Annotated in this window: 49 protein-coding genes, 1 tRNA gene and 3 pseudogenes (1 of these 53 cut by a window edge); 25 read left to right on the top strand and 28 right to left on the bottom strand. The window is 72.5% G+C overall.

What is annotated here, in order from left to right; translation table 11 throughout:
* The 3 genes and pseudogenes from LZF96_RS11560 to LZF96_RS11550 form a co-directional block, all read left to right on the top strand.
* Positions 1 to 78 (top strand): annotated as a pseudogene (locus tag LZF96_RS11560) (TetR/AcrR family transcriptional regulator); its annotated part reaches 540 nt to the left of the window's first position; the annotation flags it as partial.
* A gap of 749 nt (positions 79 to 827) precedes the next feature.
* Positions 828 to 2,576 (top strand): SPFH domain-containing protein, encoded by a 1,749-nt coding sequence (locus LZF96_RS11555; RefSeq protein WP_233869836.1) that lies wholly within the window; start codon positions 828 to 830, stop codon positions 2,574 to 2,576.
* The gene (locus LZF96_RS11550; RefSeq protein WP_233869833.1) at positions 2,576 to 3,982 is read left to right on the top strand and encodes an SPFH domain-containing protein; all 1,407 of its coding nucleotides are present in this window, start codon (positions 2,576 to 2,578) and stop codon (positions 3,980 to 3,982) included. Before LZF96_RS11555 ends, LZF96_RS11550 begins: the two co-directional genes overlap by 1 nt.
* An 80-nt stretch (positions 3,983 to 4,062) precedes the next feature.
* Here LZF96_RS11550 and LZF96_RS11545 read toward each other — a convergent pair whose 3' ends face one another.
* Complete coding sequence (locus tag LZF96_RS11545; protein ID WP_233869830.1) at positions 4,063 to 4,524, bottom strand: MaoC family dehydratase; 462 nt, start codon at positions 4,522 to 4,524, stop codon at positions 4,063 to 4,065.
* Between the two features lie 286 nt (positions 4,525 to 4,810).
* Here LZF96_RS11545 and LZF96_RS11540 point away from each other — a divergent pair, with 286 nt between their 5' ends.
* The 3 genes from LZF96_RS11540 (at position 4,811) to LZF96_RS11530 (ending at position 7,531) form a co-directional block, all read left to right on the top strand.
* The gene (locus tag LZF96_RS11540; protein ID WP_233869828.1) at positions 4,811 to 5,635 is read left to right on the top strand and encodes an SDR family oxidoreductase; all 825 of its coding nucleotides are present in this window, start codon (positions 4,811 to 4,813) and stop codon (positions 5,633 to 5,635) included.
* Between the two features lie 80 nt (positions 5,636 to 5,715).
* Positions 5,716 to 6,396 carry a TetR/AcrR family transcriptional regulator gene (locus tag LZF96_RS11535; RefSeq protein ID WP_233869825.1) on the top strand — a complete coding sequence of 227 codons (681 nt, stop codon included), beginning with the start codon at positions 5,716 to 5,718 and terminating at the stop codon, positions 6,394 to 6,396.
* 136 nt (positions 6,397 to 6,532) lie between these two features.
* Entirely contained in the window at positions 6,533 to 7,531 is a 999-nt protein-coding gene (locus LZF96_RS11530; protein ID WP_233869822.1) for an NADPH:quinone oxidoreductase family protein, read from the top strand.
* A 221-nt stretch (positions 7,532 to 7,752) separates the two neighbouring features.
* On the opposite strand, the gene LZF96_RS11525 is transcribed toward LZF96_RS11530, so the two are convergent.
* The 4 genes from LZF96_RS11525 to LZF96_RS11510 all read right to left on the bottom strand — a co-directional run bounded on the left by LZF96_RS11525 (position 7,753) and on the right by LZF96_RS11510 (position 10,917).
* Positions 7,753 to 8,967 carry an acyl-CoA dehydrogenase family protein gene (locus tag LZF96_RS11525; RefSeq protein ID WP_233869819.1) on the bottom strand — a complete coding sequence of 405 codons (1,215 nt, stop codon included), beginning with the start codon at positions 8,965 to 8,967 and terminating at the stop codon, positions 7,753 to 7,755.
* Between the two features lie 3 nt (positions 8,968 to 8,970).
* Positions 8,971 to 10,014 (bottom strand): phosphotransferase family protein, encoded by a 1,044-nt coding sequence (locus tag LZF96_RS11520; RefSeq protein WP_233869816.1) that lies wholly within the window; start codon positions 10,012 to 10,014, stop codon positions 8,971 to 8,973.
* A 139-nt stretch (positions 10,015 to 10,153) separates the two neighbouring features.
* The gene (locus LZF96_RS11515; protein ID WP_233869814.1) at positions 10,154 to 10,507 is read right to left on the bottom strand and encodes a DUF202 domain-containing protein; all 354 of its coding nucleotides are present in this window, start codon (positions 10,505 to 10,507) and stop codon (positions 10,154 to 10,156) included.
* A 14-nt stretch (positions 10,508 to 10,521) separates the two neighbouring features.
* A complete protein-coding gene (locus tag LZF96_RS11510; protein WP_233869811.1) occupies positions 10,522 to 10,917 on the bottom strand; it encodes a YidH family protein in 396 nt (131 codons plus the stop codon).
* A 363-nt stretch (positions 10,918 to 11,280) separates the two neighbouring features.
* On the opposite strand from LZF96_RS11510, the gene LZF96_RS11505 reads away from it, so the two are divergent.
* Positions 11,281 to 12,984 carry an FAD-binding dehydrogenase gene (locus LZF96_RS11505; RefSeq protein ID WP_233869808.1) on the top strand — a complete coding sequence of 568 codons (1,704 nt, stop codon included), beginning with the start codon at positions 11,281 to 11,283 and terminating at the stop codon, positions 12,982 to 12,984.
* A 40-nt stretch (positions 12,985 to 13,024) separates the two neighbouring features.
* Here LZF96_RS11505 and LZF96_RS11500 read toward each other — a convergent pair whose 3' ends face one another.
* Both LZF96_RS11500 and LZF96_RS11495 read right to left on the bottom strand, forming a co-directional pair.
* The gene (locus tag LZF96_RS11500) at positions 13,025 to 13,687 is read right to left on the bottom strand and encodes a LysM peptidoglycan-binding domain-containing protein (RefSeq protein WP_233869805.1); all 663 of its coding nucleotides are present in this window, start codon (positions 13,685 to 13,687) and stop codon (positions 13,025 to 13,027) included.
* Positions 13,687 to 13,989 (bottom strand): twin-arginine translocation signal domain-containing protein, encoded by a 303-nt coding sequence (locus tag LZF96_RS11495; RefSeq protein WP_233869802.1) that lies wholly within the window; start codon positions 13,987 to 13,989, stop codon positions 13,687 to 13,689. Before LZF96_RS11495 ends, LZF96_RS11500 begins: the two co-directional genes overlap by 1 nt.
* Positions 13,990 to 14,833: 844 nt before the next feature.
* On the opposite strand from LZF96_RS11495, the gene LZF96_RS11490 reads away from it, so the two are divergent.
* Entirely contained in the window at positions 14,834 to 15,274 is a 441-nt protein-coding gene (locus tag LZF96_RS11490) for an ABC transporter substrate-binding protein (RefSeq protein WP_233869799.1), read from the top strand.
* 51 nt (positions 15,275 to 15,325) lie between these two features.
* On the opposite strand, the gene LZF96_RS11485 is transcribed toward LZF96_RS11490, so the two are convergent.
* Positions 15,326 to 17,056, bottom strand: coding sequence for a VanW family protein (locus LZF96_RS11485; protein ID WP_233869977.1), 1,731 nt, complete (start codon positions 17,054 to 17,056; stop codon positions 15,326 to 15,328).
* A gap of 535 nt (positions 17,057 to 17,591) precedes the next feature.
* Positions 17,592 to 19,181: a bifunctional phosphatase PAP2/diacylglycerol kinase family protein gene (locus tag LZF96_RS11480; RefSeq protein WP_233869796.1), complete on the bottom strand. Its 1,590-nt coding sequence runs from the start codon at positions 19,179 to 19,181 to the stop codon at positions 17,592 to 17,594.
* Between the two features lie 211 nt (positions 19,182 to 19,392).
* Here LZF96_RS11480 and LZF96_RS11475 point away from each other — a divergent pair, with 211 nt between their 5' ends.
* On the top strand, positions 19,393 to 20,478 hold the full coding sequence (locus LZF96_RS11475; RefSeq protein ID WP_267940757.1) for a LacI family DNA-binding transcriptional regulator: 1,086 nt from the start codon (positions 19,393 to 19,395) through the stop codon (positions 20,476 to 20,478).
* Between the two features lie 132 nt (positions 20,479 to 20,610).
* Here LZF96_RS11475 and LZF96_RS11470 read toward each other — a convergent pair whose 3' ends face one another.
* The 3 genes from LZF96_RS11470 to LZF96_RS11460 form a co-directional block, all read right to left on the bottom strand.
* Complete coding sequence (locus tag LZF96_RS11470; RefSeq protein WP_374203196.1) at positions 20,611 to 22,404, bottom strand: discoidin domain-containing protein; 1,794 nt, start codon at positions 22,402 to 22,404, stop codon at positions 20,611 to 20,613.
* 188 nt (positions 22,405 to 22,592) lie between these two features.
* A complete protein-coding gene (locus LZF96_RS11465; protein ID WP_233869793.1) occupies positions 22,593 to 23,285 on the bottom strand; it encodes a DUF305 domain-containing protein in 693 nt (230 codons plus the stop codon).
* A gap of 33 nt (positions 23,286 to 23,318) precedes the next feature.
* The gene (locus LZF96_RS11460; RefSeq protein WP_374203195.1) at positions 23,319 to 24,278 is read right to left on the bottom strand and encodes a DUF1996 domain-containing protein; all 960 of its coding nucleotides are present in this window, start codon (positions 24,276 to 24,278) and stop codon (positions 23,319 to 23,321) included.
* Positions 24,279 to 24,962: 684 nt separating this feature from the next.
* On the opposite strand from LZF96_RS11460, the gene LZF96_RS11455 reads away from it, so the two are divergent.
* The 7 genes from LZF96_RS11455 (at position 24,963) to LZF96_RS11425 (ending at position 33,953) form a co-directional block, all read left to right on the top strand.
* Positions 24,963 to 25,961, top strand: a complete 999-nt coding sequence (locus tag LZF96_RS11455) for a LacI family DNA-binding transcriptional regulator (RefSeq protein WP_233869791.1) — start codon at positions 24,963 to 24,965, stop codon at positions 25,959 to 25,961.
* A gap of 238 nt (positions 25,962 to 26,199) precedes the next feature.
* Positions 26,200 to 27,882: an ABC transporter substrate-binding protein gene (locus LZF96_RS11450; protein WP_233869788.1), complete on the top strand. Its 1,683-nt coding sequence runs from the start codon at positions 26,200 to 26,202 to the stop codon at positions 27,880 to 27,882.
* Positions 27,883 to 28,110: 228 nt separating this feature from the next.
* Complete coding sequence (locus LZF96_RS11445) at positions 28,111 to 29,412, top strand: ABC transporter ATP-binding protein (RefSeq protein WP_233869785.1); 1,302 nt, start codon at positions 28,111 to 28,113, stop codon at positions 29,410 to 29,412.
* A complete protein-coding gene (locus LZF96_RS11440; RefSeq protein ID WP_233869782.1) occupies positions 29,409 to 30,389 on the top strand; it encodes an ABC transporter permease in 981 nt (326 codons plus the stop codon). The genes LZF96_RS11445 and LZF96_RS11440 overlap by 4 nt, the downstream gene beginning before the upstream one ends.
* A 2-nt stretch (positions 30,390 to 30,391) precedes the next feature.
* Complete coding sequence (locus tag LZF96_RS11435; RefSeq protein WP_233869779.1) at positions 30,392 to 31,489, top strand: ABC transporter permease; 1,098 nt, start codon at positions 30,392 to 30,394, stop codon at positions 31,487 to 31,489.
* A complete protein-coding gene (locus LZF96_RS11430; RefSeq protein ID WP_233869776.1) occupies positions 31,486 to 32,538 on the top strand; it encodes an ABC transporter ATP-binding protein in 1,053 nt (350 codons plus the stop codon). Before LZF96_RS11435 ends, LZF96_RS11430 begins: the two co-directional genes overlap by 4 nt.
* Positions 32,535 to 33,953: a GH1 family beta-glucosidase gene (locus LZF96_RS11425; RefSeq protein ID WP_233869773.1), complete on the top strand. Its 1,419-nt coding sequence runs from the start codon at positions 32,535 to 32,537 to the stop codon at positions 33,951 to 33,953. Before LZF96_RS11430 ends, LZF96_RS11425 begins: the two co-directional genes overlap by 4 nt.
* Before the next feature lie 337 nt (positions 33,954 to 34,290).
* Here the strand turns inward: LZF96_RS11425 and LZF96_RS11420 are convergent, their stop codons facing one another.
* From LZF96_RS11420 to LZF96_RS11395, 6 genes are all read right to left on the bottom strand, one after another.
* Positions 34,291 to 35,730 carry a glycoside hydrolase family 6 protein gene (locus LZF96_RS11420; protein WP_233869770.1) on the bottom strand — a complete coding sequence of 480 codons (1,440 nt, stop codon included), beginning with the start codon at positions 35,728 to 35,730 and terminating at the stop codon, positions 34,291 to 34,293.
* 189 nt (positions 35,731 to 35,919) lie between these two features.
* On the bottom strand, positions 35,920 to 37,236 hold the full coding sequence (locus LZF96_RS11415; RefSeq protein ID WP_233869767.1) for a PP2C family protein-serine/threonine phosphatase: 1,317 nt from the start codon (positions 37,234 to 37,236) through the stop codon (positions 35,920 to 35,922).
* Positions 37,226 to 38,233, bottom strand: coding sequence for a SpoIIE family protein phosphatase (locus LZF96_RS11410; RefSeq protein ID WP_233869764.1), 1,008 nt, complete (start codon positions 38,231 to 38,233; stop codon positions 37,226 to 37,228). Before LZF96_RS11410 ends, LZF96_RS11415 begins: the two co-directional genes overlap by 11 nt.
* Before the next feature lie 4 nt (positions 38,234 to 38,237).
* Complete coding sequence (locus LZF96_RS11405) at positions 38,238 to 38,738, bottom strand: anti-sigma regulatory factor (protein WP_374203202.1); 501 nt, start codon at positions 38,736 to 38,738, stop codon at positions 38,238 to 38,240.
* Between the two features lie 2 nt (positions 38,739 to 38,740).
* Positions 38,741 to 39,139, bottom strand: a complete 399-nt coding sequence (locus LZF96_RS11400) for an STAS domain-containing protein (protein ID WP_233869761.1) — start codon at positions 39,137 to 39,139, stop codon at positions 38,741 to 38,743.
* Positions 39,136 to 40,014, bottom strand: a complete 879-nt coding sequence (locus tag LZF96_RS11395; RefSeq protein WP_233869963.1) for an STAS domain-containing protein — start codon at positions 40,012 to 40,014, stop codon at positions 39,136 to 39,138. The genes LZF96_RS11400 and LZF96_RS11395 overlap by 4 nt, the downstream gene beginning before the upstream one ends.
* Before the next feature lie 285 nt (positions 40,015 to 40,299).
* On the opposite strand from LZF96_RS11395, the gene LZF96_RS11390 reads away from it, so the two are divergent.
* On the top strand, positions 40,300 to 40,929 hold the full coding sequence (locus LZF96_RS11390; RefSeq protein WP_233869758.1) for a MarR family winged helix-turn-helix transcriptional regulator: 630 nt from the start codon (positions 40,300 to 40,302) through the stop codon (positions 40,927 to 40,929).
* A gap of 607 nt (positions 40,930 to 41,536) precedes the next feature.
* Here the strand turns inward: LZF96_RS11390 and LZF96_RS11385 are convergent.
* Positions 41,537 to 42,025, bottom strand: a pseudogene (locus LZF96_RS11385) (MarR family winged helix-turn-helix transcriptional regulator); the annotation flags it as partial.
* Positions 42,026 to 42,126: 101 nt separating this feature from the next.
* Between LZF96_RS11385 and LZF96_RS11380 the strand changes: the two are divergent.
* Positions 42,127 to 43,359, top strand: coding sequence for a PP2C family protein-serine/threonine phosphatase (locus LZF96_RS11380; RefSeq protein ID WP_233869755.1), 1,233 nt, complete (start codon positions 42,127 to 42,129; stop codon positions 43,357 to 43,359).
* Between the two features lie 48 nt (positions 43,360 to 43,407).
* Here the strand turns inward: LZF96_RS11380 and LZF96_RS11375 are convergent, their stop codons facing one another.
* The 5 genes from LZF96_RS11375 to LZF96_RS11355 all read right to left on the bottom strand — a co-directional run bounded on the left by LZF96_RS11375 (position 43,408) and on the right by LZF96_RS11355 (position 47,529).
* Positions 43,408 to 44,439: a serine hydrolase gene (locus LZF96_RS11375; protein WP_233869752.1), complete on the bottom strand. Its 1,032-nt coding sequence runs from the start codon at positions 44,437 to 44,439 to the stop codon at positions 43,408 to 43,410.
* 122 nt (positions 44,440 to 44,561) lie between these two features.
* Entirely contained in the window at positions 44,562 to 45,563 is a 1,002-nt protein-coding gene (locus tag LZF96_RS11370; protein WP_233869749.1) for a hypothetical protein, read from the bottom strand.
* Positions 45,560 to 46,543 (bottom strand): hypothetical protein, encoded by a 984-nt coding sequence (locus LZF96_RS11365; protein WP_233869746.1) that lies wholly within the window; start codon positions 46,541 to 46,543, stop codon positions 45,560 to 45,562. Before LZF96_RS11365 ends, LZF96_RS11370 begins: the two co-directional genes overlap by 4 nt.
* A 67-nt stretch (positions 46,544 to 46,610) precedes the next feature.
* Entirely contained in the window at positions 46,611 to 47,336 is a 726-nt protein-coding gene (locus LZF96_RS11360; RefSeq protein ID WP_233869743.1) for a hypothetical protein, read from the bottom strand.
* A gap of 10 nt (positions 47,337 to 47,346) precedes the next feature.
* The gene (locus LZF96_RS11355; protein WP_233869961.1) at positions 47,347 to 47,529 is read right to left on the bottom strand and encodes a hypothetical protein; all 183 of its coding nucleotides are present in this window, start codon (positions 47,527 to 47,529) and stop codon (positions 47,347 to 47,349) included.
* Positions 47,530 to 47,947: 418 nt separating this feature from the next.
* Between LZF96_RS11355 and LZF96_RS11350 the strand changes: the two genes are divergently transcribed.
* Complete coding sequence (locus LZF96_RS11350; RefSeq protein ID WP_233869740.1) at positions 47,948 to 48,604, top strand: TetR/AcrR family transcriptional regulator; 657 nt, start codon at positions 47,948 to 47,950, stop codon at positions 48,602 to 48,604.
* Positions 48,605 to 48,715: 111 nt separating this feature from the next.
* Positions 48,716 to 50,464, top strand: a complete 1,749-nt coding sequence (locus LZF96_RS11345; protein ID WP_267940755.1) for an MFS transporter — start codon at positions 48,716 to 48,718, stop codon at positions 50,462 to 50,464.
* A gap of 79 nt (positions 50,465 to 50,543) precedes the next feature.
* Here LZF96_RS11345 and LZF96_RS11340 read toward each other — a convergent pair whose 3' ends face one another.
* Both LZF96_RS11340 and LZF96_RS11335 read right to left on the bottom strand, forming a co-directional pair.
* Complete coding sequence (locus LZF96_RS11340; RefSeq protein ID WP_233869737.1) at positions 50,544 to 50,765, bottom strand: DUF397 domain-containing protein; 222 nt, start codon at positions 50,763 to 50,765, stop codon at positions 50,544 to 50,546.
* A pseudogene (locus tag LZF96_RS11335) lies at positions 50,762 to 51,298 on the bottom strand (Scr1 family TA system antitoxin-like transcriptional regulator). The gene LZF96_RS11340 and the pseudogene LZF96_RS11335 overlap by 4 nt, the downstream one beginning before the upstream one ends.
* A 261-nt stretch (positions 51,299 to 51,559) precedes the next feature.
* Between LZF96_RS11335 and LZF96_RS11330 the strand changes: the two are divergent.
* The gene (locus LZF96_RS11330) at positions 51,560 to 51,802 is read left to right on the top strand and encodes a DUF2087 domain-containing protein (protein WP_233869734.1); all 243 of its coding nucleotides are present in this window, start codon (positions 51,560 to 51,562) and stop codon (positions 51,800 to 51,802) included.
* A 25-nt stretch (positions 51,803 to 51,827) separates the two neighbouring features.
* Here the strand turns inward: LZF96_RS11330 and LZF96_RS11325 are convergent, their stop codons facing one another.
* Positions 51,828 to 52,499 (bottom strand): DUF4232 domain-containing protein, encoded by a 672-nt coding sequence (locus LZF96_RS11325; protein ID WP_233869731.1) that lies wholly within the window; start codon positions 52,497 to 52,499, stop codon positions 51,828 to 51,830.
* Between the two features lie 219 nt (positions 52,500 to 52,718).
* Between LZF96_RS11325 and LZF96_RS11320 the strand changes: the two genes are divergently transcribed.
* Entirely contained in the window at positions 52,719 to 53,162 is a 444-nt protein-coding gene (locus LZF96_RS11320) for a VOC family protein (protein WP_233869728.1), read from the top strand.
* Positions 53,163 to 53,296: 134 nt separating this feature from the next.
* Here LZF96_RS11320 and LZF96_RS11315 read toward each other — a convergent pair.
* Positions 53,297 to 53,384, bottom strand: a tRNA-Leu gene (locus LZF96_RS11315).
* A gap of 153 nt (positions 53,385 to 53,537) precedes the next feature.
* Here LZF96_RS11315 and LZF96_RS11310 point away from each other — a divergent pair.
* The 3 genes from LZF96_RS11310 (at position 53,538) to LZF96_RS27010 (ending at position 56,255) form a co-directional block, all read left to right on the top strand.
* Entirely contained in the window at positions 53,538 to 54,854 is a 1,317-nt protein-coding gene (locus LZF96_RS11310) for a M20/M25/M40 family metallo-hydrolase (protein ID WP_233869725.1), read from the top strand.
* Between the two features lie 185 nt (positions 54,855 to 55,039).
* Positions 55,040 to 55,273 (top strand): chaplin, encoded by a 234-nt coding sequence (locus tag LZF96_RS11305; RefSeq protein ID WP_233869723.1) that lies wholly within the window; start codon positions 55,040 to 55,042, stop codon positions 55,271 to 55,273.
* Between the two features lie 178 nt (positions 55,274 to 55,451).
* Positions 55,452 to 56,255, top strand: coding sequence for a chaplin (locus tag LZF96_RS27010; RefSeq protein WP_233869720.1), 804 nt, complete (start codon positions 55,452 to 55,454; stop codon positions 56,253 to 56,255).
* Positions 56,256 to 56,434 lie beyond the last annotated feature (179 nt).

Here is a 56,434-nt window from a genome sequence, read left to right as displayed (position 1 = left end):
TACGACCCGGCCGGCCCCGACACCCCCCGAGAGCTGGCGCTGCTGTACGCGGGATTGGCGCTGCGCATGGTCGGCGCCGACGCGGACACCACCACCCGGGCGGTGGAACGGGCCGCGGAGGCGTTGGACGCGCCCTCCGACACCGACCTCCCCGACCGGACCGCCCCCTCCACCCCCGGGGACGCGCCCCCGCCGGCCCGCCCGGCCGAGGGGGGAACGGACGACCCCGGCGCGCCCTGAGCCGGTCCGCGGGTTTCCGACCGGCCGGTTCGGGCACCAGGGGAGGGGAGGGCGGCGTACGGCCGTCCCCGAGGTCACGGCCGGGTGACAACCGGGTCGGGAACCGCGCGTCCGTCTGGCGCGTCCCCCGGGTCACTGATGTGATCGTGCACACGACGTCCGTGCGGTGGCCGGTCCCCGGAGCCGCGCGGTTCCGTCGCCCCGCGGGGTCGCGCACCGGACGGGGGCCCGGACCACCGCCCGGTGATCCGGACACGGAAGCACGAGCGGTGGCGCCGGCACCAACGGCACGGGAAGCACGGGGAGCGCGCCCGGTACGACGGGCGAAAGGGCCGCGCCACCCGGTACACCCGGGATCGGACGAGCGAACGCACCATGCGAGGTACCGAGGAATCCGCCGGACGGGCGACACCGCGCCGGGGCGCGGGGTGCCCGTCCCGCCCCCTGCCGGGTTCACCGGCGCCCGTCGCGGGGCCCCGGGAGAACGCCCGGCACGACCATGTCCGCACCACGGCGGTCCCGGCGGACCGCCGGTCATCACGATGCCGGCGCGACGACGCGCCGGACAACGGGGAGGACGCCCACCCATGTCCCTGAGTCAGAACGTCCGCCAGGCGGCCCGGTCGGTCGCCCGGGGCGGGGACCCGCGCCAGGCCGCCGCCGGTCTGGTCAACGAGCGGGCCCGGAACACCTTCGGCGGCGCCGGCGGTCGCCAGGGGGGAGGCGACCCGGGCGAGGAGCCCGACGCCAACACCCCCGGCGTCGCGGATCCCGACGACTTCCTCGCCGCCCGTGACCACGGGGCCTCGATCGGCACCCGTATCGAGCAGAAGACGACCTCGCTCAACGGTGCGGGGGAGGCGGTCAACCGCAGCGAGACCGAGCGCACCCGCTCCGGCACCGTGCACGTGATCTGCCCGATGGTGCTGCCGCGCGGGCGGACCCTGATCACCATGCTGCCCGCCGTGGTGCTGGTCGCGATCGGCCTGGTGGCGGTCCTGGTGCTCTCCGCGACGGACGCCGCGGTGGCGACGAACCCGTTGTTCGGCGTGCACTACTGGGTGCTGACCCTGTTGGCGGCCGGCTTCATGTGGTGGCGTCAGGGCATGGTGATGGTGCCCGAGGGGTGTCAGGCGCTGATCACCCGGTTCGGCAAGCTCGAGCAGGTCGTCGGTCCCGGCCGGGTCACCCTCTTCAACCCCTGGAAGCGGGTCTCCTACATCGTCAACACGACGCGGGAGTACCCGTTCAACGCGCCGATCCGTGAGGCACCCACCCGCAGCGGTGTGCAGGCCTCCATCGACCTGTTCGTGCAGTTCCGGATCAACGACCCGGTGGAGTTCATCTACACGCTCGGGGCGGTGCGCGGTTTCCAGGAGAAGCTGAACAACGCGATCAGCGAGACCACCCGCAGCATGATCTACGAGCAGGAGGCGTCGGCCATCTACGACATGGTCGGCGAGAACACCAACCGTCTGCTGGATCAGCTCAACCAGCAGTTCAGCCCGGCGGTGGAGCTGACCAACGCCAACATCACGCACGCCGAGCCCTCCAGCCAGGAGTACCGGATGGACCTGGCGGCGCCGGAGATGGTGCGGGTGGCCAAGGAGGCGTACACCCACGAGTACGAACTCCAGTTGCGCAAGGAGAACAACGAGGGCGACCTGAACAAGGAACTGGCCTCCCTCAACGAGACCCTCTCGGCGATCCAGGCCGACATCGCGCAATATCAGGCGCAGATGGACACGGCGCTGGAGCGCGAGACCAACCGCGCCCGTTCGGTGGCCCGCCAGCGGTTCGTGGAGGCCGAGTCCGAGGCGCGGGCCAACGCCGCCCTTCTGGAGGCGCAGGCCCTGGACATCCGCGCGGTCTCCGCGGCCAAGGCCCCGGAGATCCTCAACCACCGTTACCGTCAACAGGTTCTGGACACCCTGGAGTCGGTGGCCGAGCGGCTGCCGCAGGTGATGAAGATCGGCTCCGGCGAGGAGGCGAGCGTCAACTTCCTGAGTGTGGCGCGGGGCATCATCGGCGAGACCGGTGAGGAGCTGTTCACCGAGAGCGACATGGAGGGTCTTCGCTCCCGGATGGAGGAGATCTCCGCCCGCATCGCCGAACGGGAGGAGGAGCTCCGTCCGCTGCGCACGACCGAGCGCACCACCGCCCGGGCGCCGGTCCTCTCCGAGGAGGCCGCCGCCGCGGAGGCGGCCGCGGAGGCCGACCTGCCGGTCGGATCCATCCCCCCGTCGGAGGGCGGCGGACCGTCCGGTGACGCCGGACCCACCGCTTCCGGAACCGCCTCCACCCCGCAGGACCTCCCGCAGGAAGGGGAGCTGTGATGTCCCAGCCCGTACCCGACCGACACGGTTCCACCATCAAGGAGGCGCTGGCCTCCTGGGGTGACATCGCCCGCCTGCTGCGCGGGGGTGACGAGGGCGCCCTGGTACCGGTGGTCATCCCCCGGCACAGCCGGCGCACCGGCTGGACGGTGCTGCTGTGGATCGGCCTGTTCCTGATCCTCACCGGTGTGATGCTGCTGGTGGCCGCCGACGACACGGACAACGGCCTGGCCGGTACCGCCTACGGGGCGCTCTCCGGCCCCGCCTTCATCGTGGGTGTCCTGACCCTGCTGCTGGGCATGCTGTGGTGGTGGCGCTCCTCGATCGTGGAGATCGAGCAGGGCACCACCGGCGTCCTGACCCGTTACGGGGCGGTCGTCGGCACCCTCGACCCCGGCCGTCACTACCTGTGGCACCCCTGGTCGCGGGTGGACTTCGTGGTGGACACCTCCACCGAGATCCCCTACTCCGCCCCGGTGATCGCCTGCCCGACACGGGAGAACGTGCCGCTGAAGTCGATCGAGTTCTTCCTGAAGTTCCGCATCACCGACGCGCTGCGCTTCGTGCGGACCATCGGCGCGGGCAACTTCGACCTGGTGCTCTCCAACGCGGTCCAGGACGCCATCCGTCAGCGCAGCCGTCAGGTACGCACCGAGGAGGCCTACGACCTGCGCGGCTCGGACGTGAAGGACATGCAGGAACTGCTCAACCGCCAACTCGACCGCTACGGGGTCCGGATCACCGGCTGCAACATCCCCGACGTGCAGCTGCCCGTGCAGTACCGGCAGCACCTGGCCACCCGGGAGCGGGTGTCGAAGGAGAAGGTCGCCTACGAGCAGGAGTGGGAGCTGACCCGCAAGCGGCGGATCGACACCCTGCTGATGGACATCGAGCGCTCCAAGAAGACCAGGGACGCCAAGATCGTCGAGGTCAACGCGTCGCTCAACCAGGCGCGCAAGGACGTGGCGCAGATGCTGGAGGAGCAGGAGACCGAGGCGCAGCGGGTCCGCTTCGAGATCGAGACCCGGGGTCGGGCCGGTCTGGCGGCGGCGGAGAACGAGGCGAAGGCGCAGGAGCGGCTCGCCACGGCCTACCGGGACAACCGGGCGGTCCTGGAGTACGAACTGGCGCGACGGCGCCTGGAGGTCGGTGCCAAGCTCGCGGAGGAGGCTCCCCGGCCGGTGGTGGTGCAGACCGGCGAGGACTCCGGCGGGGGCGACACCTCGGTGCTGACCACGCTGTTGACCGCCCAGCTGCTTCCCCGGCTGACCGGGGGATCGGGGTGGGCCGACGGCGCCCGGGCGTTGACCTCCGGACGCGGCGGTTCCCGTGACGAGGGCCGGGGCGGCCGCGACACGGGGGAGAACCGCGCCGATTGGGAGGACGAGGAGGACGACGGGCGCTGAGCCCGTCCCGGGGGAACCCCGGACAAGCTCCCGACGGGCCCCGTGGCCGACGGTCGTCCCCGCCCGGCCGCCGGGAGGCGTCAGAGGTAGAAGCGGGTGACGGTCTCGGCCACGCAGACGGGCTTGTCCCCGCCCTCGCGCTCCACGGTGACGGTCAGGACGGACTGGGCCCCGCCCGGCACCTCGCTCACCTCGACGATCCGGGCCCGGGCCCGGATCCGTGAGCCCACCGGCACCGGCGCCGGGAAGCGGACCTTGTTGGAACCGTAGTTGACACCCATTCGGATGCCCTCCACCCGGAGCAGCCCCGGTACCAGGACGGGCAGCAGGGAGAGGGTGAGGTAGCCGTGCGCGATGGTGGTGCCGAACGGTCCGCCGGCGGCGCGCTCCGGATCCACGTGGATCCACTGGTGGTCGCCGGTGGCCTCGGCGAAGAGGTCGATCCGCTTCTGGTCCACCTCCAGCCAGTCGCCGGGACCCAACTCCTCGCCGATCGCCGCCCGCAGTTCCCCGGCGCTCGCGAAAACCCGTGGCTCGGCCATGTCCGGTGCCTCCTCGTCTCGGTGTGGTGTCGCTCCGGCCCGCGCGGCCCGTTCCCGCGCCCGTCCGGGCGCGGCCCACCGGCCCCCGTCGGCTAAGCGTCCGCTCAGCATTCCCTGCCCCGCTCCCGCTGTCAACGCGGTCGCACCCCTTCCCCTCGGCCATACCGACCGGTTAGTCTGCCGCCGCGACACCCCGTCGTGTCCGGGATCCGCCCGGCCGACCGGCAGAGCGGGACGCGCCGGCGGGCGCGGACCGCGGACATCACCGATCGAGGGGAGCCCCACCATGGCAGCCGTAGGGGACGAGCAGTCGGGCACCGTCCCGGCCGGCGGGGACGTGCGCGGTGCCGCCGTGGTGGTCACCGGCGCCGGTAGCGGCATCGGCGCGGCCCTGGCCCGCGGCTTCGCCGCGGGCGGCGCCCGGGTCGCGGTCAACGACATCGACGCCGAACGGGCCCTGGCGGTGGCACGCGAGATCGACGGCGTCGCCGTGCCGGGCGACGCCTCCGGCGTGGTGCCGGACGCCCGCCGCGCCCTCGGTGGCGCGATCGACATCTTCTGCGCCAACGCCGGCATCGCCCCGGGTGGCGGCCCGGAGGCCGACGAGGACGTCTGGGCCGCCGCCTGGGACGTCAACGTCATGGCGCACGTCCGGGCGGCCCGCGACCTGGTCCCGGAGTGGCTGGAGCGAGGCCGGGGTCGTTTCGTGGCCACCGTCTCGGCCGCCGGCGTGCTCACCATGCTGGGATCGGCCCCCTACAGCGTCTCCAAGCACGCCGCGCTCGCCTTCGCCGAGTGGATGGCCGCCACCTACCGCCACCGCGGCATCTCGGTGCACGCCGTCTGCCCCCAGGGGGTGCGCACCGACATGCTCCGCGACGCGGGACCCGCGGGGCAGGTCCTGCTCGACGCGGACGCCATCGGTCCCGAGGAGGTCGCCGAGGCGGTGCGCGCCGGAATCGCCGAGGAACGGTTCCTCATCCTGCCCCACCCCCGGGTGGCCGAGTACGCTACCGCCCGCGTCACCGATCCCGACCGCTGGCTGGGCGGGATGAACAGGATGCAGCGCGTGATCGAGGAACGGACGCGGGGTGCCGCCGGCACGGTATGACCGACCGGGCGGGCCCGCGCGGTGTCCCGCCCCGTCGAACCGGCGGGAGCGGAAGCGGTAGCGGAAGGACAGTGGTGGGGATGACGGACCGCGACAACGGGCGGACCGGCGACGGGGACGGCGGACCGGGCGGCGGGCGGCAGGCCGGTCGACGGGACCCGGCGCGCGAGCAGGGTCGCGCCGCGGCGGCGCGCGGCGAGGTGCCCCGCAGACTCCTGGCCACCGCCACCCGGCTGTTCGCCGAACGCGGCTACGAGGGCACCTCGGTCCAGGAGATCGTGGACGCCGCCGGCGTCACCAAGGGCGCGCTCTACCACTACTTCGGCTCCAAGGACGACCTGCTCCACGAGGTCTACGCCCGGGTGCTGCGCCTGCAGCAGCAGCGCCTGGACGCCTTCGCCGACGCCGACGCCCCCGTGGACCGGCGGCTGCGGGACGCCGCCGCCGACGTCGTGGTCACCAGTATCGAGAACCTCGACGACACGGTCATCTTCTTCCGCTCGATGCACCAGTTGAGCCCGGAGAAGCAGAAGCAGGTGCGCGCCGAACGGCGTCGCTACCACGAGCGGTTCCGCGCGCTGGTCGAGGAGGGACAGCGCGCGGGGGTCTTCACCGACGAGACGCCCGCCGAGCTGGTGGTGGACTACCACTTCGGATCCGTCCACCACCTGAGCACCTGGTACCGCAGGGACGGGCGGCTCTCCCCGCAGGAGGTCGCCGACCACCTGGCGGCGATGCTGCTGCGCTCCCTGCGCCCCTGATCGGGCGCAGGGCACCGGACCCTCCTCATCCCCGCCGCCGGTGGCGGCGCGCCGGAGCGGTGCGTCGGCCCCGTCGGCGGGTGTCACCACACGTCCGCGTCCACATCGCGGTCATACCGACACAGGGAGGTCCATCGTGAGGGCATGGCGGGTCCACGAGACCGGCGAGCCGACCGACGTCATGCGGCTGGAGGAGGTGCCGGATCCCGAACCCGGGCCGGGACAGGTGTTGATCCGGGTGCGTGCCGCAAACGTCAACTTCCCCGACGCGATGCTGTGCCGGGGGCACTACCAGATCCGGCCGCCGATGCCGTTCACGCCGGGTGTGGAGCTGTGCGGGGAGGTCCTGGCCGCCGGGCCGGGCGTCGACCCCGGCACCGTGCCGGCCCCCGGCAGTCGTGTGATAGCCCAGCCGGAGCTGCCCGGCGGTGCCTTCGCGGAGAAGGTGCTCGCGCCCGCGGCCGACATCTTCCCCGCGCCGAAGGCGTTGGACGACGCGGAGGCCGCCGCCCTGCACATCGGCTACCAGACCGGCTGGTTCGGCCTGCACCGTCGCGCCGGTCTGCGGGCCGGGGAGACCCTGCTGGTGCACGCGGCGGCCGGCGGGGTCGGCAGCGCCGCCGTGCAGTTGGGCAAGGCCGCCGGCGCCACGGTGATCGGGGTGGTCGGTGGGCCGGAGAAGGCGGAGGTGGCCCGCGAGTTGGGCTGCGACACCGTGCTGGACCGCGTCGAGGCCGGTGCCGACCTGCCGAGCCTGGTCAAGGACGCCACCGGCGGGCGTGGGGCCGACGTGATCTACGACCCCGTCGGCGGTTCCGCCTACGACGCCTCCGCGAAGTGTGTGGCCTTCGAGGGCCGGATCGTGGTCGTCGGCTTCGCCTCCGGCAGCATCCCGCGCCCCGGCCTCAACCACGCGCTGGTGAAGAACTACTCGGTGCTCGGCCTGCACTGGGGGCTGTACCGTTCCCGCGACCCCGAGGCGGTGGTCGCCTGTCACCGGGAGCTGACCGGGCTGGCCGCCGAGGGCGCGATCAAGCCGCTGGTGGGGGAGCGGGTGCCGATGGAGGGCGCCGCGGACGCCGTACGGCGGGTCGCCGCCGGAACCACCACCGGTCGTCTGGTCGTCATACCCTGACGCCCCGTCCCGGCGGCCCGTGTCCGGGGACCGGCGACGGCACGTCGCCGGTCCCCGGCCGGACCCGGAGGTACCGGGAGGGGACCGGCGGTCGGTTGCGGAGCACGGTCCGCCCCTCCGGGGCCCGTCACCGACCGCGCCCGACCGGTTCCGCCGGGCGCGGTCGGTGACCGGCCCCGGAGGGGCGGGCGCCCGGCGGGGCCGTCCGGCGCTCCTTCCCGTCAGTCGGCGAAGCGGGCCAATTCCCGCCGCGCCAGGGAGCGCTGATGCACCTCGTCGGGCCCGTCGGCCAGCCGCAGCGAGCGGGCCGAGGCGTAGAGCTCCGCCAGGGGGAAGTCCTGTCCCAGGCCACCGGCGCCGTGGACCTGGATGGCGCGGTCCACGATCTCCGTGACGGTGCGCGGCACCGCGATCTTGATGGCCTGGATCTCGGTGTGCGCGCCCCGGTTGCCGACCGTGTCCATCAACCATGCGGTCTTGAGCACCAGCAGGCGCATCTGTTCCACCGCCACCCGGGCGTCCGCGATCCAGGTCCGCACCACGCCCTGGTCGGCCAGCGGACCACCGAAGGCGGTGCGCTCCAGGGCCCGGCGGCACATCAGCTCGATGGCCCGCTCGGCCATGCCGATCAGTCGCATGCAGTGGTGGATGCGGCCCGGACCCAGCCGGGCCTGGGCGATGGCGAACCCGCTGCCCTCCCCGCCGATCAGATTCCCCGCCGGGACCCGCACGTTCTCCAGGGAGATCTCGGCGTGGCCGCCGTGCCAGTCGTCGTCGAAACCGAGCACCGTCATCGCCCGGCGGATCGTGAGACCGGGTGTGTCGCGGGGCACCAGGATCATCGACTGCTGCCGGCGCGGGTCCGCCCCGGGGTCGGTCTTCCCCATCACGATGAACACCTCGCAGCGCGGGTTCATCGCCCCGGAGATGTACCACTTCAGGCCGTTGATCACGTACTCGTCGCCGTCCCGCTCGATGCGGGTTCCGATGTTGCGGGCGTCCGAGGAGGCCACCGCCGGCTCGGTCATGGCGAAGGCCGAGCGGATGGTTCCCTCCAACAGGGGGTCCAGCCACCGCTCGCGCTGTTCCTGCGAGCCGAACTCGGCGAGCAGTTCCATGTTCCCGGTGTCGGGGGCCCCGCAGTTGAGGGCGGCGGGCGCCAACTGCGGGCTGCGGCCGGTGATCTCGGCCAGCGGCGCGTACTGCAGGTTGGTCAGGCCCGCGCCGTACCGCTCGTCGGGCAGGAACAGGTTCCACAACCCGCGTTCGCGGGCCTCCCGCTGCAACTCGGCGAGGACGGGAACGGGCTCCCAGCGGTCGGCGGCCGCGGCGCGCTGCTCCCGGGCGACGGACTCGGCGGGCAGCACCCGCTCGGTCATGAACGCCTCCAGCCTCTTCCGCAGTTCCTCGGTACGGGCGTCGTGGGCGAAATCCATGGGTCAGTCCTTCCGGAGATTCGTCAGTCCCTGTGCGATGAAGGCCGGAACGAGCGAGCCGATCCGGTCGAAGCCCGTGCCGATCGTGCGGCCGAGGGTGAAGCGGTAGTGGATGCCCTCGAGGATCACGGCGAGCTTGAAGCAGGCGAAGGCGGTGTACCAGGGAAGCCGGGAGACGTCCCGCCCCGAGCCGGTGGCGTAGCGCTCGACCAGTTCGGCGGTGGACGGGTGCCCGGGGGCGGTGCCGGTGACGCTCACCGGTGTGTCCGGGACGGGCTCCTGGTCGCAGTACATCGCCAGCAGCCCGAGGTCGGTCAGCGGGTCGCCGAGGGTGGACATCTCCCAGTCCAACACGGCGGTGACCCGGTCCCCGTCGTCCACCAGCACGTTGTCCAGGCGGTAGTCGCCGTGCACCACGGCGGGGGCGCCGGAGACGGGCGGTCGGCGGGTCAGTTCCTCCCGCAATCGGTCGATGCCCGGCAGGTCGCGGCTGCGAGAGGCGGCCAGCTGCTTCTCCCAACGGCGCAGTTGGCGTTCCAGGTAGCCCTCCGGTCGGCCGAAGTCGTCGAGACCGACCGCCGCCGGGTCCACCGTGTGCAGGGCCACCAGGGTGTCCAACAGGTCCAGTACGACGGCCCGGGTCCGCTCCGGTCCCAGTGCCGCCAGCTGTCCGGCGTCGCGGTAGGGGGTGCCGGGCATCAGGTCCATCACGTAGAAGGGGGCGCCCAGCACCTCGGTGTCCCCGCACAGCAACACCGTGCCGGGGACGGGGACGGCGGTCGGCCCCAGGGCGGTGATCACCCGGTGCTCGCGGGCCATGTCGTGGGCGGTGGCCAGCACGTGGCCCAGGGGCGGCCGTCGCACCACCCACCATCCCGTGCCGTCGGTCACCCGGTAGGTGAGGTTGGAACGTCCCCCCTCGATCAGGGAGGCGCTCAGCGGTCCGCGGACCAGTCCGGGGCGCTCGCGGTCCAGGTGGGCTCGCAGGCGTTCGGGGTCCAGGCCCGGTGATGAGGAGGGCTGTGGCTCGGCGATCGATTCGGCCATCGGCTCGGGCTCCCGGGACGTGGGGGGCGGAGGGTCCCCCATATGATGCCGACCAGTCGGTATGCCGTCCATACCCGGGCGGTGTTTTCCCGGCCCGGGTGCGTCGGGCCCACCCGTCCGGGCGCCGTCGGGGCCGCGCTCACCGACCCGTGAACGCGAGTCCCGCCGCCACCGCCGGCAGCAGCGCCGTCACCGGGATCGCCACCACGGTGGCGTACCGCACGGCCGGTGGACGCGGACGTCCCCGACGCAACTCCGCCGTCCGTCGCCGGGCCAGCAGTCCGAAACACGCCCATCCGACCGTACCGGCCCCCGCCGCAGCGAAACCCGCCGCGTCGCCGGTCATCACCGCCCCCCGCCACACCAGCAGCATCAGCACGGTGAACGCGAGCACCGTGCGCCACCAGGCCATGTCGGTGCGCTCGGGTTGGACGGCCGGGTCCCGCGTCGGCACCGGATCGGGGGCGGTCGCGTCGGCGTTCCCGGCGCGCACCGGGTTCCCCGGCGTCACCGGAGGCCGCCCACCACGATCGCCACCGCGAGCACCGTGCCCAGCGTCCCGGCGGTCAGCCCCAGCAGCAGCGGGAAACGGGAGGAGGGCAGGTCCCGGTCGCGACGCATCGCCAGTTCGCACCGCACCCAGTGCCGCACGGCGTGCAGTGTGCACAGGGCGCCGGTGGCCAGCAGCGCCACCGCCACCGTCACCCGTACGCCCGGCGCCAGTTCGGTGAGGAATTGATCCACCGCGATCCCGCCCGCCAGCAGGGCCAGCCCGGTCCGCACCCAGGCCAGGAAGGTGCGCTCGTTGGCGAGCGAGAACCGGTAGTCCGGCGTGGTGCCCTCCCGCTGCACCCGCCGGGGGGAGAGATACATCAGCACCGAGGACCACGCCCGACCAGCCATGATCCCGAGCCTAGTCGCCCGCCTCCGAACCGGGCGGCACCCGGGTCGCCGTCGCCTCCCCGCCCGGCCGGGAGCTCCGCGGGCCCGGTGTGTCCACCGGGCCCGGGCGCACCGTCTCCCCCGGGCCGGGGAGCACGTCGGAGCGCGGGGCCGGCGGCACCGTCGGGACGGTGGAAAGGAGGGGAACGCGGGAAGGCGCCATCCGGTCCGGTCGGGTGGTCGCCCGGTGGCCACCCGTCAAGGTCGGAGGTCCGGGCCCGCTCCCCCGACGGGCCGGTCCTCCGACGGCCCCGGGGTGTTGACGGCACGGCGGGCGGGTCCGATGATCGCCCAACGGCCCATCCGGACCGGGAGGGAGGCCACATGTCGCAGACCACAGCGGGCGCGGACGGGCGGAGTCCGGACGCCCCGGCCGACACCGCCGCCGACGTCGTGGTGATCGGGGCCGGTCTGGCCGGTCTGGTCGCCGCCGTCGAGTTGGCCGAAAGGGGCCGCTCGGTCATCGTGCTCGACCAGGAGCCCGAGGCGTCCCTGGGCGGCCAGGCCCATTGGTCCTTCGGCGGCCTCTTCCTGGTGGACTCGCCCGAGCAGCGTCGTCTGCGGGTCCGTGACAGCCTCGAACTCGCCCGGCAGGACTGGTTCGGCTCGGCCGGCTTCGATCGCCCCGAGGACCGCTGGCCGCGACACTGGGCGGAGGCCTACCTCGACTTCGCGGCCGGGGAGAAGCGGGCCTGGCTGCACGAGATGGGGGTGCGTTTCTTCCCCGTCGTCGGATGGGCCGAGCGCGGTGGCGCCGACGCCGCGGGCCACGGCAACTCCGTGCCCCGCTTCCACATCACCTGGGGCACCGGCCCCGGCGTGCTGGACCCCTTCGTCCGTCGGGTGCGGCGCGCCGTCGAGGCGGGACGGGTGGGTCTGCGCTTCCGCCACCGCGTCACCGCCCTGGGGCGCACCGCGGGCGCGGTGGACACGGTCGCGGGCGAGATCCTGGCCCCCGACCCGGCCGGGCGCGGCGCCCCCAGCAACCGCGAGCCGGTCGGCTCCTTCGAGCTCCGCGCGCGGGCCGTGGTGATCGCCTCCGGAGGCATCGGTGGCAACCACGACCTGGTCCGTGCCCACTGGCCGGAACGCCTCGGCACCCCGCCGCGCCGGATGCTCTCGGGCGTCCCCGCCCATGTGGACGGCGAGATGCTCACCGTCGCCCGGCGGGCCGGCGGTCGGCTGATCAACAGCGACCGGATGTGGCACTACACCGAGGGCATCGAGAACTGGTCGCCGGTGTGGGCCCGGCACGGCATCCGGATCCTGCCCGGCCCCTCCTCGCTGTGGGTGGACGCCCGGGGAGTGCGGCTCCCGGCCCCGCTCTTCCCCGGTTTCGACACCCCGGCGACCCTCGCCCACATCGCCCGCTCCGGTCACGAGTACACCTGGTTCGTGCTCACCCGACGGATCATCGAGAAGGAGTTCGCGCTCTCCGGCTCCGAACAGAACCCCGACCTGACGGGGAAGAGTGTGCGCGGGGTCCTCGGTCGGGTCCGTTCGGGGACCCCGGGGCCGGTACGGGCCTTCATGGAGCGGGGCGCCGACTTCGTGGTCGAGCCCGACCTGCCCGCCCTGGTGCGCGGGATGAACGCCCTCACCGGGGACGACCTGATCGACGAGGCCGCGCTGCGCGGGGTGATCGAGGCCCGCGACCGCGAGGTGGCCAACCCCTTCGGCAAGGACGCGCAGCTCACCGCGGTGCGCGGGGCCCGCCGCTACCTCGGCGACAAGGTGGTCCGGGTGGCCTCCCCGCACCGACTGCTGGACCCCGGGGCGGGACCGCTGATCGCCGTGCGGCTGCGCATCCTCACCCGCAAGACCCTCGGTGGCCTGGAGACCGACGACCGGGCCCGGGTGCTCACCGCCGAGGGGAATCCCCTGCCGGGGGTGTACGCGGTGGGGGAGGCCGCCGGGTTCGGCGGCGGCGGGATGCACGGGTACCGGGCGCTGGAGGGAACCTTCCTGGGCGGTTGCCTGTTCTCGGGCCGGGTGGCGGGGCGGGCGATCGCCTCCGACCTCGGCTGAGCCGACCCCGCCGCCGCGACGCGGCGGCGTGGGCCGGCGCTCAGGAGTCCGGAATGATCAGGACCTGGCCGACGAAGATGGTGTACGGCGAGGTGATGCCGTTCGCCTCCGCGATCCGCTGCCAGGAAACGCCGTACCGCCGGCCGATCGAGTACAGCGTCTCGCCCTCCCGCACGGTGTGGGTCCGGCCTCCGGACGGCTCCAGGGAACCGTCCTGCACGTACCGGTAGAGGTTTCCCGGACACTCGGTGGCCAGCTGGTTGCGGTGGCCGTTGATCGCCCGGGCGGCGCCGCCCTGGTTCCGCAGCCGGGCGACGGCCAGCCGGAAGGCGTCCAGCAGATCCGCGGTGACGGTGTCGTAGGCGGAGGAGGACCCGCCGACCAGCCCGCAGACGGCGTACCAGTTCTGGTTGGCGGTGTTGGTGCCGTTGGCCGCGGTGCGCACCCCCTCGCCGCGCCCCTCGAAGACGTAGCCGTGCACGCAGGTCAGGTGGCTGTAGGCCACGTCGGCCCAGCCGTTGCCGTCCATGTGCTGGCGCTGGATACCGCGCACCTGCGCGGCGCAGTCGGAGTGCGAGGCGCGTGCGACGCGCGCACCGCCCACGTGGTGGATGGTCACCCCGCCGCGGTCCGGGGTGATCTGGGTGCTGCGACCGGTGGGTTGTCGGGCGCCCCACTGCGTGCGGGTGACGAAGACCGCCATCAGTCGTGCACCTCCCCACCGTCGTCGAAGCCGTCGGGCAGGGAGCAGGAGACCGCCGCGTTGAGCGGTTCGGGATGGTCGCCGGGCCAACCGTCGGGCGCGAACTCGGCGTTGGGGTGGTCCGCGCGGGTGACGATCCCGGACCCCCGGGCCTCGGGGCCGGCGGCCCCGGACGTGTCGGGGAGCGGGGAGTCACCCTCGGCGGCGAGGGCGCCGGGGGCGGTGAGGACGGGCAGGGTGACGGCGGCTCCCGCGGTGGCGGCGGCCAGGCCGAGGAATCCCCGTCGAGTGGTCTCGGACAACGCTCCTCCTTCGTGCGCGGCACGCGGCGGCCCGGGCCGTCGGGGACGCACGCCGTCGACCGGGACACCCGATATGCCGAATGTCCGGTGTGCCGGAATTCCGGTAATCCGAGGCTTTTTCCGGATTCCGGTGTCGGCGTCTGTGCCCCGACCGACCGGCGACCATGCGCCGACGGAGAGCGGGCTAACCCGAAAGAGTGTCGGAATCACCCGAATCGACGGTCTCCGGGCCGGAGATCAGCTGTTCGAGGAGGAGGCGCAACGGTGACTCGTCGTCACGACCGGGCAGCGCCTCCCGGTGTGCGCCCCCGTTCGTCCACCTCCCGCACCCGGGCCGGCCCCCGGGGCGTCGCGTGGACCGACCCTCGTCCACCGGGTGGTCGATCGGGCGGGTCGCGGTGGGTGGCGGCAGCGGCGTGTGTCGGGCCACCGCCGTCATCCGGTGTCCATCCTCGTCGAGAGCAGCGCCGGCACCCGCCACGCCTCCGGCGGGCATCCCGCGCCCTCCAGCGCCGCCCGCAGCACCCCGGAGGTCAACCGCGCGGCACGGGTCGACGGTTCGGCCGGGTGGGCGGGGCGCCCACCCGGCCGAACTGTCGCAGGGCGGCGGCACCGGGATCGCGGCGGATCACGTCGGGTATCCCGCTCCCCGGGCCGGCGGGACGACCATCCCGTGAACGGGGCGTCACAGGCCGATGGTCACCGCGGTCCGGTATTCCGATCGGCGGCCCGTTCCCGCCGGACCCTCCCCCCGCGTCGCCCGTCGCCGGAACCCCGGGGATCGCCTGGCGGTGCCGGGCCGGGCCCCGCGGGCATCCCGGGCCCGGTCCGTGAGCCGTGTGCGGTGCCGGCCGTCGAGGAGGTCGACGCGGCGGGCGGGGTACCGGGCCGCGCACTGCGACCGATCCCGGTGGACGGTGGCGCCGCACCCTCCCGGGTGGCGGACGAGGTGGAGGCGCCGGTCGCCGCCTGTGCGGTGCGGGGCGTCACCGGCCGGCACATCTCCTCGGTCCGCCGGGCCCTGACCCCCGGATCGCCGGCCGGGGGCCCTACGGTCTGCGCCGCGCCGTACGAGGGCGGGGAGAACACCCGGGGCGTCCACCCGGCCGGCGAGACCCCCGACGGCCAACTCGCCCCCACGATGCGACTGCTCGTCGGGGAGCGCCGGGCCCGCCGCCGGTACGTGGTGGGCAACGACTACGTCCGGCCGTGCCGCACGGTCCGGGCCGCCCGTGCCTGCACCCGGGCCGCCCGGCGGCCCGGGTCCGCGGCGAGAGCCACCTGACGCCGGGAGCCGCACACGGCTCGCCGTCCGCGGGTCACCGCCCGTCCGTGCTCACTCCTCGGCCTCGGCGGCCTCGCCGTCGGCCGCCGCCTCGGCGGCGTCGTCGGCCGCGCCGCCGTTGTCGTCGCAGACCACCTCGTCGCGCGGGGTGTAGCGGGTCCGGTAGGACTCCCGCCTCACCTCCTCGCCGCCGTTCTTGAAGACCCGCTCGACCTCGACGTCGAAGCCCTCCAGCGGCGGCTGCGGCACGCAGTCGTCGGCCACGCCCTCGCGGGTGCCCGGCTCCACCACGTTGGTCCGGGGCCCGGTCACCGACTCGACCTCGTCGTACTTCTTCGTTCCCAGGAAGCTGATGGTCACCGAGGTGTCCGTGGAGCTCGCCAGGATGTAGACGGCGTTGCCCGAGTCGTTCTCGAAGCGGTTGTCGAGGTGACCCCAGGCCACGGTGGCCTCCCGGCCCTCGGGGTAGCGCTCGATGTAGAAGGAGTGCGCCCCGTACTCCACCGGCTTCACACCGGCGAAGAAGACGGCGTTGAACATCGTTGTCGCCACCGCCGAGACACCGCCACCGGCGGCGGTCTGGTACTGGTCGTTGAGGATGATGATGCCCTCGACGAAGCCGTTCTCCTCGGTTCGCTCGCCGACGGTCTCGTTGAAGCTCCAGATCTCCCCGGGCATCACCAGTGAACCGCTGATCAGCTCCGCCGCGCGCCCGATGTTGGTGATCCGGTACGGGGACGGGTCGAAGTTGACGGTGAACGAGGACATCTGCTCGGTGATGCCCAGCTCGTCCAGGTTGTCGGCGGTCAGACGGGGCTCGGTCTCGTTGACCGGGGCCCCGGCGGAACGCGCCGAGCCCTCCTCGGTGAGAAGCGGCAGGATGGTGTCGGTGAGCCGCTCGGCGTCCAATTCTCGGCCGATCCGGGCGTCCTCCCGGACCACGACGTTCTCCCCGTCCAGACCGAGCACGGCGTCGCGCGGCTGCTGGACGAGATCCTCGGTGGCGGAGACGAAGGAGGGATCCTCGGCGAGGGCGGCCCCGTCGAACTCCGGCACCAGGGTGCCGCCCCCGTCCGCCTCCATACGCAGGTGGTTTCCGAGCACGACCGCCGGGACGGAGACACTCTCCCCGTCCGCGGTCAGGGTGACCGGGCCGGACATGGCGGGCTCGGCGAACTCGCGCAGCGCCCGCTCGATCTCCGCCTCGTCGATCAACGGTCGCGCCTGTTCGACCGGCAGCTCCACGGGTCGCTCGACGGAGTCGTTGAGATAGGCGTACCGGACCTCTCGCAACGCCCCGTCCACGTCCAGCGCGGTGCCGGCGACCGGTTCGGTCACCACGGGCGCACCCTCCTCGAAGGAGATGGCACCCTCGCGCAGCTCGGTGCCGCCCTGTTCGCCGAGCGCGGCCAGTTCCTCGCGGGTCCGCTCCTCGTCCACGGTCACCACGGGGTCCACCTCGCCGCCGGTGCGACCGATGATGCGGCCCAGCAGACTGGGGCGGTTGGCCCGTTCCACGGTCGCCCCGAAGTCGGGGGCCATACCGGCGGCGGTCGGGTCCAGCTCGAGGGGCTCGGAGTCCTCCGGGGATTCGTCGGCGGAGCCGATGACGATCTCGATGGGCTCGTCGGCGGCCGGACCCAACTCGTCCGCGAGTCGCTCCTCGGCGGCGGTCGGGGTGAGCCCGCCGATATCCACGCCGTTGACGGTGGTGCCCGGGGCGATGGTGTCGCCCCCGACGAGGGAACCGACCAGCAGCGCGCCACCGATGCCCAGGGCCACCACGCCGCCGATCACGGCGGGGCGGGGGAGCGCGGCGAACCGCTCCAGCGGGCCGGGACGCCGTCCGGGATCGCCGGGGTCACCGGCGTCGCCTCCGGCGCCCGGTTCCGCGCCGGGCGGATCCCACGCGGGACGCTCCGGTATGCGGGGCGGCTCGGCGGGTGGTGGCGGCGCGTGAGACACGGGACTCCCTCGGGCGGATGAGCGGGTGGGCCGGCTCCGGGCGGGCGTTGTTCGGTGGTGCCGTGCCGACCGACGCCCCGGGCCCGACTCGTCGCAGGTTAGCAAAACGAGGTGGGGGCGACGAAAGGGAACTCGGGGTGTATTCGATCACTTCACGGCAAATACCCGGGATCGCCGGCATTCGGTGGAAACCCCGGATTGGGTAAAAACCCCTGGAAAGCGGGTGAAACGGCCCTCCCTCCGGAGGGTCGGACCGGTGCCCGACGGGGGATGCCGGGGCGCGCCGCGCCTGAACGCCCGAAGGGGCACCCCGGCCGGGGTGCCCCTTTCCTCCATGTCCCCTCGCGTCCCCTCACGTCGCGGGACGGTAGACCACCAGGGCACCCGGCCGCTTCTCCAACAGCAGGGCCGAGGGCGCGGGTGCCGTCTCCCCATCGCGGGCCAGCGTCCCCACGCCGTCCAGTTCGGAGAGCTCCAGACGTCGCAGCCGGGCCGCGGTGTAGACCCGCGAACGACTCATGGTGCCCAGCAGCGCCGCCCCCACCAGCCGGGTGCGGGCCAGCGGGGTGTCCCCGTCTATGGTCCGCACGTCCAGAAGTCCCTCGTCCATCGCCTGTCGGTGCACCGGCGCGAAGCCGTCGGGCAGGTAGCGACCGTTGCCTGCGAAGAGCAGCCACACCCGGTGGGGCCGTCCGTTGACCCGGATCTCCAGCGGCTCCGAGGTGCGCAGGACCCGGAAGAGGGAGATCACGGCGGCCGGCCACTTGCCGAGGCGCTCCTCCAGCCGCTCCCGCTCGGCGACCAGCTGCGGGTACATCCCGATGCTGAAGGTGTTCACGAACGGGTAGCCCGCGCCGTGGTCCTCGGTCTCCCGGTGGGCGCCGTCCTCACCCGCCACACCCGGTGAGCCGTCGAGCCGCCCGGTGCGGGGCCCCCGGCCGTCGGCCGATGCGGCGAGCGGGCGGGCCAGCGCGAGGTCCACCCGGATCGCGGTTCCCCCCTCCACCGCCGCGGCGGTCTCCTCCGTCGAGTGCACGCCCAGGTCCTGGGCGAAGTGGTTGAGCGTTCCGCCGGGGAAGACCGCCAGGGGCACGCCGCGTTCGGCGGCCCGCTCGGCGGCCGCGTTCACGGTGCCGTCCCCGCCGCACACGCCGAGGGCGCCGCCGACCTCCGCCGCCCGACGGGCCGCCCGGTCCAGCGCCTCCACCAACCCCGGCCCCTCCTCGTCACCGGCGGGACCGATCTCGGTGACCTCGGCGCGCGGCAGCAGGCGGGCGATGCGTTCCGCCGAGTCCGGACCGGGGAACGACATCGCCGAGGCGCCCGCACCCGCGTTCACCACCACGAACAGGCCGTGCCCCTCGCCCAGGGCGGGGGCCGCCGCCATGTGCCGGATCTCCGGTGGCACCACCGGTCGTCGCGGCCACCACCGCAGCGTGAGCACGGCGGCACCCGCCCCCAACAGCCAGCCCGCCAGCACGTCACCGGGATAGTGCACGCCGACGTGCACCCGGGAGACACCCACCGCGGCGGCCAGCGGCGCCACCACGGCGGCGTGCCGGGGCGACTCCAGCGCCACCCCGGTGGCGAACGCCGCGGCCGAGGCCGCGTGCCCGGAGGGGAAGGACCAGGTGTGCGGTTGCCGACTCAGCCGGCGTCCCAGCGGCACCTCGTCGAGGGTCGGTCGCTGCCGTCGGACGCCGGCCTTCACCAGGGTGTTCACGGTGAGGGAGGCGATGGCCATGGCGCCGAGACCGCGCATCGCGGCCCGTCCGGAGCGGTGTCCCCCCAGCGCGGCGATTCCGGCGGCGGTGGCCATCCAGAGCCTGCCGTTGTTCGCGGCCCGGCTCAGCCGGGGCAGCACGGCGTCGCCCGGCCGGGAACGGCGGGCCGCCATCCGGGCGAAGAGCCGCTTGTCGAACTCCGAGATCCTGTGCCGCATCCGCGCTCCCATCCGCCCGCGTTACGGGCGGGTCCGACCCGCCCACCGGCGGCCCCCGGCCGCCGGTGGGCGAGCCTACCCCCGAGTTCCGGCGGCCGAACGGAATCCGTTCCCGGCGCCGTCGCGTCGTGCGGCGACCCCACCGGTCGGGCTCCGCTCCCGGCCGGCGAACCCCGCCCGTCGGGAGCCCTCCGGCCGGTATAAAGACGGGATGACCTCGCATTCCCCCGATCCCGATCCCGACCCCGGCCCCGCTTCCGCCGACGGTCGGTCCGTCACGCTGGAACACGTGGCGCGGGCCGCCGGGGTGTCCCGGGCCACCGTCTCCCGCGTGATCAACGACGAACCCACCGTCGACCCCGGCCTGCGCGCCCGGGTGGAGCGCGCCATCGCGGAGACGGGATACGTCCCCAACCGCGCGGCCCGCTCCCTGGTGACCCGCCGCACGGACTCCGTGGCCCTGGTGGTCTCCGAGCGCGAGGACCGGGACGTCTCCGGCCCGTTCGTCGGCAGGATGTTCACCGATCCCTATTTCGGGCGGGTGGTCACCGGGCTGCTGGGCGTCCTGCGCCCGAAAGGGATCCAGCTGAGCCTGATGCTCGCCGACGACGAACCCTCCCGCGAGCAGTTGGCCGGCTATCTGCGGCGGGGACACGTGGACGGGGTCGTGCTGATCTCCTCCCACCCCGGCGACTCCCTCCCGGCCCGGTTGGCCGGTACCGGCCTGCCGGTGGTCCTCGCCGGGCGTCCGGCGGTCCCGGTGGCCCTCACCTATGTGGACCTCGACCAGTTCACCGGTGCCCGGCTGGCCGCGGACCGCCTGTTGGCCGAGGGACGGCGGCGACCGGCGACCATCTCCGGCCCCTCGGACATGCCGGCGGGCCAGGAACGACTGGCCGGTTTCCGGGCGGCGATGGCCGCCGCCGGCGTGGTGGAGGTGCCCTGCGCGGAAGGGGACTTCACCCGCGAGTCGGGCGAACGCTGCATGCGCCGGCTGATGGCCGACCACCCCGACCTCGACGCTGTCTTCGCCGCCTCCGACCTGATGGCCTCCGGCGCGTTGGCGGCGCTGCACCGCCTGGACCGGCGGGTACCGGGGGACATCGCGGTGATCGGCTTCGACGACAACTCCGTGGCCGCCGCCTGCGAGCCGCCGCTCACCACGGTGCGCCAGCCGGTGGAGGAGATGGCGGCGGAGATGGCACGGCTGTTGCTGCGACGAATCGCCGAACCGGGGGAGGGGACGCCGCCCTCGGTGGTCTTCCACCCGACGCTGGTGGTGCGCGAGAGCGGGTGAGGCGGGCCGGGAAACGGCGAGCCCGGGGGTCGGGGAGGGCGCGCTCCCGACCCCCGGGGAGGTGGCGACCGGTGATCCCGGGGAAGCGGATCACCGGCGGTGGATCACCGGGCGCGGATCACCCGCCGTGACTCACTGATAAACGCGTACCCAGTCGACCGCCATCCGCTGCGGGAAGACGCTGGAGGAGTCCGGCGGACCGGGCCAGTCGCCGCCGACGGCGCTGTTGAGGATGAGGAAGAACCTCCCGTCGAAGACCCACGGGCCCACCGTGGTCTCCAACTCCTCCCGGTCCACGGTGTGCACGACGTGGCCGTCCACGGTGAAGATCATCCCCTCGCTGTTCCAGTCCAGCGCGTAGAGGTGGAAATCGTCACCGAAGGACTGCCCCTCGGGCAGGGAGAACGAGGACCCGTACCCGCCGCCGCCGAAGTACGCCGGGGCGTGCAGCGTGGAGTGGACGACGTTCGGTTCGGAGCCGATGTGCTCCATGATGTCGATCTCCCCGACGTGCGGCCAGGGACGACCGTCCTCGAAGAACGAGGAGCCCAACATCCAGAAGGCGGGCCAGTGCCCCCGGGTGCTGGAGACCTTGATCCGGGCCTCCACCCGGCCGTAGGCGAAGTCGAGCAGGCCGTGGGTGTTGATGCGACCCGAGGTGTACTGGCAGGTCGTGCTGCCCGACAGCGGGTCCACCGGGCAGGTGGTGCCCGGCGTCTCCTGCCGCCGGGCCTCGATCACCAGTTGGCCCTCGCCGTTCAGCAGGGCGTTGTCGCCCTCGGTGTAGTACTGCAGCTCGTTGTTCTGCCCCACGCCGGGGTCCGAGCGCCATTTGGTCGGGTCCGGGACGCTGCCCGCCGGGCCCTCGAACTCGTCGCTCCACACCAGTTCCAAGGGCTCTCCCGGGTTCGGCGGCAGCGGCGGCGGCGCGATCGGGTCCCCACCGGTGCCGTACACCGAGAACTCCCACAGGGAGTAGCCGTAGGGGCCCGCCCGCTCGGTGCCGTACATCCGCACGTGACGACCGGTGTTGTCGTCCGCCGGGATGTGGATGGTCTCCATCAGCCCGCGCCCCTCGGTGGTGGACCACACGGTGCGCCACCGTTGACCGTCGTCCGAGAGCTGGATCTCGTGGGAGCGGGCGTGGGCCGGGTCCCACTGCAGGACGACCCGGCTGATCTCGGCGGGCGCGCCGAGATCCACGGCGATCCAGCCGGGGTCGGTCCACCCCACCTCGGGTTCGGTGGCCCAGCGGCTGGCCGGATCGCTGTCGAATGCCTTGTCGGGGCCGCACTCCCGGCAGTTCCCGTCGTGCTGGGAGGAGGAGGCGGTGCCGGGCCTGCCGTGGGAGAGCAGTACCTCGTCGCCCGGCGCAGGACCGGGATCGGTGCCGCCGTCACCGGCCGCGCGCACCTCGAACTCCCACAGCGAGAAGCCGTATTCCGTGGCCCGCTCCAGACCCCGCATCCGCACGTAGCGGCCGGTGCCGGAGACCTCCAGGTCCTCGGTTCCGCCCGCGGAGTCCGTCGCTTCGTGGACGGTGGTCCAGCCCTGTGCGTCGTCGGAGAGCTGGATCTCGTAGGAGGCCGCGTGGGCGGTCTCCCAGTCGAGCACGATCCGCTCGATCTCCACCGGGGCGCCGAGGTCCACGCGCAACCACTGGTCGTCGGCGAACGCGCTGGACCAGCGGGTGCCCCGGTCGCCGTCGACGGCGGACGAGGCGGGGAAGGCGTCGGACTCGGTGGAGGAGGCGACGGCGGGTCTGCCCTGTGAGATCGGGGTCGGCTCGGCGGCGGCGCCGGTGGCGGTCAGCGGGGTGAGGCCGAGGGCCGCCACGACCATGGCGATGCCGACGGCGAGGGGGCGGGTCCGCCGACGGCGGGGGGATCCGCGGCGTCCCGGCGGTGCGACGGTGGTGGGTGTCATGTCCCGTCCCGTTCCTTTCGTGAGGCCGTGCGGTGCGGGTGACGTGGGTGGTGCGGGATGAGCGATGAGCAGCCGGGGCGGCGGGATGGCGCGGCGGTGCGGGCCGGCCCGGACGGGTGGGACGGGTGGGACGGGTGAGCCCCGCCCGTCCGGACGCGACGGGGGATCGAAAGGCCGAAGGAGGGCTCTCAGCCCTCCGGGGTTCGCGGCCCGGGCGGTTCGGCGATCCCGGAGAGTTCGGCCAACTGGTCGTCGCGGCGCTCGACCTGGCTTTCGGCCAGGGCCAGCGCCTCCTCGTCGGAGCCGGCGTCGAGCAACCCGGAGGAGACCAGTCGGGAGTGCTCCAGGTGCTCGCGCAGCAGGTCGATGACGGCGGTGTCGAAGCGTTCGGGCGGTTCGGCGGCCACCTCGGCGAGCCGGCCGTCGGTGACCATGCCGGTCATGTGGTGCCCCTCGTGGGGGTTGGTGTCGGGGACGCCGGCCTCCTCGCGGAGGGCGTGCAGCCCCTCCAGTTCGGTTCGGTGGCTTTCCGCCAGCCGGTCGGCGAAGGAGGCGAGGGCGTCGTCGTCGGTGCTCTCGGAGACCAGGTCGAGCAGGAGCAGGGTGCGGTCGTTCATGGGGATCATCAGTTGGAGCCAGGCCAGATCCGATCCGGTCAACCGGTCCCGCGCGGCGGCTCCGGCGGACGCCGGGGTGCCCGCCGGGGTGTCCGGCTCCGCGTGGTGCCCCCCGTCGGTGGTGGCGGCATCCGGTCGCCCGTCGGGTGCGGGGGAACCCCCGCACCCGACGAGCACCGACACCGCGACCACCGCGACCACCAGGGAAGGACGGGCCGTCCGCGCCGATCGGGGGAGCACCGCGCCCCGACGGGGTCCGCTCATCGGCGAACCCCGCCGGTCACCCGACCGCGGGGGTCAGGGGCGACCATCGGGGCCGCACTTGATGACCGGGTTGATGCAGTCGCGCACCCGACGCTCCATCTCGTCCTCGGGCCAGGCGTTGAACAGGTCCCCGTGCATGGTGTAGCCGGGGCCCGAGGCCAGTTCGAAGCGGGAGGGGTCGCCGTTGACCGGGTAGCGCAGCACCTGGCGCAGCTTGGGCACCGGCACCGGATGGCTCTCCGGGCACCGGCCCGCGACCGGGTAGGACATGTGGCTCTTGTGGTCGGCCGAGTCCAGGTTGACACCGTCCCAGCACTGCGGGAAGTCCAGGTAGGACTCCATCATGGTGTCCGGGGGGCACTCCACGAAGTCCTTGGAGGGCTCCACGTGGCCCGCGTGCAGGCAGGACCAGCGCGAGGACGCCTCGTCGGGGGAGGTGGCGACGGCGTTGCCCGCGAGCATCTTCAGGCCCGGCGGCATCGGCCGGATGTCGGCGACGACGTCGTCGTTCACCCCCTCGCCGAGGTAGTAGAAGGTGGCGGTCGCCGGCTCGACGGGCTCGCCGTCCACGAAGAGGGTCGGGACCCAGTAGCCGGACAGGTCGACGTGGGGGTCGCAGTTGCTCTCGCCCTGCAGCAGGTCCTCGACGGTGGTGTGCGCGTCCACGGCATCGTTGCCGAAGAAGCTGTGCATGTGCGAGGCGCCGGGCAGGTTGGGGAAGACGATCGGGTCGTCCGGCAGCCGGTGGCTGAAGGTGCACTCGGCGACGAACTCGGCGACGCGCACCACGTCGGCGGCGACCTCGGCGCCCGGGTCGGCCTGTGCGCCGGAGGAGCCGGTCATCAGCTGACCGGCGCCCAGGGCCGCGGCGACCACGATGGCGGCCGGGACGACGTGGCGCGGGCGCAGCCGGCGTCGGCGCGCGTGGCCGGCCGGGGCCCCGCCGGCCGGGGCCGTCCCGGGGTCGGTGGGAGCGGTGGGGGAGTCGGACATGGTTCTCCTGATCGGTGGGGTCCGGCGCACCGGTGCGAAGTCCTTCGCGCGAGCGAATCGCGATCGGGTGTCGGGTGGGTGAACCGGCGGACTGGAGAGAGAGGCGCGAGAGCGCTCTCTTGAGGGGTGGAACATAGGTTCCACCCCGCGATGAGTCAAGCCGTGAGGAAAAACCCGTAACCTCGCGGGCCGTTCCGGAACAAAACGCCCATCGGGTGGCCATGGATCGTGTCCCCGGCGTGTCCTCGCGCGAGACGATCCCGTGATGTTTCGGAGAGCGCTCTCACAGCTATGGCCCCCGCGCGGGGATGCCGTGGTGATCTTTCCGGCATTTCCCTCTCCGGTGACCTGTCGGGGCGAGTGCTCCCGACATCGTGATCCATCTTCCCCGACGGGGGTTACGGGCTCCCGAAACCTTGTTGAGGTGCGATAAAGAATGGTCTCGGGGCGGGTCGGGGCGGGTTCGTGGCGATCTCCGGAAACCCTCGGACGCCAGGGGCTTCGACTTCGGAAGGCGACTCCGCCGGGGGAGCGCTCTCCGAAATGTTTCCGCGAGGTGTCTTGACGGTCTCGCCCGGGGGGAGTTGACTGCGCGCACCCCCACCGCCGGAACCGGTTCCGGAACCGGTGCCGTACCGCGTCCCGTCCGGACGCGGGTCCCCCTCGCCTGCCCCGGGAGTTCCCATGCGTGTGACCATCGCCGATGTGGCCCGCACCGCCGCGGTCAGCAAGACGACGGTCTCCCGGGTGCTCAACGGCAAGGGCGAGGTGGATTCGGGAACCGCGGACCGGGTCCGCACGGTGATCGCCGAACTGGGTTACGTGCCCAGCTCCCGCGCCGTGGGGCTGGCCCGCGGGGACAGCCGCACCCTCGCCATCCTCGTTCCCTCCCTCACCTGGCCCTGGGTCAGCGAGATGCTCCAGGGGGTCGCGGACGTGGTGGAGGCCGCCGGGTACGGGCTGTTGCTGTTCACCTGCAACCGGGGCGAGGCGTCGATGGCCCAGTTCACCGGCCAGGTCTCCGCCCGGGCCTTCGACGGGCTGCTGGCGATCGTCCCCGGTGACACCCTGCCCGCCATCGAGGCCCTGCACCGGCAGGGACTGCCGCTGGTGCTCATAGACGACCAGGGGCAACGGCCCACCTTCCCCGCCGTGGCCACCACCAACACCGCCGGCGGCGCGGCGGCCGCGCGACACCTGATGGAGACCGGACGCCGGACCCCGCTGGTGGTCGCCGGTCCCCGGCACTTCGGCTGCGTCAGCGATCGACTCACCGGCTTCTCGGAGGTGATGCGCGAGTACGGGGTCCGACACGATCCCGCCCTGATCGTCGACAGCGAGTTCACCCTGCCCTCCGGCCAGACCGCGGTGGAGCGCGCGCTGGCCTCCGGCCGCCGCTTCGACTCCGTCTTCGCCCTCAACGACCAGACCGCGGTGGGCGCGCTGCGGGCGCTGCGGGCGGCCGGCCGCCGGGTCCCCGAGGACGTCGCGGTCGTCGGCTTCGACGACCTGCCGCTGGCGGTCTCGGTCGACCCGCCCCTGACCACCGTCCGGCAACCGATGCACGCGATGGGGGAGACCGCCGCCCGGATGCTGTTGCGCCATCTGGGCGGTGCCCCCCTGGACCCGGACCCGGTCGTCCTGCCCACCGAACTGGTCGTCCGCGCCTCGGCCCCCGGCTGACCCGCGGACATCGTCCGGGTTCGCCACACGGCGTTGCCGAACCGTCCCGTACCCCTCCGTCCGTGTCGTCCCGGGCTGTTTCCCCGCCCCGGGTCGTCCACCGCCCGTCGCCGCCCCGAACCGACGGTCGTCCACACCGCGACCGCCGTCGTTCCCGCGCGCCCCGAACCTCCGTGCCCGGTCCCGTTCCGGGCCCGGAAGCACCGTCCCGATCCACCCGCACACCCGGAGATCACCCATGAGAGTTCGTCCCCGTACCCGCAGAACCACGGCGGTCACGGCCGCCCTTCTCGCCCTCGGCGTCCTCGCCACGGCCTGTTCCGGAGGATCGCAGAACGCGGGCAACGCCTCCGCGAAGAATGACGGCGTCCTGAACATCGGCATGCCGAACGGCCCGCAGGCCAACAACAGCAACCCGTTCCTGGACACCTCCGCCGGCGCCTCGCTCGGCTACCGCTCGGTGATCTACGAGCCGCTGGCCATGCCCAACGTCATCCAGCCGGACCGGGAGCCGGCCCCGTGGCTGGCCTCGGGACACGAGTGGTCGGACAACTTCCACGCCCTGGAACTGACCATCGTCGACGGGCCGGAGTGGTCCGACGGCGAGGAGTTCGGCCCCGAGGACGTGGCGTTCACCTTCGAACTCATCCGGGACACCCCGGCCTTCAACGGCTACAGCATCCCCTTCGAGGACATCACGGTGGACGGCGACACCGTCACGATGACCTTCGGGGCCTCGCAGTTCACCAACCGCAACCGGATCCTGGAGACGTTGATCGTCCCCGAGCACATCTGGTCGGAGTTGGACTCTCCCGAGACCTTCGACAACCGTGAACCGGTCGGTACCGGTCCCTACGTCATCAAGAGCTTCACCCCGCAGACCATCACCCTGGCCCGTCGCGACTCCTACTGGAAGGGTCTGCCGGAGGTCGAGGAACTGCGCTACACCTCCTACAACGACAACAACGCGCAGACCACCGCCCTGGCCAACGGAGAGACCGAGTGGTCCTTCGTCTTCATGCCGGATCACGAGCGCATCTATCTGGACCGCGACCCCGAGCACCACCACCTGTGGTTTCCCACCGGCCTGGGGGTCCACGGCCTGTGGCTCAACACCGAGCGAGCCCCTTTCGACGACCCGGCGGTGCGTCGCGCGGTCTCCCTGGTGATCGACCGCCAGGCCATCCACGAGCAGGCCCACGCCGGCCTCTACCCGGCCCTGGAGAACCCCACCGGCCTTCCGCTCCCGGCCGGCGAGCCCTTCCTGGCCCCCGAGTTCCAGGGCGTCGTCATCGAACCCGACGTCGAGGCGGCCCGTGCCGAACTCGTCGATTCGGATTATGAATTGGACGGTGACACGCTGCGCGGTCCCGACGGCGAGCCGGTGTCGGTGACCCTGACCGACCCCGCGGGCTGGTCCGACTACCTCACGGCGCTCTCCATCATCGAGGACAACCTCAAGGAGATCGGCATCTCCGCCCGGGTGGAGACCCAGACCGTCGACGCCTGGCGCAACGCCGTGGACACCGGTGATTTCGACGCCACGCTGCACTGGGCCAACACCGGTCCCACCCCGTACGACATGTACCAGCACATGATGGACCCGGCGGTCTACCGCCCGCTCGGCGAGGCCTCCCCCGGCGGTAACTTCGGCCGTTTCCGCAACGACGACGTGGACCGGGCCCTGCGCGAGTACGCCGAGTCCCCCGACGAGGACGTGCGCACCGAGGCGCTGTACGACCTGCAGCGGATCATCGTCGAGGAGGCCCCGGTCATCCCGACCGTAGCCGGTCCGATCGGCGCCCAGTACAACACCCGCAACTGGGTGGGCTGGCCCGACGAGTCCGACCCCTACGGCCCCCCGCAGCCCACCCAGCGCAACGTCCTGGACATCGTGCTGCGCCTGGAGCGGGCCTCCTGACCCGGTCGGCGCCGGAAACCCCTCGGCGGGACCTCCCCGCCCGGTTCCCCGACCCACCGCCCGATCGCCGCTGCCGCCCACCGCGTGACCGGGACCGGCCCGGCCCGCCCCGACACGGGGGTGGGCCGGGCCGGGGTCCCGGCCGTCTCCCCCCGTCGGCGTCGTGCCACAGCCGCCGCGATCCGCCGCGCCCCGCGTTCCCGCCCCACCCCTGGAGACCACCTCGTCATGCAGGAGAAGACCACCACTCCACCCGGAAGCCCACCCGGAAGTTCACCCGGAAGCGACCGCGAGGTCGTTCTGGAGGCGCGTCGGCTCACCAAACACTTCCCCGTTCGCCGCTCGGTACGGACACCTGGCCGCGGTGAACGGCCCGTCGTGCACGCGGTGGACGACGTCTCGCTGACCCTGCGCCGGGGCGCGGTCACCGCCGTGGTCGGGGAGTCCGGTTCCGGGAAGTCCACCGTGGCCCGGTTGCTGGCCCGGCTCCACCCGGAGACCTCCGGGGAGCTGCTGTTGGGGGGCACCGCCGTCTCCCGTCGTGGCGGACGCGCCTTCCGCGCGTACTGCCGACGGGTGCAGATGATCTTCCAGGACCCCTTCGGGTCACTGAACCCGGTGCACACCGTGCGCTATCACCTCACCCGCGCGCTGCGTGTCCACGGCCGGGTCGGGAAGGGCGCCGCGGAGACCGAGAAGGCGCTCACCGAACTGCTCGGCCGTGTCCACCTCACCCCGGCGGCCCGCTACCTGGACGTCTTCCCGCACGAACTCTCCGGTGGCCAGCGCCAGCGGGTGGCCATCGCCCGGGCCATGGCCGCCGACCCCGAGGTGCTGCTCGCGGACGAACCCGTCTCCATGCTGGACGTCTCCATCCGGCTGGGCATCCTCAACCTGCTGCGCGACCTGAAGGAACGCCTGGACCTGGCGATCCTCTACATCACGCACGACATCGCCTCCGCCCGCTACTTCGCCGACGAGACCCTGGTGATGTACGCCGGACGGATGGTGGAGGGCGGTGACAGCGAGACCGTCACCCAGCGGCCGGCCCACCCCTACACCCAGCTCCTCGTCGCCTCGGCGCCCGACCCCGACCGGATCACCGGCGTCGACGCGGGCGTGCCGATCGGGGAGGCCGGCGCCCCCCGGGCCGACACCGGCGGCACGGTCGACATCGGGAAGACCGGGAAGACCGCGCGGGAGGGGAGCGCCGCCGGCACCGACTCCGACACGGGACCCGAGACCCCCGACATCCCGGTCGACGCCGACGACCCGCTCTCCCGGGACCGGGGCACCGGCGAGCCGCCGAGCCTGATCTCCCCGCCCACCGGCTGCCGCTTCCATCCGCGCTGCCCGTTCGCCATGGAGCGCTGCCACACCGAACTCCCGCCGCGCTTCGACCTCCCCGAGCCGGGCCACTGGGCCGCCTGCTGGTTGCACGCCCCGGAGGCCGTCGCTCCGAGCGGCCCCGACGACGCGACCGCGACGTCGCGGGAGGCCGTCGCGCCGGGAACGGGGGCGGCGTCGTGAAGTTCGTCCTCCAGCGCCTGGCGTTCTACCTGCTCACCGCCTGGGCCGCCATCACCATCAACTTCCTCATCCCGCGCCTGATGCCGGGTGACCCGGTGCAGTCCCTGATCAACCGGTTCCAGGGACAGCTCAGCAGTCGGGCCATCGACTCGCTGCGCACCCTCTTCGGCCTGGACGAGGAACGTTCGACCTGGCAGCAGTACCTCGACTACCTGGGCAACATCTTCACCGGTGACCTCGGCACCTCCTTCACCTACTTCCCCACCGGGGTCTCCGAGATCCTGGCCCAGAGCCTGCCGTGGACCCTCGCCCTGATGGGCATCACCACCCTGCTCGCGTTCGTGCTGGGCACCGCCATCGGTATCCACGCCGGTTGGCGTCGGGGCTCCTGGCTGGACGGCATGCTGCCGCTGACCACCTTCTTCTCGTCCATCCCCTACTTCTGGCTCGGGCTGATCGCGATCGCGGTGTTCGCGGTGCAGTGGCCGGTCTTCCCCGCCTCCGGGGGCTTCGACAACTCCCTGGTGCCCTCGTTCGGCCTCGAGTTCATCGGCAGCGCGCTGTACCACGGCATCCTCCCCGGCATCACGATCGTGGTCAGCGCGGTCGCCGGTTGGATCCTCGGCATGCGCAACATGATGGTGACCGTCTCCTCCGAGGACTACGTCCTGGTGGGGCAGGCCAAGGGACTCTCCGAGCGCCGGGTCATGTACGCCTACGCGGCACGCAACGCGATCCTGCCGAACATCTCCAACTTCGCCCTCTCGCTGGGCTTCATCGTCGGCGGCACCCTGCTGGTGGAGATGGTCTTCTCCTACCCCGGCATCGGTTACGTCCTCTTCCAGGCCGTCGCCGCCAACGACTACCCGCTGATGCAGGGGGTCTTCCTCATCATCACGCTGGCCGTCCTGGTGGCCAACCTGCTGGCCGACGTGGCCTATCTCCTGCTCGACCCACGCACTCGACGGGAGGCCTGACCATGGGCGTGCAACCCGCCGCCACCGCGCAGGCGAACACCGCCCCGGCCCCCGCCCCGCGCCGGGACCGGCTGCGCTTCCTGCGCAACCGCAAGACACTGATCGGTCTGACGATCATCGGGGTCTTCGTGCTCATCGCGGTCGCCGGTCCCTGGATCGCCCCCCACGACCCCTCCGCCCGGGGCCCGGAGATCCTCCAACCCCCTTCGTGGACACACCCCTTCGGGACCACCCAGACCGGCCAAGACATCTTCTCCCAGATCCTGGTCGGCACCCGGGGAGTCCTGGTCGTCGGCTTCACCGCCGCCCTGATCGCGAGCGTGCTCTCGGTCCTGGTCGGGGTCACCGCCGGCTACCTCGGCGGCGCGGGCGACGACGTGCTCTCCTCGGTCAGCAACGTCTTCCTGGTCCTGCCCGGCCTGCCGCTGATCATCATCATCGCGAGCTTCCTGCCCGACAGCAGCGACCTGGCGATCGCCGCCGTCATCGGCCTGACCGGTTGGGCCTGGGGAGCGCGGGTCCTGCGGGCCCAGACCCTCTCGCTGCGCAACCGGGACTGGGTGCAGGCGGCCCGGGCCACCGGCGAGTCGACCTGGCGGATCATCGTCTTCGAACTGCTGCCCAACCTCACGGCCGTCATCGCCTCCGGCTTCATCGGCACCGTCATCTTCGCGGTGCTCTCCAACATCACCCTCGCCTTCATCGGCGTCGCCGACATCTCGCACTGGAACTGGGGCACCGTCCTGTTCTGGGCGCAGAGCAACCAGGCGCTCGCCCAGGGCGCCTGGTGGTGGTTCGTCCCGGCCGGCCTGTGCATCGCGCTGCTGGGCACGGCCCTGGCCCTGATCAACTTCGGCATCGACGAGTTCATCAACCCCCGTCTGCGCACCGCCGGGGCCCGCGACCGGAAGGTGCGGATGCGGATCGGCTTCACCCCGGTGGTCCGCTCCGACCGATCGACCGCCGAACCGGCCGGGACCGGGAAGCCCACCGACCCGACCCCGCCCACCGGCCCCGCCGACCCGCCGGTTCCCGCGACGGACACCGCGCCGGGCGGATCGGCGGACCGACCCCGTCCGTCCGAGGAGTCCCACCGATGAGCCAACCCCCCGTCCTGGAGGTCCGCGACCTGCACGTGGACTACGGCCTCGGCGACTCCGCCGTACACGCCCTGACCGGCATCGACATCACCCTGCGGCGCGGCGAGATCCTCGGCCTCGCCGGCGAGTCCGGCTCCGGCAAGTCCACTCTCGCCTACGCCGTCACCCGGCTGCTCCCGCCCCCCGGCGTGATCACCGGGGGAGAGGTGCGCCACCACGCGCGGGACGGTTCGGTCACCGAGATCCTCGACCTCACCGACCGCGAGCTGCGGGCCTTCCGGTGGAAGGAGATCTCCCTGGTCTTCCAGGGGGCGATGAACTCCCTCAACCCCGTGCACTCCATCCGCAGCCAGCTCACGGACGTGCTGGCCGCCCACCGGCCGGGCATGGGCCGGGCCGCCCGTACGGAGAAGGCCGTCGAACTGCTCCACCTGGTCGGCATCCCCGCCGACCGCCTCTCCGGCTACCCGCACCAGCTCTCCGGCGGGATGCGGCAGCGCGTGATGATCGCGATGGCGCTCGCCCTGGATCCCGAGATCGTCATCCTCGACGAGCCCACCACCGCCCTGGATGTGGTGATGCAGCGCCAGATCCTCACCCGACTGGCCGACCTGCGCGACCGCCTGGGCTTCTCGGTGGTCTTCATCACCCACGACCTGTCCCTGCTGGTGGAGTTCTCCGACCGGATCGCCATCATGTACGGCGGCCGGATCGTCGAGCAGGCCCCGGCCCGTGACCTGTACCGCGAGGCACACCATCCCTACAGCCACGGCCTGCTGCACTCCTTCCCCGCCCTGCACGGCCCGCGCCGGGAGTTGACCGGCATCCCGGGATCACCACCGGACCTGCGCGCGATGCCGAGCGGATGTGCCTTCCATCCCCGCTGCCCGCGCGCCTTCGAACCCTGCGACCGGGAGACCCCCCGGCTGCTTCCCCCGTCCCGGGCGGACGACCGGTCGGAGCACCCCGGCCACCCCCCGAACGGGACGGCCCCGTCCCGTTCCGTCGCCTGCCTGCTGCACACCCACCACGGATCTGGAGTCTCATGACCGCCGCCCCGTCCCGCACCACCGCCCCCACCGGTCGCCCGGTCGCCGAGGCCGTCGCCGGACTGCCCACCGACTTCCGGTGGGGCGTGGCCACCTCCTCGTACCAGATCGAGGGGGCCACCGAGGCCGACGGCCGCACCTCCTCGATCTGGGACACCTTCTGCCGTGTTCCCGGTGCCGTCGAGGGCGGCGAGAACGGCGACATCGCCTGTGACCACTACCGGCGGATGCCGGAGGACGTCGCGCTGATCGCCGACCTCGGTGTGGACACCTACCGGTTCTCCCTGGCCTGGCCCCGCATCCAGCCGCACGGCAGCGGATCGGCCAACGCCCGCGGCCTGGCCTTCTACGACCGGCTGGCCGACGAACTGCTCGCCCGCGACATCACCCCCTGGATCACCCTCTACCACTGGGACCTGCCGCAGGAACTGGAGGACGCCGGCGGCTGGCCGGCGCGGGACACCGCCGAGCGCTTCGCGGACTACGCCTCCCTGGCGTACGCCGCGCTCGGCGACCGGGTTCGGCACTGGACCACGCTCAACGAGCCCTGGTGTTCGGCCTGGTTGGGCTACCACACCGGTGAGCACGCCCCCGGCCGCAAGGACTTCGGCGACGCCATGCACGCCGTGCACCACCTGCTGCTGGGGCACGGGCTCGCCACGAGTCGGCTCCGCGAGGCCGCCGGCTCCCGCCCGCTGGAACTGGGCATCACCCTCAACCTCGGCCACCACGCGCCGGCCGGCGACTCGGCGGAGGACCTGGCCGCCGCCCGCGCCGCCGACGGCATGGGCACCCGGCTCTACCTCGACCCGCTGGTGAACGGCCGCTACCCGGAGGACGTCCTCGACGCGCTCGCCGCGCGCGGCGTCACCATGCCGGTGCGCGACGGGGACATGGAGACCATCGCCGCCCCCCTGGACGTGCTGGGCGTCAACTACTACTCCAGCCACCTGCACAGCGGGACGGCGGAGGACGGCTCCACCACCGACGCCGACGGCCTGCCCGTCGTGCGCGGTGTCGACCACGGACGCCCGCGCACCGCGATGGGGTGGGAGATCGTTCCCGAGGGGCTCACCGAACTGCTGCTGCGCCTGCAGCGGGACTACGGCCTGCCCACGGTCATCACCGAGAACGGCGCCGCCTTCGACGACCGGCCGGCGGCCGACGGCTCGGTTCCCGACCTCGACCGCGTCGCCTATCTGGACGAGCACATCCGGGCGGTGGCCCGGGCCCGGCAGCAGGGGGTGGATGTGCGCGGTTACTTCGCCTGGTCGCTGATGGACAACTTCGAGTGGGCGTACGGATACGCGAAGCGGTTCGGGATCGTGCGGGTGGACTACGACACCCAACTGCGCACGGTCAAGGACAGCGGCCTGTGGTACGCCGACACCATCCGGGCCACCCGGGGGAGTTGAGTCGTTCCGTCCACGGACCCCGGCCGGGAACGGCCCGGGGAGGGGCGGCGTGTGGTGGCACGGGACCGGGGGCGCGGTGTCCACCGCGCCCCCGGTCCCGGCGGACCACTCCCGCGCCGGGCGGGCCGACGGGACACCGGCCCCCGTCGGCCCGCCCGCCACGTCCCGGAGCGGCCCTTACCGCACGGGGTCCCGCCCGACCCGACCCGTCGGACGTCATCCCTCCCGGGGCGACGATCACGGGTCGGGTCGGGAGGGCCGACGCCCGGGGTCGTGGGGAAGCCGCCGGTCCGCCCCGGAGGCGGACCGGCGGCCCCGCGCCACCGCACGGATCGACTCAGGCCACGGTGAGGTTGGTCGGACGGGAGTTCTGGCCGCTGCCACCGGCGTTGAAGCCCAGCGTCACCGAACCGCCGTCCGGCACCGAACGGTTCCAGTCGACGTTGGAGCAGGTCACCCGGTTGCCCTGCTGGGAGCACTCGGCGTTCCACGCGTTGGTCAGCCGCTGGTCGCCGGGGAAGGTCCAGGAGACGGTCCAGCCGTTGAGCGACGCGCCCGAGCAGGAGATGGCCACCTCGCCGGTGAAGCCGCCGGACCACTGGTTGGGCACCCGGTACTCCGCGGCGCAACCGCCCCCGGGGTTGCCGCCGCTGCCCGAGGTGGTGCCCCCGTCGGAGGAACCCGCGGACGTGCCCGCCGTGGTGCCGGAGGTGCCACCCGACGTGGTTCCCGAGGTGGTGCCGGAGGTCGTGCCCCCCGTGGTGCCGCCCGGCCCCCCGTCCCGGGCGTTCTGGGCCAGTTCGTGGGCGATGTCGGGGTTGAACTGACCGGCCGGCCCGGCACAGCCGTCCACCTCACCCGGCGGCTTGATCCAGAAGTAGGCGTGGATCTGCGGGTCACCGGTGTTCGCGGTGGGGGCGATACCCACCCCGCGACCGCGCGGATCGCACCACTCGCTGTCGGCCGTCGGCCCCAGGCCGTTGCGGCTGGTGTCGATGACGGCGCCCAGTCCGGAGCCGCCCAGATGGTTCAACACGTTCTTGGTGAAGGCCACCTCGTCCGGGGTCGCCCGGAAGTTGGAGGTGTTGCTGAAGATGCCGTTCCCGTTCTGCACCACCCCGGCGGCGCGCAGGCGCTCGGCCATCACGGCGGGGCTGTGCCACGAGGAGTGGCCGGCGTCGTAGTAGACCCGGGCGGAGGGGTTGGCCGAGCGGATGACCTGGCCGGCCCGGGAGAGCGAGGCGTAACGGGCGGCCCGCTCCTGCGCGCTCAGGCAGTGGACCAGGGCCAGCGCGTCCGGTTCGAGGATCACCACGACCGGCCTGTTGCCCAGACCGGCGGCGAAGCCGTCGATCCAGCGGTCGTACGCGGCCAGGTTCGGTGCGCCACCGGCCGAGGCGCCGCCGCAGTCGCGGTTCGGCATCTGATAGGCCACCAGCACCGGGACCTGTCCCGCGGCGGCTGCCGGGCCGGTGACGGCCCGCACATCCGACGTGACGGTGGAGGGGCTGTAGTAGGCGAACCAGATCCCCTGGGCGCGTTCACCGATGACCCGGCTGATCAGCGGCTGTCGGGGGTCGCCCTGGTTGGCGGCGGTCCAGCGCGCCACCTGGGAATCGGGGTCCCGGTAGAAGTTGGTGCCGGACGGCAGTTCGGCGGACGCCTGTTGCGGCATGGCGAACAGCAGGCCGCCCGCCAGAGCGGCGACCACCCCGCCGACGAGTGCCCCGAGGCGTTTGCGTCGGGGCCGGTGGTGCCTACGGCTCTTGTTGATCACTTCGCTACTCCGCATCTTTCCCGTGGGGGAGTCGACCGGCCCGATGCGAGACAGGGCGCGGTGACAGGTGGCGATGGGAGCGCTCCCATGGTCCGGCAGGCTACAACGTCCCGTCGAAGCTGTAAACGCGTCGCGTCCCGGCATCCGGTTTCGACTCCGGGGCCCGGTCCGTCCCACCGGTCCCGGTACTCATCGGTGGGCCCCGGAGGTTCCTCGGAGCGCGATCGCGGCCGCCTCCCGGCCGATCGTCCCCTCCGCGGCCGCCGCCGGCCCGACCGGCTCGGCCGGGGGGATCCGCACCGCCAGCGCGAGGGTGTCGTCCGGATGCAGGACCACGGTGTGCATGTCCTCCGCCACCGCGCCCGGAAGCTCCTCCAACGGGCGCCGGGCGTGCTTGCGGACCGACTCCATCAACCGGATCTCGCCCTCGCGCGGGTCCCGGCGGCTCTCGGTCAGACCGTCGGTGTAGAGCATCACCAGATCACCCGGCGCCACCGGGACCCGCAGCAGCCGTTCGCTGCCCGGCAGCGGGAAACCGATGCCCCGGCCGGGCACCTCCAGGTACTCCGCCGTGCCGTCCCCCCGCACCAGCAGCGCCGGTGGGTGACTGCCGTTGGCCAACTCCAGTACACCGGCGCGCAGATGGATCCGGGCCAGCAACACCGTCGCCATCAGGTTCCGGTCCAGCGGCAGCAGCACCTCGTCGGTGCGCGCCACGATCGACTCCAGGGGGTGCCCTTCGAGGGCGAGGGTGCGCACCGCGTGGGTCACCGTCAGCGCGCTGCGGGTGCTCGTCACACCGTGTCCGAGCGCGTCGACCACCGTGATGTGCACCGAACCGTCCGGCAGGGCGAACCAGTCGTACAGGTCCCCGCCGGTGGGGGCGTCGGTCCCGGCGGGCTCGTAGTGCACCGCCAGTTCCAGCCCCGGCAGTTCCAGGGGCGGCGGACGCAACGCGTCCTCCAGTTCCCGCAGGATCTGGCCGTGTGCGGTCCGCAACCGCTCGTCCCGTTCCTCCAACTGGACGTAGAGCGCGAGCACGCCCCGGTTGGTCTCGGCGAGTTCGTACTCCAGGTCCCGGCGCGCGGCGGCCAGCGTGTCCATCCGTCCCAGGACCGCGAGGAGTTCCTCCTCCACCGCTTCGCCGTCCGAGGAATCGGCGTCCGCCGTTCCGTCGGGGGTCCGCGGCAGCGGGATCCGCCAGGTCAGCGCCCCGTCGGACCCCTCCTCGGCCGGCAGCGGCAGGTCCTCGGTGTTCAACCGTCGCCCGGTGCCGGCCGGTCGGCAACCGACGACCAACAGTCCGGGACGGTCGTCCGCCTCCCGTTCCACCGAGGAACTCAACCGCACGCACCGTCGGGCGGCGAACTCCCCGCGGGCCGACGCGGTCACGGACAGCACCAGCCGGGCCCGCGTCTCCACGGGCAGCCGGTGGTCCAGCGCGAGGCGGCGCACCGCGCGCCGCAGCCGGTCCGGGGCGCGGTGACGGCCGGTCTCAGAGGTCATGGACTCTTCGTGTCCCGAGGGTCAGCACCGTGCTGTCGTCACGGGCGATGCGGTGGGCGTGGGTCAGGGCCGCCGCCAGCAGCGGCGGCGGCAGGCGCAGGAGGAAGGGCGACGGGGTCCTGGTCCAACGCTCGTCGATGCCGTCACTGTGCAGCACGACCGTCGATCCGCGCGGCGGATCCACGCGCCGCACCACCGGCCGGGGCATGTTCCAGCCGACGATACCCGGCGGACCGGAGGCGACGGAGGTGATGGTCCCGTCCGGCGACACCACCCGGCACCGGATGTTGCCCACGCCGCACCACTCGGCGCGGCCCGGCCGGGTGCGCAACACGGCCACGGCCGCGCCCCGGGTGTGGCGCAGTCCCTTGTTCAGGGCGGTCAGCACCTCCGGCAGCGGCCGGTAGGGATCCCGACGGTGCACACGGACCGCTGCCCGGGCCACCTCGGCCGCCGTCTCGCCGTGTCCGAGGGCGTCGACCAGCACCAGGGTTCGCACCCCGTCCGTCTCGTCGACCCTCCAGGCATCACCGCCGACCCGCTCACCCTCCGCCGGCAGACAGATCGCCCCCAGCTCCGGGTCGCCCGCCGGGCGGTGGCCGGCGGAGAGCCGGGCGGAGACCGCGGTGCCCGTTCCCCACTCGCTGCGGATGGTGAACTCGTGGGCGATCCGACGGACCGCCCCCAGCCCACCGCCCAGTGTGCCCGCGGTGCTGTATCCGTCGGTCATGCACAGCGCGAGATCGGCCATGCCGGGTCCCCGGTCGACGGCGACGACCTCCATCGCGTCGCCGGGCGGCAACGGCTGGATGTAGACCACGCCCCGGGAGGCGTGCTTGACGAGATTGCCGGCCAGTTCCCCGGCGATCACCGCCGCCTGTTCGGACAGCGCGTCGGTCCATCCCAGGGAGAGGGCCGTCTTTCTGGCCACGGACCCGGCGTGCTGGACGGAGCTCTCGTGGTCGATGTGGATCTGTGAGGTGAGCGGTTGGGGCACCGGCTCACCGCTCGGTCCAGCGGATGGCACTGACGGTGGTGCCGACCCCCGGTTCGGTGTGGATGCGGAACTCGTGCATCAGGCGGCGAGCGCCGCCCAGTCCGTGGCCCAGGCCGGCCCCCGTCGTGTACCCGTCCTCCAGGGCCTGCTCCACGTCCGCGATGCCGGGGCCCTCGTCCCGGGCCACCAACAGCAGCCCGGAGCGGCCGTGTCGGCTCAGGCGTTCCAGGGCCATGCTGCCACCGCCGCCGTGGATGTAGGTGTTCCGTGCCAGCTCACTGGCGGCGGTGACCACCCGGGTCTGATCGATGAGACTGAAACCGCAGTTGAGCGTGGCGGCACGTACCGCGTGCCGCACCACCAGCAGATCCTCCTCCGTGCGCACCTCGTGCACGGACGGCATGCCGGGGGAGGCCCCCGACATGCCGTGGGACCGGCCGGTGGGGCCCGGCGCCTGACGCGGCGCGGGACGGGAACGCCCCGGGGCGACCACCTCGTCGGTCATCTTCACCGGGTTCCCCTCTCCGGGGGTTGCGAACCGTGGTACCAACCGAGGGACTGCATGCCCCGCTCGGCGGTGAGGGCGGTCTCGACCCCCTCGAGCGCCAGCCCCAGTTCCACCAGCGTGATGGCCACCGGCGGGCGCATGCCCGCCACCACCACCCGCGCGCCCAGCAGACGCGCGGTGGTGGTCAGCTCGCTGAGGGTGCGGGCGACGAAGGAGTCGATGATCTCCAGGCGCGAGATGTCGATGAGTACGCCGGCCGGACCGTCGGCGGCGATGCGCTCGGTGAGTTCGTTGGTGAAGGCCCTGGCGGTCTTGTCGTCCAGTTCGTCCAGCAGGCCGGTGACCAGGATGTCCCCCAGCCGCAGGATGGGAACCCCGGCGGGCACGTGGGCGCTCATCGGACTGCCGTGCGGTCGCCGGAGACGCCGGGGGCGTCGGTGATCCGGACGGCCGCCGCGAGCGCGTCGGCCAGGGTGGTGCGGGTCAGGATGGTGGAGAGGTCGATGCCGAGCTGGGCGATGGTCTGGGCGATCGCCGGTCGGATGCCGCTGATCACGCAGTCGGCCCCCATCAGTCGGACCGCGTTCACGGTCTGCATGAGGTGCTGGGCCACCGAGGTGTCCACGGCGGCGACGCCGGTGATGTCGATGATGGCCACCTGTGCCTCGTGGATCTGGATGGCCTCCAACAGGTTCTCCATCACCACCTGGGTACGGGTGGTGTCCAGGGTGCCGATCAGCGGCACGGCCAGCACGTGCTTCCACAGCTGGACGACGGGGGTGGAGAGTTCCATCAGCTGCCGGCTCTGACGGCTGATGATCTCCTCGCGGCCGGTGACGTAGATGTCGAAGCTCAGGGCGCCGGCCGCGTCCAGCAGTCGGTTGACGGTCAGCGCGACGGCGAGCAGTTCGTCGGTGTCCGCCACCCGGCGCTGCACCGACTCCAGCAGTGCCTCCTTCAGCGACAGGACCGCCAGCGAGGTCACGGTCGGGGCGGTGCCCAGCCGGGCCCGCTGGAGGGAGAAGTCCGTCACGGCGGCCCGCAGGTCCTCGTGCGAGGTCACGACGCGGTTCGCCGGGAGGTCGCTCTCCAGACCGGCGCGGAGGGCGGCGATCAGGGCGTCGGCCTCTCCCCGCAACTCGGTCTCACTGATGCTGGACCCCACCGCGCCCTGCTCGATCTGGAGCCGCACCCACCGGTCGGCGATCTCCTCGTCGTGGTCCGCCAGCACACCCGTGAGGTGGTCCCGCACGGCGACCTCGCTGACACTCACCATGAAATCCTTCGCTGTTGTCGACTTCGGCCCGCCCGATTCCCGCATCACAACCCGGCTCCGTGGTACACCCGGAACAGCATCCGGTGTACCACACATGGACAACGATCACGCCGCGCCATTCGTTTCCGGGCGACAAATGTTAGCCCCGTTCGCGGGCCCCCGAAAGCCGGAGGCCGACAACGGCACACAACCTGCGCAACCCGCGGCCCGGAGGGGACCGTTCCCCGGTGTGATCCGGCCCGCGCCCATCCGTACGAGCACCAGGACGAAACGGAGCACCCGATGGCCGTTCGGCCCTTCGACGAGGACCTCGGGGGCGGGGATCCGGGGAGGACGGGCGGCGTCGACCGTCCCCCCGACGGGGTTCGGCCCCGGGGGACGGACGCGGCCCCCGGGGCCGAACCGGTGACCGGGGAGGACGCGGGCGGGTCCGGCGCGGCCCGGGCCGCCGCCCGACTGGTGGAACTCTGGGAGACGACCCGGGTCCGGATCAGGGATCCGGTGCCCCCCGCCCAATTGCGGGCCCTGAAGGTGCTGGCGGCCGAGCAGCCGCTGACCTGCGGGCGACTGGGTGCCCGGCTGCGCCTGACGCCCTCGGCGGCGGGTCGTCTGTGCGCGCGGATGGAGGAGGCGGGACTGTTGCGGCGCGGGCGGGCGGTCGGGGATCGCCGGCGCACCGAACTGGCGCTCACGGCGGCGGGGCGGCGCACTCTCCTGGAGGTCCGCGCGCGTAGACGGGAGGTGCTGCGGGAACTGCTGGACGGGGAATCGGGCGGGAACCGCGACGGCCCGGGGGTGGAGGGGGCCCGGGGCGAGGGGGCGCAGCGTGACGCCGCGGGAGAGGAGTCGGAGTTGATCGGGGTGCTGGATGCCCTGCGGACGGCGATGATCGAACGCCTGCGAGAGGCATGAGCGTGGCCGTCGCTCTCCGTGAATCCGTGGGGCCCGGTCGGGGCGCCGTCGATGCCCCCGCGGCCGTCGCCGGTCCCGCGCCGGGGCGATGTCCGACACGCCGTACCCGGCTCCCTCCCGGAACCGGCCCTCCTCCCGGGGTCCCCGGGAGGACAGTTGCCATTTGACAACTGTATTGTGGTGGCAATACTGCCGGGTGGCCACCGACCCGCCGGCCGCGCCGTCGGATCGGCTCCGCCGTCGTGGTGCGGGGACGCACCCCCCTCCGTCACCCGGGGTCGGGTCATTCGAGAACAGCGTGGGAGCGATGGAGAGTGTCGAGAAGCCGGGGCTAGGCCGTCCGGGCTCGCCGACCCGCAGCCGGGGAGGCGTCGTCGGCCGCTCGCACCCCGGAACCGAGCCCCGCCCCGTCGGCCGGATAACCGCGCCGCGGACGCAGGCTTCCGGCCCGCAGGGTGTCGTCCGGGGACTCGCGCGCGATCTTTCCCGGCCGGGAGGGCCCGCCATCGTCCTTTCCGCCGTCGGTCGGCTCGTCGACTTCCGCCCCCGCTCCTCCCGTGCCGCCGGCACCGGAACCGCCGGTCTCCGGCGGGCCGAGACCTTCACCGTCCCCATCGGCGGGACGGAGCCTCTCCACCGACCTGCCGTCGACGGCGCCGCGGAACGCCGAGAGGCCGTCCATCAGCGCCCTCTGCTCGGTGGGGGAGAGCGCGGAGATCGCCGACAGCAGGGTCTTCTCGCGGCGGGCCCGCAGGTCCCGCAGGTAGGAGCGCCCCCGGGGGGTGAGCCACAGTTCCAGCTCGCGCCGGCTCGTCGCGCTGGGCATCCGTTCCACGAATCCCACCGCCTGCAGTCGGTCGCAGAGCCTGCTCACCGACGACGGCGCCGCACCCAGCATCTCGCCCAGGGTGCGCAGGTTGATTCCCTCGTCCCGTTCCAGGACATAGAGCACCCGCAGCTGGGAGGAGGACACCGGGGCGGTGGAGGCGGCATCACGACCCCGCTCCCATAGCATCTCCAACAGCTCGATGACCTCCGACGCCGCACCGGCGGCATCGAGGCCTCGACGATGGGACGATGCTGGATTCACACGCATAACTGTGGCACTCCCGGTAGGCCCTGTCACCCCTGACGCCCGGCCGGCGGTCTTCTCCCGTACCATCCGGCATGTTTTCTTGAGAAAGCGGTTGTAACACGGTGGACAGATTCACGGCTGTGGAGCGGGTCCTGCGCAATGCGCCGCCCCACGATCTCCTCGCCGCGGCCCGCACGGCGCTGGGACGGCACTACTCGGCCACCGACATCGAACTGCTCGTGGCCGACTACGGGATGAACACGCTTCACCCGGTCGGCGCCCCGTCCTCCACATCGGAGACCGTTTCCGCCCATACCGGCGCGCCGGGACGGGCCTTCGGCTCCCAGCAACCCTACATCCCCGACGTGGTCGGCTCGGAGGTGGCCACGCTGCACCTCCCCGTCACCGTCCGCGGCGACCGGATCGGGGTTCTGATCCTGCGATTGGCGACCGAGGAGTGCTCGGACGAGGTGGTCGCGGAACTGCGGGAGATCTCCGAGATCCTCGGCCACGAGATCGTGGTCGCCGAGCGCGACACCGATGTCTACCTCCGGGCCCGCCGTGCCGAGCGGCTCACCCTCGCCGCCGAGATGCAGTGGCAACTGCTGCCCGGCCGCGCCCTGAGCCGGCCCGAGTTCGATCTCGGTGCCCAACTGGAACCGGCCTACGCCATTCACGGCGACAATTTCGACTGGTCCACCTCCGCCGAGGATCTCACCCTCACCATCACCAACGGAATGGGCGAGGGCATCGAGGCGGCTCTGCTCACCAGCCTCGCCGTCAACGCGCTGCGCAACGCCCGCCGCGCCGGCCTCGATCTCCAGGACCAGGCGTACATGGCGGATCAGGCCCTGTACGGGCAGTACCGCGGACGTTTCCACGTCTCGGTGCTGCTGTTGCGCTTCCACCTCGCCACCGGGGAGGTGGGGATCGTCGACGCCGGCTCGCCCCGAATGTGGCGGCTGCGCGACGGCACCGCCGAACCCGTCGAACTCGAGGCGCAGTTGCCGCTGGGCATGTTCGAGGACACCGTCTACGCCGCTCAGGACTTCCGGGTCCTGCCGGGCGACCGCCTGCTGTTCGTCAGCGACGGCGTCTACGACGTCTCCTCACCGGCGGGGGAGCGCTATGGCGACAAGGCCCTGACACGCGCGTTGACCAGCACCCGCCTGCTGCCCCCCTCCCAGGTCCCCCGCGCCATCCTCGGCGAACTCGCCGGCTACCGGGGGAGCCCGCAGTCCGAGGACGACGCGATGATCCTGTGCCTGGACTGGCACGGTCGCCCCGACCCCGGACCGGGGGAGGACGACGACGCGCCGGGTACGGCGACCGCGGCGGAGCCCGCCGACCGCTGATCCCCGAAGGGGCGGGACCGCGGTGGGCCCGGAGCCGGCGCGACCGGGTCAGGGAAGTGTGTCCAGCAATCCCCGGGCGACGGACGGGAAGGCGTCACCGAGCCGGTAACGCCGGGTGCACACCGCGACCACGGCCGTCCCCGTCCCCGGCCGGAACCCCAGGAACGCCTGTTGCCCGCAGGTCGCCCCGGCGTGGAAGAACACCGGCCCCCGGGAGCCCTCCTCGTGGAACCAGGTGACGGTGTGGGTCCGCTCCCGGTGCCGCCCGTGCCGCAGCACCGGAACGCGGACCGTCTCCAGCGCGGCGGCCGTCACCGGGTCGGGCGCCCCCACCGGCCGCAGGTGCAACTCCATCAGGCGCAGCAGGGAGACCGGATCACCGCGCACCGCGCCGGCGGCCGGGAAACCTCCCATGAGCAGCGGCGGCACCGGGGTCAGCCCGTCCCGACCGTGACCGACCGCGTCCACCGGGCCCCGGGACGGGTCGGCGCCCGACGCCGGCGCGGTGCCGATGTTCGCCGCTCCCACGCGGCGCAGCGGGGCCAGCACCCGCTGTTCCAACGCCCCCTCCCAGGAGATGCCCTCCGCCGCCCCCAACGCGTGCCCCAGGACCGCCACACCCAGGTTGGAGTACCGCCACCGGCTTCCCGGCGGTCGGCGGGAACGGTACCGGGCGAAGGCATCCAGTACCCGCCGCGTCGGATACCCGGCGTAGGGGTTGGTCGCCCGGTGCCGCAGGGCGGACGGATACAGGTCCGCCGGCAGTCGGGGCAGACCCGAGGTGTGCGTCACCAGGTGCAGGAGGGTGATCGGGGCCGGCCCGGGGACGCTTTCCGGAACCAGCAGACCGAGCGCCGGGGTGGTCCACCGGACCCGTCCGGCGCCCACCATCACGGCCAGCATGAGTCCGGTGAGGGTCTTGCCCGCCGACCCGATCTCGTAGCGCGACACCTCGCGCGGCACGGTCGGGGGAGGGGCGGTGCCTCCCGTGCACACCGCCCGTTCCCCGCGTCGTGACCAGGCGACGACCACGTCGGGGGCGTCCACCGCCCCCACCGCCTCCGCCAACGCCCCCCGCACCGCCGGGTCGGCGGCCGGCAGGGGATGTGTCGGGCCCGTCGGGACGCGGGGGCGCGGTTCCCGGGACGCGGGCGGTGACGCCCCCGTCCCGCGGGTTCGCCCGGTCTCCGGGAGCGCGGCCCTCACACCGGCTCCCCGACCGGCGCGCCCATCGCCCGGGAGGTGGCCAGCACCGAGGCGAACGCGGCGACCAGGGTGGGATGGTAGACCTCGTCGAAGATCTCCCGGGGATCCCCCTCGGGCAGCGGTCCCCGCGCGGGCATCGCCCCGTCCGGTGCCTGGGCGGCGGCGAAGGCCCGCCAGATCCGGTCCTCCAGGGCGGGCCGGGGCAGACACGCGTCCACCACCAGCAGTTCACCGAGCAGGTCCCAGTGGCCGATCTCCAGCCAGTCGTCGGTCCACACCGGAAGCCATCGGGCCAGGTACTCCGCGATGTCCGGCGGCAGAGCGTCCGGGTTCTCACCCCAGTCGGTGAGGTGGAAGACGGTGTGGGTGATGCCGTATCCGATGTTCAGCTCCACCGTCCACGGCTCGGGAAGGTGTCCCAGCCAAGTCGCGCCCACCGCCTCCCGGGCGTCGACCGAGGGCGGCAACCCGAAGCGTCGCTCGAAGGCCGCCAGCCCCAACCGCCGCACCGGCAACGCCTCCAGGGCCGACCAGCTCTTCATGCGCTGGGTCAGTCGGGCGTACTCCTCCACCTCCGGCGAGGAGTACCCCAACTCGCGGAACGGTACGTAGATCTCGAACGGGATCGGCGACAGCGGTTCCTCTCGCTGCATCCACGCCAGCAGACGACCGCCGTCCAGGTGCTCGCGCCAGGCCTGGTCCAGCAGTTGCCGGGCCCGTGCGGCCTGCCGGGAACCGGCCACTCCCTCCCGGAACAACACCTTGCCGATCAGCGCCAGCTCACCGATCGGCTTGAGGCGGTCGCGGACCTCCGGGTCGGGGGTGTCGGGATCGGGCCGGGGGCGGAAACCGTCCCGGTGCCGGTGCAGCCAGGCCACGGCCCGGTCCCCGACGCGGTGGATCAGCGCGGTGTCCGCCGGGTCGGGGGCGAGGGCGCCGGTGGTGCGGGACGCGGGGTGTGGTTCGGGGCGTGGTTCGGGATGAGGGGTGTCGATCATGTTTCTCGCCCGTTCGATTCGCCGGGGGACCCACCGGGGGACCCGACGGGGGGTCCGCTCCGGGAGGGCGACGCGGTCCGCAGCCGGAACGCGGTCAGCGCGGCGGCGAAGGCCGCCGCCAGTGTCGAGTGATAGCTGTACGCGAAGGCGGTGTCCGGGTCGTCTCCCGCCGGGCCGGTGCCCTCCTCGGGCAGCGAGCCGTCCGAGCGCCGGGCCCGACCGACGCTCTCCCACGCCGGGCCCAGGTGCTCCACGTCCGGGGGACCGGGCATGCTGGCTCCCACCGCCAGCAGTTCACAGGTCAGGTCCCACTGTCCGGCCTCCACGCAGGAGTCCAACCAGCAGGGCAGCCACGCACCCAGGTACGCTTCCAGGTCCTCCGGCATCCGGTGCGGCGCCCGCCCCCACTCCGTGACATGGAACACGGTGTGCGTCAGGTGGTACCCCGCTCCCCGGTCCATCGTCCACGGCTCGGGGAGGCCGCCCAGCCAGGTGCGCCGCAGCGCCGGCTCGAAGGGCCCGTGCGGGGACAGCCCGCTGCGCCGTTCGGCGTCCAGCACGCCCAGACGTCGGTTGGGGTCCTGCTCCGCCAACCGCCACGAGCGGGTGGCGCACACGGAGGAGGCGAACTCCTCGAAACCCGGATGGCGCAGTCCGCCACCGGCGAATGCCGCGTAGATCTCCAGCGGATAGGTCGCCGTGGGCTCCTCCCGGAAAATCCGCAGCAGCGTCATTCCCTCGTGTACCTGGCGCCAACAGAAATCGAGCAGTTCGGCCGCCAGTCGACGCACCTCCCCATCCGGTTCGGAGACGCCGATAATGGAGGATGAGAGCTGGGCGAGCTCGCCCACCGGTTTCATCGTCCAATTCGGATCGGAATCCGCCCCGGTGACATCGTCGGGTAGTTCGAATTTGGAGGAGTTTCGTTCGATCCATTCGAGTGCCTCGAGTGCGAGGCGATCGGGGAAATAGCTCCTCATGCGCCCCTCGCGACGGATACCCGGGTCGTTTCCCGGTCGGTGTCGGTGTCGTCTCGCGCGTCGTCCCTCATGACGGGAGGCCGGGTCCGGCGCCGGCCGCGCGCATCCACAGCGCCGCGCGGGCGTGCAGGGCCACTCTCGGGTCGGCTCCGCCCATGTGCAGGACGAAGTCCAGACCGGTGTCCAGGCCGAGGGTCTCCGGTGCCCCGTCGACGGCCGCCAACCACCGACCCGCGCCCGCCGCCTGGAGCCAGTCGCGACGGCGTACCGCCCGCACGAATCCGCGCGAGACGTCCAACGAGCGCCGTCCGGCGAGCTCGGCCACCGCCGAATCCGCTCCGGGCACGGCCAGGGCGCCGAGCACGGCGAGCTGATGGGTCAACCGCTGCCAGGGGGCGGACTCCAGTTCGGAGACGTCCGGTTGCGCGTCCGGCGGGACCCCGGCCGGACGGCGGCCGGCCTCCTCGGCGACGCCGTCGGGCGAGGTCAGACGCAGCACGGTGCGCTCCATCGCCCAGTGGCTCCATACGGTCGCGGAGGAGGCGTCCGGCCCCGGCGGATAGACGCGCATCGCCTCCCTCACCAGTGCCAGTACGGGTTCCTCCGGCGGGTGACGCAGCAGCGTGGTGGGCAACAGCACATCGGCTCCCAGCGCCCGGGCCGCCGCCACCCGCAGGACGGCCTCGTCACCCCGTACGGCGCCGGCCCCCGCCACGGAGCGGTGGTCCCCGTCCCGAAGGACGGAGACCACCTCCGAAGCAAGGTCGTGGATCGCGCCCGACAATTGCTTCATATCCGCCTCGTCAGCCCTTCTTCGGCCGGGGGGTGGGCGGGGAGAGCAGCAGCGCTCCGGCAAGCAGCAGAAGCGCCACGCATTCGCGGGAGTCGCGGAAGGTGCCATCCGCCTCGGTCGGGTTCAGCGCGGCCTCGACATCCATCTCCAGAGTCTTGTGGAGGTCCCGCGTGGTCGACTCGGTGGAAAACATGTTCACCGTCCTATCGAAGGAAGGGGTCATTGCCTACGACTCAAGTCCAACCCGGTTTCCGGGGAGTCGCAACCGCTCCCGACGGGTTCTTCTTCATTGAATTCGGAACATCGGGTCGAGGGTTCGGTTGAATGCCGAACCGAATTTCTCAAACCCGTTCGGGTACCGTCTTTTTGACGGCTTTTCGGGTCGGGGGCCACGGCCCGTGCGCGATGCCGGAAACGCGGCCGTTCCCGGCCCGTCCCACGATGTTGACCGGGCGGGGTCCGGCGAGACGGACGGAGGGGCGTGGTGGCGGGGTGCCGTGCACCCGGTGCTAGCCTTGCACTGAGGGCAAGAAGCTCGGTGTCGAGCCCACCCCCACGAACCCCCACCCCGCCGGCCGTGCCGGCGGGGGAGACCGACGAAGGGACCGGCGGTGACCCCACCACCGGCGTCGCAGGACGCGGAGACCGAAGCCACCGGCCGTGCCGGTGGGACCCTGTGGGACACCCGTCGCCGCCGTACCCACCGGGACATCCGCCGCGCCGCCCGCGAACTGGCTCTGGAGCGTGGCGTGGCGGCCGTCACCGTGGACGAGATCGCCGGTGCGGCCGGAGTCTCCCGCCGCACCTTCTTCAACTACTTCCGGAGCAAGGAGGACGCCCTCCTCGAGGCGCCTCCCGCCCTCGCCCCCGACGCGGTCGAACGTTTCGTGCACGCCGACGACTTCTCCTTCGGGGCCGCCCTGGCGGATCTCGTGCGCGGCCACGCCCGCGACATCGTCCGCGACCCCGACGGCATCGCCACCTCCCACCGACTCGTCACGGAGAACCCCGAACTGGCGGGTTTCCTGCTGGAGATGTTCGCCGAGGCCGAACGCGCACTGATTGCCGTCTTCGAGCGCCGTCTGGCCCGCACCGGCGAGAACATCGACCCCCGCCTGGCCGCCGCGCTCACCGGCTGCGTCATGCGGATGGCCGTCGAGTGCCGTCGGGCCGAAGCGGCGCCCGGTGACGTGCCGGCCGACCCCGACGCCCTGGTCGCCGAGGTGGATCGCGTCCTGGCCGGCCTGCGAGCCGTCCTCGCCCCCTGAGTCCCTCCCCGCCACCGGGCCGCCGTCGCCCCGGTGCGCCGTCACCATCCCCGGGCCGCCCCGGCGTGCCCGCGCCCTTCCGCCCCCGGGCGGTCAGCACCCTGGAGAGCCATGTCCGCCCCACCGCCCCCCGACTCCGCCACGACCCCGGATCGGGAGATCGCCCCCGGCCGGCCCACCGATGACGCCCCCGGCGCGTCCGACGGCTCCCGGGGCACTGGTGCCCCCGTACCGGCGGACGATCTCGACGGCATACCCCCCGATGTGTACCGGCGCCGATGGCGGGTCCTGACCGCCATGTGCACCAGCCTGCTCACCGTCATGCTCGCCAACGGAAGCCTCAACCTGGCGCTGCCGTCACTCAGTACCGACCTGGGGCTGACCACCCTTCAGCAGACCTGGGTCATCGACCTGTACTCGCTGACCTTCGCCGCCCTGCTGTTCACCGCCGCCACCGTCGGCGACCGCTACGGCCGCCGCATCGTCATGCAGGCCGGTCTGGTCGTCTTCGTCGCCTCCTCGGCCTACGCAGCCCTCGCCGTCGACTCCGGTGCCGGACTCATCCTGGCCCGCGGCCTGATGGGCCTGGGCGCGGCCATGGTCATGCCCACCACGCTGTCGATCATCAACAACGTCTTCCCTCGCCACGAGCGCCCCCGCGCCATCGCGGTGTGGACCGGCATCGCGGGCGTGGGCACCGCTTTCGGCTCGGTCCTCAGTGGGATGCTGCTGGAACGCTACGACTGGCGCTCGGTCTTCGTCGTCGGTGGCCTGCTCGCCGTGGGCGCCCTCGTCGCCAATCAGATCCTGGCCCCCGAGTCCCGCGATGAGCGCAGGACCCCCGTCGACTGGTGGGGCGGCGTTCTCTCCACCATCGGCATCCTCGGCCTGGTGTACGCCATCATCGAGGGCCCCTCGCACGGCTTCACCGACCCCGGCGTGCTGGTCGGCGCCGTGGCCGCAGTCCTCGGTCTCGGCCTCTTCGCCTGGTGGCAGACCCGCACCGATCACCCGATGCTCGACCTGAAGCTGTTCCGCAACCCGGTCTTCGGCGTCTCCTCCCTCACCTGCGCGATCGCCTTCTTCGCGCTCTTCGGTGCCTTCTACGCCCTCGCCCAGCTCTTCCAGTTGATTCTGGGATACGGCCCGCTCAAGGCATCCCTGGTGACGCTGCCGATCATGCTGCCGATGATGATCCTCGCCCCCCTGGTGCCCAACATCGTGCGGGCATGGGGGCCCCGGGCCGTCATCTCGGTCGGCCTGACCGTCATGGCCGTGGGCTTCCTGCTCGGCTCCGGCTGGGAAGCGGATGTCACCTACTGGGGCGTGCTGCTGCCCATCCTCGTCGTCATCGTCGGCATGGCCCTGGCGATGCCGCCCGCGACCGAACTGCTCATGTCCAGCGTGCCGCGCAACCGCTCCGGTATGGGCTCGGCCATGAACGACACCACCCGTGAACTCGGCGGCGCCCTCGGCATCGCGATCCTCGGATCCCTGCTGGCCTCCGGCTACGCCTCCGGAATCGCCGACGCCGTGCGGGACCTGCCGGCCGAACTGCGCGGCCTGGCCGAGGACAGCTTCGCGGTCGCCCTGCACGCCGTGGTGCCGGCCGTGGCCGAGAGCGCGGGGGAGGAGGCCGCCGCCGGCTACCTCGCGACCTTCGAGGCCGCCTGGATGAACGGCCTGACGCAGGCCATGCTCGTCTCCTCCATCCTCGCCTTCGTGGCCGCCGCCGTGGCCTTCGCCTTCATGCCCGGCCGCTCGAAACACGCGGCGGGGATGGCGGCCGCCTCCGGGCCCGCGGCCGGGTCCGCCGAGCCCGCCGCCGAGGAGAGTGGGAAGGCCGGCGCACCGGCCTGACACCCATCCCCGGCATCGGTGGTGCCCGCCTCCCCGCCGGGGAGGCGGGCACCACCGCTTGACGAGGCCCGCCGAACCATCAGTCGCCGTCAGGTCGTCCTCGGTCGACGGCGAATTCGAGGAACGCGGACCCCCCCTCCGCCGGCGCGGCCACCACCGCACCCGTCGCCCGCTTGGAATCCCGCAGCAGCGCCCACCGGGGTACGGCGGCCACCTCCACGCACTCGCCGCCCTCCTCGCTGCTGTAACCGCTCCCGACCCATCGACACGGGGTGAGGTTCTCGTATCGTTCCGGGCTCATGGCTCCCCTTCCAGCGCTTTCCCCATGTAGGTCAACGACTCATGTGGGTTGAGCGCCCGGGCCCCGAGAATGCCGTACTCGGCCTCCAACCCCCGAACCGATTCCCGCTTCGTGTGCAACTGACTCACGTTCTGGACCTCCAGATAGGCGACCCGCTTGCCGTCGGAGGTCTCCATCAGGGTGAAGGGACCTGCCAGCCCGGCATTCTCCTGCCGCTCCATCGGCATGATCTGGATCTCCACCGCCCGCGCCTCCAGACGGGCGGCGTCGCGAAAGAAGGCCGGGTAGCGGGCCTGCGCCGGCTCCTCCTTCATCGCCCGCAACAGGCCACCGACTCCCGGGACCTCGTCCGCGCTATCGATCAACTCCGGTGAGGGGATGCGCCGCCCCTGCTCCACGGAGGCGATCTATTCCCTTCCATAACCCACCCGGGCGCCCAACTCCTCGCGCGAGAGCCCTTCCCGCTCGCGCAGCAGCTTCGACTGGCGCCCGACACCGCGCAGAAGTCCGGTGTCGTCACCCTGCTCACTCATCCCACACCCTCCTCGACCTCGGCTCCGGGCTCGGGTGGCATCCCCTCAAGACCCGCCATCACGGTAAGGGTTGTCGGTGTGACACAGGGTGCTCGTGATGGGAGATCACTCGAACGTGTGATCGTGATCCGTCCGGGCTGACGAGGAGCATGGCTTCCGGGGAAAACGGTTTGCCCCGGCACGGACGGCCCGGGAAGGCTCCCGGCCACGGGCGACCCCGGGACACACCACGAATCGGGCGGGGCGCGCGATGTCTCGGTCATGTTCACCGACGGACGGGTGAAGACCATCCCGCGTCGCACCGCCCGCCGCGCACAGGTCCTCGAACCCCTGACGCGGACCCTCTTCAACCCCGGACGGGGATACACCGAACGCGAGGTCAACGAGGCACCGGCGGGCATTCACGACGACTCCCCGGCCCTTCGCCGATACCTCGTGGAGGCCGGCCTGTTGACCCGTACCCACGACGGATCCGAGTACCGTCGAACGTCGATCACCCAGTAACCCACCCCGTGTTCCCGCCGGTTGATCACAGGGCCGGGGGAAAGGGCTTCCAGGCCGAGACGCCGGCGATCCCCGTGCTACCGGTGTCGATGTCACCGTCGGGAATCACCAACTGCGCTTCCTCACCGGGCATCGGGGCCACCGTCAGGTACGGCGCCGGATAACGGAAATCATCGACGTGGGTCACGGTGTTCCGCCACATCAACTCGGCGGACGCCTGCTCGCCCGGCTCCAGGTCGAAGGGAACCGGCGGATCGTCGAACCCCTCCACGACGGCGATGTCCCCGGAGCCGTTCACCACCTCCACGTCGAGCGCCTCCGCGTCCTCGTCGAGCAGGGTGACCACCGGATATCCCTCGATGCGTCGAGGAGTGTCACCACAGTTGACGAGCCGCAACCCCATGACCCGCAGTCCCATCGCGGGATTGGTGAAGTCGGCTGTCGCCCGCAGCCCCGACGCGGGGCAGGAAAAGTCGTCCTGTTCCGGATCCACGGACGGCTCATCCGAAGAGGGGGGCGACGGGACGGGATCCACCGGCGCGACCGGCGGCCCGTCCCCGCCCGGATCGCCGACGGCCACGGTGCCGCACCCCGTCAGCAGGGCCACGCCGAGCGCGACGACCACCGCCATCGGGATCCGGACCGCCCGGGCGGTGCGTGGTGAACGGAACGTTGCGGAGACGAGTAACGAGTGCATTCGGAGATTCTCATCACACCGACCTGCTGCCCGTCCACATCCACCGGCACCACCCTGCTGGGCCCCGGTGCTCCACCTCCCCGGCGCGTCGGACGGGGCGTACCGCCGGGGACGGAGGTCCGGAGGTCGAGGCGGAGGCAGTGACACTCAGCCCATCGGCCTGCCCGTACGTCCAAAGGGCGATACCGCCCCCGTGCCGCATTCCGTCAACATCGGCCCATGCGACCCTTCTGGCCTTCCCACCTGGATGTCGGAGCCGTGCGTTTCGCCCGCCCGACCGCCAGGTATGACGACGTCCTTGCCTTCTACCGTGATGCCCTCGGCCTGCCGGTGCTCGCGGAGTGGCGTGGCCATCGCGGGTACGACGGCGTCGTCGTGGGCCTGCCCGACAATCGGGTGCACATGGAACTGCTCCAACACGGTGATCCGCCCCGCGTTCCCGAACCGCACCCGGAAAATCAGCTCGTGCTTTATCTCCGTGGCCCCGAAGCGGTCGCCACCGCTATCCGGCGGCTCGGCGGGTACGGGCACGCTCCGGTTTCCGCGGCCAACCCGTATTGGCCGGAACGCGGCGCCGTCCTCTTCGAGGATCCGGACGGGTGGTCGGTCGTCCTGGCACCGTGGGTTTTCGGCGAGGAGTCGCCGCCCCCGGTCCGCACGTGAACGTCACCGGTCGATGAGGGGAAACGACAACGGCGAACCCGGAATGCCCCGGGGTGGCCGGAGGCCCTCGGATCGGACACCGCGCAGACCGGCGTGACGCGAACGACCCCGGTCGAGGGGCCGGGGTCGTCGTGTGGTGTCCGAGGGGGGACTTGAACCCCCACGCCCGATAAAGGGCACTAGCACCTCAAGCTAGCGCGTCTGCCATTCCGCCACCCGGACAAGGTGCCGTGCCGGGGCCGTGCCCCGGCGACAGGGGAAACCTTAGCAAAGGTCCGGGAGCCCACGATCACCGCCGCCGACCCTTGGGTCGGGTCGGGGGAGAGGGGAGGATGGACGGACCCCGTCGCGGGCACCCCAGCACGAGGAGGACCAGTGAGTCAGTCGACTCCCATCACCGGCGAAGAGGAGGTCGTGGACCTGTGCCGCGATCTCATCCGGATCGACACCAGCAACTTCGGGGACGACTCCGGTCCCGGTGAGCGGGCGGCGGCGGAGTACGTCGCCGAGAAGTTGGCCGAGGTCGGTCTGGAGCCGAAGATCTTCGAGTCCCGTCCCGGCCGGGCCTCCACGGTCGCCCGGATCGAGGGCGAGGACCGGTCCCGTCCGGCCCTGATGATCCACGGGCACACCGACGTGGTCCCCGCCAACGCCGCCGACTGGACCCACCATCCCTTCTCCGGGGAGATCGCCGACGGCTGCGTCTGGGGTCGGGGCGCGGTGGACATGAAGGACATGGACGCCATGACCCTCGCGGTCGTGCGCGACCGCCTGCGCTCCGGCCGCAGGCCCCCGCGCGACATCGTGCTGGCCTTCCTCGCCGACGAGGAGGCCGGTGGCACGCACGGCGCCCGCTACCTGGTCGACCACCACCCGGACCTCTTCGAGGGCGTCACCGAGGCGATCAGCGAGGTCGGCGGCTTCTCCTTCACCGTCAACGAGAACCTCCGCCTCTACCTCATCGAGACGGCCCAGAAGGGCATGCACTGGATGCGACTGACCGTGGACGGCACCGCCGGCCACGGCTCGATGGTGAACCGGGACAACGCCATCACCGAGTTGTGCGAGGCGGTGGGCCGGCTCGGCCGGCACACCTTCCCGGTGCGGGTCACCAAGACCGTGCGCTCCTTCCTGGACGAGCTCTCCGACGCCCTCGGGGTCGAGTTGGACCCGGAGGACATGGAGGCCACGCTGACCCGGCTCGGCGGCATCGCCAAGATCATCGGGGCGACGCTGAGCAACACCGCCGCCCCGACCCAGCTGGACGCCGGGTACAAGGTGAACGTCATCCCCGGTCAGGCGGTGGCGCACGTGGACGGCCGGTTCCTGCCGGGGTACGAGGAGGAGTTCCTCGCCGACGTCGACCGGTTGATCGGCCCCCGGGTGAAGCGGGAGGACGTGCACACCGACAAGGCGTTGGAGACCACCTTCGACGGGGCCCTGGTGGACGCCATGCGCACTGCCCTGGTGGCCGAGGACCCCGTGGCCCGGGCGGTGCCGTACATGCTCTCCGGGGGCACCGACGCCAAGTCCTTCGACGACCTCGGCATCCGCGGTTTCGGCTTCGCGCCGCTGAAGCTCCCCCCGGAGTTGGATTTCGCCGGGATGTTCCACGGGGTCGACGAGCGGGTACCGGTGGATGGCCTGAAGTTCGGTGTCCGGGTGCTCGACCGTTTCATCGACCACTCCTGACCTGCGGTTCCCGTCGTATGCCCGTGCCGGCCGGCCCCCGCCCCCTGCCCGTGGGAGGTCGGTCGGGCGTGCGACGCGTGGTCAGGAAGGGTGAATGGGCCCCGGGGCTCGTGCCCCCCTCCGTTCCCCCTCGTTACAGCTGGTGCAGCCCTCAATGGGGCTGTGATGTCAACGAGGAGGAAGTAATGATCAAGAAGGTCGTCGCCGTCGCCGCTGCCACCGGTGGTCTCGTCATGGCGGGTGCCGGCATGGCCGTCGCCGACGCCGATGCCCAGGGCGCCGCGGTGAACTCCCCGGGTGTCGTCTCCGGCAACGTCATCCAGATCCCGGTCCACGTGCCGGTGAACCTGTGCGGCAACACCATCGACCTCGTCGGGATCCTGAACCCGGCCTTCGGCAACGTCTGCGTCAACGTCTGACGCTTCGCCCCATTCCCATGTGGGCTTGATGCCGTGCGGCCCCGGGGTGCTCTACCGCGCTCCGGGGCCGTCGGGCATCCGTGCGGCGCGGGCACGACCTCGAGTGCCCGGCCGCCCCCGGACCGACAAGCGGTCCATCAGCAACTTCGACGAGGCAAACCAAGGCAGGGGAACCACCATGCGACAGGTCACCAGGAAGGGCCTGATCTCCGTCGCCACCGCGGGAGGCGTGCTCGCGCTCTCGGGGAGCGGGACGGCGTTCGCGAACGCCGACGCCGCCGGGGCGGCCACCAACTCGCCGGGCGTACTGTCCGGCAACACCATTCAGGTGCCGGTGCACGTTCCGGTGAACGTCTGCGGCAACACCATCGACGTGGTGGGCCTGCTCAACCCGGCCGTGGGCAACACCTGCGCCAACGTCTCGGAGGGCAACAACGGGGCCGTCGCCGAGGGGGCCTCCACCAACTCGCCGGGTGTCGCCTCCGGCAACACCATTCAGGTGCCGGTGCACGTTCCGGTGAACGTCTGCGGCAACACCATCGACCTCGTCGGCATCCTCAACCCGGCCGTCGGCAACAGCTGCACCAACGTCTCCGGTGGTGGCGAGATCCCGCCCGCGCCGGTGGACCCGCCGGTGGACCCGCCGGTGAACCCGCCGGTGAACCCGCCCGTGGACCCGCCGGTGAACCCGCCCGTGGACGAGGAGCCCGAGGGGCCGGATACGCCGGACACCGACACGCCGGACACCGACACGCCGGACACCGACACGCCCGACACCGACACGCCGCGCGAGCGGACCCCGCAGGGTGGCGGTGACGAGGCCGACGACGAGACCCCGGTGGCCGTCTCCGCGCCGCGTGACGGTTCCCTCGCGCAGACCGGTTCCGAGCTGCCCCTGGCCGCCGCCGGCCTGGCCGCGGCCGGCCTGCTCGCCGGTGGTGCGGTGCTCTACCGCCGCAGCCGTGTCGGGCAGAACGCCTGACCGTTTCAGCCGGGGCCGACGGCTCCGTGACGGGGTCCCGCCGACGCGGGGCCCCGTCCGCGTGTCCGAGCGGACGACCTCGGCACGGCTCGCGCCGGCGGGGCCGGTGTCGGTACGGATGAGGGGGCGGCCCCTGACACCGGCCGCCCCCCCAACCCCCAACCCGCCGCCTACGACAC

Origin of the sequence: Streptomyces sp. ST2-7A (genome assembly GCF_021390475.1) — a bacterium.
GTDB lineage: Bacteria > Actinomycetota > Actinomycetes > Streptomycetales > Streptomycetaceae > Streptomyces.
Note: the sequence above shows the minus strand (reverse complement) of the source record. Positions and strands in the feature narration are given on the sequence as shown.

Excerpts from the sequence above, each read along its gene's own strand:
- LZF96_RS11555 (WP_233869836.1), top strand. The coding sequence starts at position 828 with ATGTCCCTGAGTCAGAACGTCCGCCAGGCGGCCCGGTCGGTCGCCCGG.
- LZF96_RS11550 (WP_233869833.1), top strand. The coding sequence starts at position 2,576 with ATGTCCCAGCCCGTACCCGACCGACACGGTTCCACCATCAAGGAGGCG.
- LZF96_RS11545 (WP_233869830.1), bottom strand. The coding sequence starts at position 4,524 with ATGGCCGAGCCACGGGTTTTCGCGAGCGCCGGGGAACTGCGGGCGGCG.
- LZF96_RS11540 (WP_233869828.1), top strand. The coding sequence starts at position 4,811 with ATGGCAGCCGTAGGGGACGAGCAGTCGGGCACCGTCCCGGCCGGCGGG.
- LZF96_RS11535 (WP_233869825.1), top strand. The coding sequence starts at position 5,716 with ATGACGGACCGCGACAACGGGCGGACCGGCGACGGGGACGGCGGACCG.
- LZF96_RS11525 (WP_233869819.1), bottom strand. The coding sequence starts at position 8,967 with ATGGATTTCGCCCACGACGCCCGTACCGAGGAACTGCGGAAGAGGCTG.
- LZF96_RS11520 (WP_233869816.1), bottom strand. The coding sequence starts at position 10,014 with ATGGCCGAATCGATCGCCGAGCCACAGCCCTCCTCATCACCGGGCCTG.
- LZF96_RS11510 (WP_233869811.1), bottom strand. The coding sequence starts at position 10,917 with ATGGCTGGTCGGGCGTGGTCCTCGGTGCTGATGTATCTCTCCCCCCGG.
- LZF96_RS11505 (WP_233869808.1), top strand. The coding sequence starts at position 11,281 with ATGTCGCAGACCACAGCGGGCGCGGACGGGCGGAGTCCGGACGCCCCG.
- LZF96_RS11500 (WP_233869805.1), bottom strand. The coding sequence starts at position 13,687 with ATGGCGGTCTTCGTCACCCGCACGCAGTGGGGCGCCCGACAACCCACC.
- LZF96_RS11480 (WP_233869796.1), bottom strand. The coding sequence starts at position 19,181 with ATGCGGCACAGGATCTCGGAGTTCGACAAGCGGCTCTTCGCCCGGATG.
- LZF96_RS11475 (WP_267940757.1), top strand. The coding sequence starts at position 19,393 with ATGACCTCGCATTCCCCCGATCCCGATCCCGACCCCGGCCCCGCTTCC.
- LZF96_RS11470 (WP_374203196.1), bottom strand. The coding sequence starts at position 22,404 with ATGACACCCACCACCGTCGCACCGCCGGGACGCCGCGGATCCCCCCGC.
- LZF96_RS11465 (WP_233869793.1), bottom strand. The coding sequence starts at position 23,285 with ATGAGCGGACCCCGTCGGGGCGCGGTGCTCCCCCGATCGGCGCGGACG.
- LZF96_RS11460 (WP_374203195.1), bottom strand. The coding sequence starts at position 24,278 with ATGTCCGACTCCCCCACCGCTCCCACCGACCCCGGGACGGCCCCGGCC.
- LZF96_RS11455 (WP_233869791.1), top strand. The coding sequence starts at position 24,963 with ATGCGTGTGACCATCGCCGATGTGGCCCGCACCGCCGCGGTCAGCAAG.
- LZF96_RS11450 (WP_233869788.1), top strand. The coding sequence starts at position 26,200 with ATGAGAGTTCGTCCCCGTACCCGCAGAACCACGGCGGTCACGGCCGCC.
- LZF96_RS11445 (WP_233869785.1), top strand. The coding sequence starts at position 28,111 with ATGCAGGAGAAGACCACCACTCCACCCGGAAGCCCACCCGGAAGTTCA.
- LZF96_RS11435 (WP_233869779.1), top strand. The coding sequence starts at position 30,392 with ATGGGCGTGCAACCCGCCGCCACCGCGCAGGCGAACACCGCCCCGGCC.
- LZF96_RS11430 (WP_233869776.1), top strand. The coding sequence starts at position 31,486 with ATGAGCCAACCCCCCGTCCTGGAGGTCCGCGACCTGCACGTGGACTAC.
- LZF96_RS11425 (WP_233869773.1), top strand. The coding sequence starts at position 32,535 with ATGACCGCCGCCCCGTCCCGCACCACCGCCCCCACCGGTCGCCCGGTC.
- LZF96_RS11415 (WP_233869767.1), bottom strand. The coding sequence starts at position 37,236 with ATGACCTCTGAGACCGGCCGTCACCGCGCCCCGGACCGGCTGCGGCGC.
- LZF96_RS11405 (WP_374203202.1), bottom strand. The coding sequence starts at position 38,738 with ATGACCGACGAGGTGGTCGCCCCGGGGCGTTCCCGTCCCGCGCCGCGT.
- LZF96_RS11400 (WP_233869761.1), bottom strand. The coding sequence starts at position 39,139 with ATGAGCGCCCACGTGCCCGCCGGGGTTCCCATCCTGCGGCTGGGGGAC.
- LZF96_RS11390 (WP_233869758.1), top strand. The coding sequence starts at position 40,300 with ATGGCCGTTCGGCCCTTCGACGAGGACCTCGGGGGCGGGGATCCGGGG.
- LZF96_RS11370 (WP_233869749.1), bottom strand. The coding sequence starts at position 45,563 with ATGATCGACACCCCTCATCCCGAACCACGCCCCGAACCACACCCCGCG.
- LZF96_RS11365 (WP_233869746.1), bottom strand. The coding sequence starts at position 46,543 with ATGAGGAGCTATTTCCCCGATCGCCTCGCACTCGAGGCACTCGAATGG.
- LZF96_RS11360 (WP_233869743.1), bottom strand. The coding sequence starts at position 47,336 with ATGAAGCAATTGTCGGGCGCGATCCACGACCTTGCTTCGGAGGTGGTC.
- LZF96_RS11355 (WP_233869961.1), bottom strand. The coding sequence starts at position 47,529 with ATGTTTTCCACCGAGTCGACCACGCGGGACCTCCACAAGACTCTGGAG.
- LZF96_RS11345 (WP_267940755.1), top strand. The coding sequence starts at position 48,716 with ATGTCCGCCCCACCGCCCCCCGACTCCGCCACGACCCCGGATCGGGAG.
- LZF96_RS11340 (WP_233869737.1), bottom strand. The coding sequence starts at position 50,765 with ATGAGCCCGGAACGATACGAGAACCTCACCCCGTGTCGATGGGTCGGG.
- LZF96_RS11330 (WP_233869734.1), top strand. The coding sequence starts at position 51,560 with ATGTTCACCGACGGACGGGTGAAGACCATCCCGCGTCGCACCGCCCGC.
- LZF96_RS11325 (WP_233869731.1), bottom strand. The coding sequence starts at position 52,499 with ATGCACTCGTTACTCGTCTCCGCAACGTTCCGTTCACCACGCACCGCC.
- LZF96_RS11320 (WP_233869728.1), top strand. The coding sequence starts at position 52,719 with ATGCGACCCTTCTGGCCTTCCCACCTGGATGTCGGAGCCGTGCGTTTC.
- LZF96_RS11305 (WP_233869723.1), top strand. The coding sequence starts at position 55,040 with ATGATCAAGAAGGTCGTCGCCGTCGCCGCTGCCACCGGTGGTCTCGTC.
- LZF96_RS27010 (WP_233869720.1), top strand. The coding sequence starts at position 55,452 with ATGCGACAGGTCACCAGGAAGGGCCTGATCTCCGTCGCCACCGCGGGA.